The following is a 57,484-nucleotide window of genomic DNA, read 5'->3' on the forward strand; positions in this document are numbered from 1 at the left end:
CTCCCAATCCACGCCGATCGCCACCAGCACTGCCTGGCTGGCGATCACGCCCGCCTCGCGAGCCCGCTCGTAGCGCGCGTCCAAAATGAGATACGGATAGCCTTCCGTGAGCCGCTGCTCAAAGAACGCCTTCAGCGCCTCATCCAGCCGCACCGTCGCCTCGCTCACCGTCGAGGCCGAGAAAGCGTGGCCGCACAATTCCTCCGTCACCGCTTTCACCTTGCGGGTCGAAACGCCCTGCACGTACATCTCGACCAGCGCCGACACCAACGCCTTCTCCGAACGCTGGTAGCGCTCAAACAACTCCGTCGAGAACCGGCCCGCCCGATCCTGCGGGACCCGCAGCTCCAGAACCCCAACCCGCGTCACCAGCTTGCGCTCGTAATAGCCGGACCGATAGCCAATCCGCTCTGTCGTCCGCTCCCCTTTGCCGGCCCCGATCGCCTCCGTCATCTCGGCCTCCAGAGCCTCCTGCACGACAAGCTGCAACGCCTTGCGAAACCCGTCCTCATCCGACAACAGCAACGCTTTCAACTCACCCCTGCTCAGTCTAGCTTCTCGATTGGTCATGGCACTTCCCCTTCCACGGGAATCGGTGATTGCAACGTCACCAGCGTGCCATGGCCGCTTTCGCCTCAGCGCAACGACCGTTCTCTCTCCAAAACTTTTTGCAGAACCTTCAGGACACTATCTCGTGCCTACAAAAAAGCCCGCCGCTGTTGAGGGTGAGCGACGGGCCTTGCTATGGCGGCACTGTAACACAGCCGCCTAGGAATGATGCCCCAGATGGGAAAGGAAAGCAGACATGATCGCAGTGTGGTTCGCTATCCCGGCGCGTTTAGTTGGGATCGCCGGACCTTGAGCCCCCGTGGGCACCGCCACCGGCATTGTCGGATCCGCCGCGCTGGTTGTCGGACTGACCTCGCCCGAACTTATAGCCGCTATTGGAGGAGCCTACGTGAACGTGATTCTTGTCACCTGATCCTTTACCGGGACGTGATCCACTTGATTTGGCCACCGCCTCAGAGTTCAAACTTGTGCCGAGCAGAAGTGTTATGGCTGGCGGCGTCACGGCCGCGAAACGGCCAGCCTTCTTCAGAAAGTCGCGGCGCGCTTTGGCCTCCGGAACCTGCTTGTTTTGCCCTGTGCTTTCGGTTGCCATTTCAGCACTCCTTTAAGCTACCCTGGTCTTGCATTGCAAAAAATAACATTGCTCCAAAAGGCTTAGGATAGCGGGTTTCAAGTCTTGATCAGTAGGGAATGGAAACGTTAGTGGGACGCGCATGCCGAAACCAAAATGCTGACTTAAATTCAAATTGCGCACTACCGAGAGCTCGTCAAAGAGTGGGCGCGAGCCCGTAATTTGACGGAACGCGATAGGCATTTCGCGTATCAGTCCGACCTCCTGTATGCTCGGCGCAAGAGCATGGGAGAAAAGCCGTGTCCCGAGAGCGTGACGCGCGTATGTGGCGCGAGGCCGGGAAACTTGTGGAATCCGGCGACTACGAAGGGTGGCAGGTCATCGAATGGGAGCTTCGCAAAAGAGGGTTCCCACGCGCCAAGCTATTGCTTGATAACGATCGGATCCGCGACAAATTGGATCAGCTCTGCAAGAGCGCACAGGCGCAACGCGCCTATGCCAACCGGACCTAACGGCCAGAAGCGCCCGCCGCTGTGATCGGCAATGCGTCCGCGCGTTGCGACGAGTCTAACGATCTGCGATCTGCGAAACCAAGACGCGGCTCTGGTTTCGGCGTCGCTTTGCTCAGATCGCCGTCGTGGTCATCCTATCAACCGCCACGATTATCACCATCCGGACCTGTTGTTCGGGCCACAGTGGTTTTCCGAAAGGAAGAGCACAACGGCAACAAAGCAGATCAGGAGAAGCGTCGCAAACGTGTTCGCGATCATCTCACGAGGCATCCAATGATGAGCGCCCGCTACTAGGGTGGCGCAATGACGGGCGCCCCATCTGCTGCGTGGCGACCGTCCTGTCGTCGAGCAGACCAGTCTCGCAATCCTCAGTCCGAGCCATCGAATTGATGCCCCGCAATCACGCTCAAGAAAACCTGCCCGAACTCCTTCAGCTTTGCCGCGCCCACGCCATTCACTTCGGCGAAAGCGTCGAGATCGCGCGGGCGGCGCTCGGCCATGTCGATCAGCGTGCGATCGGAAAATACGACATAGGCAGGCACCTGGCGCTCTTTGGCCAGGCGCAGGCGCAAGGATTTGAGCGTGGCCAGCAGAGATGCATCCACGCCTTCCGCGTTCATACCCTCGGCCGCTCGCATCTTGCGCAAGGCGCGGCTGCGCACCTCTACACGATAGTGGAACGGCATCTCGCCACGACCGAGTGCATGGCCCTTTTCGGCGATGGCGAGACCACCATGGCCGCTCGGATCCGGCTCCAGGAAACCGCCCGCGGCGAGCTGCCGGATCAGCGACAGCCAGAAATCCTTCTTGTGCGCCAGCCCGCTGCCGAAGCTGGCGAGCCTCTGGTGGTTCCTGGCCAGCACCTTCTCGGTTTCATGACCGAGCAGAATGTCGATGACATGGCCGGCACCGAAACGTTCGCCGCTCTGTGCGATGGCCGCCAGGATGGTCCGTGCTTCCGCTCCGCCATCGGCGCGCGGCGCCTGGTCGAGACAGGTGTCGCAATTGCCGCAAGGCTGCGCTTCCTCCCCGAAATAGCCCAGCAGCACCTGGCGGCGGCACTGCGCCGTCTCGCAATAGCCGATCAGCGTGTCGAGCCGGCGATGCGAACGCCTTTTGTGCTCGACGGCGGCATCCTCGTCGTCGATGAACAGCCGCCGCATACGGATGTCGCCAAGGCCGAACAGCATATGCGCTTCCGCATCCCGCCCGTCGCGGCCGGCGCGGCCGATCTCCTGGTAGTAGGCCTCCAGGCTGCCCGGCATATCTGTGTGGAAGACATAGGCGACGTCAGGCTTGTCGATGCCCATGCCGAAGGCGATGGTCGCCACCATGACGACACCGGACAAAGTCATGAAAGCGTTTTGATTCGCATCACGCGCCTCCTTGCTCATGCCGGCATGATAGGCGAGCGCGGTGACGCCGTTCTTTTCGAGGAAGGCTGCCATCTCTTCTGTCTTCTTGCGCGACAGGCAGTAGACGATGCCGCTGCGGCCGGGATGACGCTCGACGAAGCGCAGCAACTGGCGCTTGCTATCCTGCTTGGCCTCGATGGCAAGCTTGATATTCGGCCGGTCGAAGCCCAGCACCAGGGTTTCGACACGCTCGGCGAACAGCCGGGCTTCGATGTCGGTGCGCATGCTCTCGTCGGCGGTCGCGGTCAGCGCGATGATCGGCACATTGGGGAAAATGCCGCGCAGCCGCGACAGGTCCTCATACTCGCGCCGGAACGCCGGGCCCCATTGCGAGATGCAGTGCGCCTCGTCGACGGCGATCAGGCTGATATCGAGCCTGGCCAGCGCGTCGAGCATCCGTTCGCTCATCAGCCGCTCCGGCGCGAGGTAGAGCAGGCGCGTCTGGCCCGAAGCGACGCGTCGCCAGGCGGCGATATTGGCGTCGCGGTCGATCGAGGAGTTGATCGTGTCGGCCGCCACGCCGGCAAGGCGCAAGGCGGCGACCTGATCCTGCATCAACGCCACCAGCGGCGAAACGACAATGGTGAGCCCGCCCAGAACCAGCGCCGGCACCTGGTAGCAGAGCGATTTTCCGGCGCCCGTCGGCATGACAGCCATCACATGCCGCCCGGCCAGCAGCGCATCCATGACATCGGCCTGGCCGGGGCGAAAATCATCGAAGCCGAACACGTCCTTCAGGACGCGCCGCTTGGGATCCTGCTCTTCTGTCGCGATGACAGCCGCCTGCATCACGGAGCGTCCGTGGTCGGCGCGCTTACCGCCATGTCGTACCCGAACTCGGCACAGAAGCGCCCGACGCGGGCGAGAAATGCCGGCGACAGGCCCCTGAGATAGGTCCGCAATTCTTCATTGCTTTCCCATTTTCTCAATGATGTCACCCGAATCGGATTGTCCGGATCCTCGCTGAAGCGAACCCGCGGCGTCAGCCCGAACGACTGCGCGATCCTCTCCTGCATGGCATCGGGCGCGCCGACCATGTCTTCGTAGTGGACAAAAAGTATCTGCCTGTGCGGCTGTGCCTTCTTCAGCTTTATCAGCGCATCGTATTCGGCCAGCCAGCGATGCGGCGTGACGTGGAACCGACGCTCGTTGCGTGTTTGCGGATGCGAACTTGTCAGCGTGTCGAATGGGTGGCGCACGCAGTAAATCAAGCCAATGGACGCAGGCAGCTTCGCCAAATGCGCAAAGCTGCGCGCATCGCGCTTGACGACAAGGTTGGATTCCGGCCGGTCCAGCATGTCCAGGATTGTGTATCGCGCTTCGGGCGGATGGACGAAAGTGTCCTCGAAACACCTCATCAGCCGCTGTGTCAGTGTCGTCCCGCTGCGCGCACAGCCCGAGATGAAAATTCTGTTGGCCGGCGTCGCGCGTGCGTATGTGCGTGTTTGCATGCGCCGTTTCAGGGACAGCGGCACCAGCCGCTGAAACTCCCGCACGACCCTCCGCGTGGCCGCACCGAACGCAACCTCAAGCCTGTGAGCGCCCTTCATCGGCAATTCCGCTTGCACAATACGGCGACCCGATCTTGCATCAGCGCCACCCAGTGCAAAACCCGCCGCTTGGGGCCCACGGCCAAGATGCTCGTCGCCCGCGCTTGCATCAGGCAGACACCGAGCCGACATTTCGTGAATTGGAGAGGATGTGGAAACCGGTCAAAACGACTCTCCGCATGGGCACCTTGCCTTAGCGCAGCAGGCATCGGACCACAACAGGAACAGGTCAGTATAACAGGCCAACCGATCGGCGGCATCGAGCAAGGGCGGGCCTTCCCCAAGGGCACCCGCACCCCGCTGGTTCCCTCACGCACCACGATGTAAGCTCGGCTCAGCAAGCCAGGGAGGGCGCGATGCTGCAGACCAGACAGGATGTTCTCGGCGAGCGGTTCCGGTTGCAGCGAGCCGCCTTCGAGACGCAGCCCTTTCCCGAAATTGGCGTCCGCAAGGACCGCCTGAAGCGCCTACTGGCGCTGACCGAGCGGCATGAGGCCGAGATCTGTGCGGCGATCGACGCCGACTTCGGCGGCCGCTCGGCACACGAGACGCGGCTTGCGGAACTGTTCGTGGTGCGCGCCGGCATCCGCCACGCGCTGTCCCATCTCCGGGGCTGGATGCGCGAACGTCGCGTTGCCACGACCATGCCGTTCCTGCCGGGCAGAAATCGCCTCATCGCGCAGCCGCTCGGTGTCGTCGGCATCGTATCGCCCTGGAACTATCCCTTCCAGCTCGCTGTCGCGCCGGTGACCGCCGCCCTTGCCGCCGGTAACCGCGTGCTCATAAAACCTTCCGAACTGACGCCGGCATTTTCGGCGCTGCTGGCCAAACTCGTTGCCGAGCATTTCGCACCCGATGAGCTCAGCGTCATCACCGGCGATGCGGAGATGGGAAAGGCCTTCGTGTCGATGCCTTTCGATCATTTGCTGTTCACCGGCTCGACATCGGTCGGACGCCAGGTCGCGATCGCGGCGGCCGCCAACCTGACCCCGGTTACGCTCGAACTCGGCGGCAAGTCGCCGGCGATCTTCGATCCGTCATGCGATCTCGACGCGGCGGTATCCAGCGTCGCCTATGGCAAGCTATTGAATGCCGGGCAGACCTGCATCGCACCCGACTATCTGCTGGTGCCGAAGGGACAGGCAGAAACGATCGCTGCCAAGCTCGCAATGGCGATCGCGAAGCTCTACCCGACCTTGCGCGACAACCCCGATTATACCGCCATTATCAGCGACCGGCACCACAAGCGCCTGCGCGACATGATCGTCGAGGCGCGCGATGCCGGCGCCGAAGTCACCGAGATCAACCCGGCCGGAGAGGAACTTGGTGCCACAAGCCGGAAGTTGCCGCCAACCCTGGTCCGCAACGCCGGTGCAAACCTGCGGTTGATGCGCGAAGAGATTTTCGGGCCGGTGCTGCCGATCGTCGAATATAACGGGATCGACGAGGCGATCGGCCATGTGAACCGGGCAGACCGGCCGTTGGCGCTTTACTGGTTCGGCCGCGACAACGGCAATCGTCAACGCATCCTGCATGAGACGGTCGCCGGCGGCGTCACCATCAACGACTGCATGCTGCATCTGGTGCAGGAGAACCAGCCTTTCGGCGGCGTCGGCGCCAGCGGCATGGGCGCCTATCACGGCGAATGGGGCTTCCGCACCTTCAGCAAGGAGAAGCCGGTTTTCCATCAATCCCGCCTGAGCGCCGGGGCCTTGCTGCGCCCGCCCTACGGCAAGACGTTCGAGCGGCTTTTCAGCCTGCTCCGGCACATCACCTGACCGAATGCAGCCGCCCAGCCATCACGACCATCCGCGCATTAAGACTATCTTCACCATCATGCGGCAGCTTCCGCATCCTGCGGTCATGTCTTGAGTACCGCGGCGCCGCAAGCGCCCAGGCAACAACCCGCGCCTCTTCAGGGGCGCGGGTCTTCCCTGCTCGATCTCCCACCGTTAAGCGAGGAAATCGGACCGATGCGGCGTAAAGCTGTCGACCAGCCGCCCCGCTTCGAGCGCCTTGACGCCGTGCACCAGACCGGAGGGCACGATGAAACTGCCGCCGGCCGCAAGGATTTCGGTCCGGCAGTCGATGGTCACCTCGAAGCGACCCTCGGCGACGTAGCTTGCCTGGACATGCGGGTGCGAATGCAGGGCACCGACGCCACCCTTGTCGAAGCCGAATTCGACCATCATCAATTCATCGGTGTGCAGGAGAACGCGTCGCCTGTTGCCGTCCGGCGTCGCCGTCCACGCGCCCTCGCCGGCATGCGCGAAAATCTTTGCGGTCATCTTCTTCTCTCCTCAACGCGCCAGCCAGCCGCCATCCACCGGCACCACCGCGCCATGCATGTAGTTCGACGCCGGCGCCAGTAGGAACACGGCGGCATCGCCAATGTCTGCCGCTTCGCCCCAGCGGCCGGCCGGTATGCGCGCCAGGATGGCGGCGCTGCGGTCGGGATCGGCGCGCAGCGCCTGCGTGTTGTTGGTCTCGATATAGCCCGGCGCGATGGCGTTGACGTTGATGCCCTTTCGCGCCCATTCGCAGGCGAGCAGCCGGGTGATGCCGAGCACGCCATGCTTCGAGGCGGTATAGGACGCGACCCGGATGCCACCCTGGAAACTCAGCACCGAGGCGATGTTGACGATCTTTCCCTGGCGCCCGCCGGCCAGGACACGCCTGGCAAAGGACTGGCAGAGCAAGAAAGCCGTCTTCAAATTGAGGTCCATGACGTCGTCCCAATCGGTCTCGCTGAGATCGACGGCATCGGCGCGGCGGATGATCCCGGCATTGTTGACCAGCCCGTCGAGCGGACCGCTTTCCTCCCAGATACGGTCGAGCAACGGACCTGCTGACGACGTATCGGCAAGATCGGCGCTGACCGCCTCGAATTGTCCGCCCAAAGCGGCGACCCTGCTTGCCGTATCGTCCATCGACGAGCGGCCGACGCCGATCACCACGCCGCCGGCGCGTGCGATCGACACCGCGATGCCTTGGCCGATGCCGGTGTTGGCGCCGGTCACCAGAATGCGCTTTCCGGCAAGGCTGAAGGCGGAGAGGTCGCTCACCGCAGATCGTCCAAGCTTACCGGATCGACATCGGTATAGTCGACATTGTCCCCGGCCATCGCCCAGATGAAAGCGTAGTTGGAGGTGCCGGCGCCCGAATGGATCGACCAGCCCGGCGACAGCACCGCTTCCTCGTTGCGCACCACCAGATGGCGCGTTTCGTCCGGCTCGCCCATGAAGTGGAAGACGCGCGCCGTCTCGGCCAGGTCGAAATAGAGATAGGCCTCCATGCGCCGGTCATGCACATGGCACGGCATGGTGTTCCACACCGAGCCCGGCGCCAGCTGCGTCATGCCGACCACCAGCTGGCAGGTCTTTGCACCCTCGGCATGGATGAACTGGAAGATCGAGCGTTCGTTGCAGGCATCCTTGCTGCCGAGATCGAGGCGCTTGGCATTGCCGATGCGGATCAGCCGGCTGGGCCAGGCGTGATGCGCCGGCGCGCTGAGCAGATAGAATTTTGCCGGCACACCCTTGTCCGCCGACGCGAACGACACGTCGGCTGTTCCCATGCCGAGATAGAGCATGTCGCGCGCCTGCAATTCAAAGGACTGGCCGCCGGCCTCGATGACGCCTGCCCCACCGATGTTGACGGCGATCAGCTCGCGGCGGTCGAGGAAGTTCTTGGTGCCAGTCGGCTTGATCGCCTCCAGTTGAAGCGGCAAGCCGGTCGGCACGGCACCACCGACGATCATGCGGTCATAATGGGTGTAGGTCAGGCTGATGCGGCCGGGCTGGAACAGGCCGTCAATGTGGAAATTGTGACGCAGCTCATCGGTTCCCATCGCCGCGGCGGCGACCGGATCGATGGCAAATCGTGAGGTGAAGTCGGTATGGCTCTGGCTCATTATAGTCCTGACTTGAGATGATTATTCGCCGCTAGCGGCGGCTTTGACCGAGTCGGTGTAGAAAGCCTGACGCGCATGCAGGCGCTCGCGGTAGCGCTGCTGGCTGGCGGTGAGGTGTTTCCGCATCGCCTCACGCGCAGCCTCGGCATCGCCCGATGTAATGGCGTTGAGGATCACCAGATGCTCGCGCTGCAGCCCGCGCTGGTAGCTGTCGGACTGCACAAGCTCGGTCGACCAGGGAGAAGTCACGTCGCACGGAATGGCACGCCGGCCGAGCACGTCGAGCATCTCGACATAGAACGGGTTGTTGGTGGCGCTGGCGATCGCGCGGTGGAAGGCGAGGTCGGCCGGGCCGGTCGGCTCGCTGGCGAGCAGCAGCCGCTCGAACTCGAAGAACGCTTCCTGGATCGCCGCCTCCTGCGCGGCGTTGCGGCGGATGGCGGCGATCCCGGCCGATTCGATCTCGATCGCAAGCCGCACTTCGAGCACGTTGAGCGCGATCGAATCCTTGCTGCCCATGTCGGCGGCCAGCGCGCCGAACATCGTCGAGATGTGCTCGGTGACGAAGACGCCGGCGCCTTGGCGCGGCTCGACCAGCCCATCGGCGGCAAGCTTGGCCAGGGCCTCGCGGATGACGGTGCGGCTGACGCCGAAGGTCTCGGTCAGTTGGCCCTCGGTCGGCAATTTGTGGCCAGGCTGAATCTCGCCCGCCTGCAACTGCCTGCGGATCGCCGCGACGACGGTTTCCGACAGCTTGGGTTTTCTCTCGACCTTGAGGTCGGTTGCGGCAGCGGACACGTGGTGGTCTCCTTAAGCAATCCCGGAAAAGCGTGAAACGGTTTTCCGTCCGGAATTGCGTCAAAACTCTAGTGGAACAGGCTCGGCAGCCACAATGAAATCTCCGGTATGTAGGTGACAAGCATCAACACGACGAAAGCCGCGCCGTAGAACGGCCAGATCGAGCGCATCGCCGTCCAGATCGGGATCCGTCCGATGGCGCAGCTGACGAACAGCACCGCCCCCACTGGTGGCGTGCACAGGCCGATGCCGAGATTGAGGATCAGGATGACGCCGAAATGCACGGGGTCTACGCCATAGGCCATCACCACGGGCAGGAAGATCGGCGTGGTGATGATGATCAGTGGCGACATGTCCATGAACGTGCCGAGGATGAGCAGCACCACATTGATCATCAGCAGGATGACCAGCTTGTTGTCGGACACGGACTGCAGAAAGGCGACGAGCGCGGCAGGGACCCTGAGATAGGCCAGCAGCCAGCCGAAGGCGGCAGCACAGCCGATGATCATCAGCACCATTGCCGTCGTGCGCACCGCCGCCGTTGTGGCGGCGACGAAGTCGTTCCAGCTCATCGAGCGGTAAATGGCAAGCGTCACCAGGAAGGCGTAGACGATGGCGATGCACGAGCTTTCAGTGGCCGTGAAGATGCCGGAGCGGACGCCGCCGAAGATAATGCCGATCAGGACCAGGCCTGGAATCGCGGCGACAAGCAGTTGCAATGCGCGGCCGAAACCCGCGAACGGCTCGGTCGGATAGCCGCGACGGCTGGCGACCCAATAGGCGGTGATCATCAGGGACAGCGCCAGCAGCAAGCCGGGTATGACGCCCGCGGTGAACAGGTCGGCGATCGAGATGCGCCCGCCGGCAGAGATTGAATAGATGATCATGTTGTGCGAGGGCGGGATCAGCAGCGCAATGATGGCGCCGACGGAGGTGATGTTGACGGCATAGTCGACGCCATAGCCGCGCGCCTTCATCTGCGGGATCATCAACCCGCCGACCGCCGAAGCATCGGCCACGGCCGAGCCGGAAATGCCGCCGAACATGGTCGAGGCAGCGATGTTGACCTGCCCCAGCCCGCCGCGCAGGTGACCGACCAAGGAACCGGCCAGCGCCACCAGCCTGGCGGCAATGCCGCCACGCACCATCAGGTCGCCGGCGAAGATGAAGAACGGGATGGCCATCAGCGAAAATACGCTGACGCCGGAGTTGAGACGCTGGAACACCACGAGCGGCGGCAGGTCCAGCACCAGCACCGTCGCGAAGCTGGCGACGCCGAGGCAGAACGCGATCGGTGTGCCGATGATCAGCAGGAAGACGAAGGTGCCGAACAGAACCGTCAGTGCCATCACAGACCCTCCTCGCCCGTGGCGTACTGATCAGCATCGACCGGCAGTCCGGCAAACCGCCCGGCCAGCCGCTCAAGCGAAAACAGGCAGACAAGCGCGCCGCCCAGGATGACCGGCAGGAAACCGACGCCGCCCGGGAAGGCAAGAGACGGCATCACCGTGTTCCAGGTCAGCCTGGCAAGCTGGACACCGTAGACGATCATGCCGGCGCCGAAGGCGAGCACGACGATGTCCGAAATGCTGCGCAGCACCGCCTTGGCGGCGGTCGGCAGGAAATAGAGCAACACATCGAACCCCAGATGGGTGCGCTCGCGAACACCGACCGCTGCCCCCAGGAAGATGAACCAACCCATCAAAAGCACCGAGAAGGGTTCCGTCCAGCTTGGCGAACTGTTGAGGATATAGCGTGAAAATACCTGCCAGAAGATGATCACCGTCATCAGGGTCAGCCCGATGCCGCTGACCCACAGCGCAAGCTTCGCCAATCCTGACAGCAGCCGCTCTATTGCGAGCCAAAATGGTTTCATATGCGCGCCTCCCCCGGATGATGGCGCGGACAACGCGCCATCATTAGCCACGAACGAATTTACTTGGTTGCCTGGATACGCGACGCGAGGTCTTTCAACTCGGGCGTCGACAGATACTTGTCGTAGACCGGCTTCATCGCATCGATCAGCGGCTGTTTGTCGATCTCGCTGACCTTGACGCCGGCCTTCTCGACAATGTCGCGCGACTTCTTCTCCTGCGCGTCCCACAGTTCGCGCATCTTGACGACGCTGTCTTTTGCCGCTTGCCGGACGATCGCCTGGTCTTCCGGCGTGAGCTTGTCCCAGCTCGCCTTCGACATCACCAGCACTTCCGGAACGATCTGGTGCTGGTCCATGGTGTAGTGCTTGGCAACCTCGTAGTGCTTGGCGGATTCGAAACTCGGCCAGTTGTTCTCGGCGCCGTCGATGACACCGGTCTGCAGAGCCGAATAGACCTCGCCATAGGCCATCGGCGTGGCATTGGCGCCCAACGCGTTGACCATGTCGACGAACACATCGGACTGGATGACACGGAATTTCATGCCCTTCATGTCGGCCATCGAAGTGATGTCCTTCTTGGTGTTGTAGAAGGAGCGGGCGCCGGAATCGTAGAAGGCGAGGCCGACGAGGTCATGCGCCTCGAAAGCCTTCAGGATCTCATCCCCGATCGGCCCATCCATCACATGACGCATATGGTCGACCGACCGGAACATGTACGGCAGGGACGGAACCGCCGTTTCCGGCACGACGCCGTTGAACGGTCCCATCGAGACGCGGTTGAGGTCGATGACGCCGGCCTGGGTCTGCTCGATCGTGTCTTTTTCCTCTCCGAGTTGCGCCGAATGGTAGACCTCGACCGAATAGCGGCCATTGGTGCGCTGCTTGATCAGGTCGCCCATGTATTTGACCGCCTCGACGGTCGGATAGCCGTCGGGATGGGTATCCGATGACCTCAGCACGGTGTCGGCATTGGCAATGCCGACCAGCAGCGAGCCGAAGGCAAATGTGGCCGCCGTCAATTTCGAAAAATGCAACATGACTTCCTCCCTTTTAAGATCGTAGCGCCCGGCTCAGAGCCGGTACGCCTTCTTCGCAAGCGTGTAGGCAAGCTCCCGCGCCAGCTCATGCGCCTCGTCCTCGCGCAGCCTGTGCTCGGCGACGAGACGCGCGAGGAACGCGCAGTCGACCCGGCGCGCCACATCGTGACGCGCCGGAATGGATGGGAAGGCGCGGGTGTCGTCGTTGAAGCCGACGGTGTTGTAGAAGCCGGCCGTCTCGGTGGTCATCTCGCGGAAGCGCCGCATGCCTTCCGGGCTGTCGTGAAACCACCAGGCCGGCCCTAGCTTCAGCGCCGGATAGACGCCGGCAAGCGGCGCCAGTTCGCGCGCGTAGCTGGTCTCGTCGAGCGTGAAGAGGATGATCGTGAGGTCGCGTTCCAGCCCGACGCAGTCGAGCAACGGTTTCAGCGCCGTCACATAGTCGGTCCGGGTCGGGATATCGAAACCCTTGTCGCGACCGAATCTTTGGAAAACGGCCGTCGAATGGTTGCGCCAGGAACCGGGATGGATCTGCAGCACAAGCCCGTCGTCGAGGCTCATCTTGGCCATCTCGGTCAGCATCTGGGCGCGGAACAGTTTCCGCTCGCGCTCGTCGTCGGAACCGCGGCGAATCCGATTGAACAGCTCCTCGGCCGCCGCTTCGGAGAGATTGGCGGTCTCCGCCGTTGGATGGCCGTGATCGGACGAGGTCGCGCCAAAACTCTTGAAGAAGGCGCGCCGCTGGCGATGCGCATCGAGATAGCCGGTCCAGTTGCCGGTGTCGCAGCCGGTGATTTCGCCGAGCCGGTCGAGATTGGTTGAAAACCCCTCGAAGTCGGGATCGACGACGGCGTCGGGCCGGTAAGCCGTCACGACACGGCCCTGCCAACCACTGTCGCGGATCATCTGGTGCCATTTGAGATCGTCGAGCGCGCCCTCGGTCGTCGCGATGACCTCGATGTTGAAGCGCTCGAACAGGGCGCGCGGGCGGAAATTCTCCCACTGCAGCAGCGTTGCGATCATGTCGTAATGGCTGTCGGCGGTCGCCGCGGTCAGCGGTTCGCCGATGCCGAACAGATCGGCGAGCACATGATCGAGCCACAGCCGGGTCGGCGTACCCCGAAACAGATAATAGTGCTCGGCAAAGCGCCGCCAGATCGTCCGGCCGTCGGTCTCCACGGGCGCGCCGTCGAGCGTCGCCACGCCGAGATCCTCAAGGCGAACCCCCTGGCTGAACAGCATGCGGAAGATGTAGTGGTCCGGCACGATGAGCAATTGCGCCGGATCCGGGAACGGCTCGTTCAGCGCGTACCAGCGCGGATCGGTGTGACCATGCGGGCTGACCAGGGGTAGATCCTTGATCCCGGCATAGAGATCGCGGGCGATCGAGCGCGAATGCGCCTCGGCGGGAAACAGCAAATCCGCATCGGTCAGTGCCACGATCATCCTCCCAGAGCCGCTATCGGTAGGGTCGACAAGAAATAATGTCAACATACAAAAATTAGATTGTTGTATGATGACTTTTCGGCCCATTGTGTGGCGGGAAATCGAATGTTACGCCGCTCGCCGACCATTCCCCGAGGCCATTTCATGCCATCCGATCAGACCAGCCGCATCACGACGATCAAACGCCTTTCCGGCAACACAGTGCCGTCATTGCCGGCTTCGGTCGTGACACCTTCGTATGATCGCAGCCACGTCGTCCCGGGCATCGTGCATCTCGGTGTCGGCGCCTTCCATCGCGCCCATCAGGCGGCTTATGTCGATGATTGCCTGGCGGCCGGCGAGACAGGCTGGGGCATCGTCGGTGTGTCGCTGCGCAGCGCCGACACGCGCGACGCGCTCATGCCGCAGGATGGGCTCTATACGCTGGCAATCAGAAGCAGTGGAACCGAAAAGCTTCAGGTCATCGGCTCGATCGCCTCGATGCTGGTGGCGCCGGAAGACCCAAGCGCGGTGCTGGCCGCGCTGACCGATCCGCGCACGCGCATCGTCACGCTGACGATCACCGAAAAGGCCTATCTGCGGGCGGCTGGCGGTGGATTGGACGCCGCTCATCCCGATATCGTCAACGACCTGGCAAATCCGAGCATGCCGAAGACGGCGCATGGTTTTCTGGCCAAGGCGCTTGCCCAGCGACGCGCAGCCGGCACGCCGCCATTCACCGTGCTGTGCTGCGACAACCTGCCGGCCAACGGGGCCACGCTGCACCGGCTGCTGATTGAATTCGCCGAAATGCGAGATGCCAGGCTCGGCGCGAAGGGCGATGCCACACTCGCCAAACACATCGCCGATGCGGTCGCCTTTCCGTCGAGCATGGTCGACCGCATCGTACCGGCGACCACAGATGCCGACCGGGCGCGAATCGCTGTCGAGCTTGGCGTCGAAGATGCATGGCCCGTCATGACCGAGCCTTTCTCCCAATGGGTGATCGAAGACAATTTTCCGACGGGCCGGCCGGCCTGGGAAAAATTCGGCGCCACCATGGTCGACGACGTCAGGCCGTTCGAAGACATGAAGCTACGCCTGCTTAACGGATCGCATTCGGCGATCGCCTACCTTGGCCTGCTCAGCGGCCATGCCACCGTCGATCGCGCCTTCGCCGATCCGGCGATACGGGCCTTTGTCGATAGACTCTGGGCCGAGGCTATCCCGACGCTGCCAAAAAATGCCGGGCTCGACACTGCAAGTTATACCGCCGAGCTGGCAGAACGCTTCTCAAACAAAGCACTTGCCCACCGCACGGCGCAGATCGCCAATGACGGCAGCCAGAAACTGCCGCAGCGCATCGTCGCTTCCGCCTTGGAGAGCATCGAAGCCGGCGCTGTGCCCGAACACCTGACACTGGCGATCGCCGCCTGGATCGCGGCCTGCGAAGCACGCAGCAAGACCTTGCCGGAGAGCCATTTCACCGATCCGCTTGACGCGCCGTTGACGGCAATCGGCGACAAGCGCCTGTCGGCTGCGGAAACCGTCGTGTCGGTTTTTGATCTGGCTGGCTTTGCCAAGGAGGAGTCCGGGCGCGCAAACCTGATATTTCTCACGACCGCCCATCTCGAACAGTTACGCCGTGGCGGACCGGCTGCTGCCTTCGCTGCATTGGGCATCTAACAAAAAAGCGAGGCAAGGCCCCGCTTTTCGATCAATCGTCTGAAGCAGTCTTTAGGCCGGCAAGATGGCAGCTTCCAGCGTGGTGAGCTGGCTAAGGAACTGTTCAGCCTTGCTTCGCACCTGGTCGTCCTTGGCGTCGGCGGCGTCTTCCCTGGCTTCCTGGATGCGGCGCGCGAGATCGGCGCGGTCGACATCCTTCACCGCGACAGCCGATTCCGCCAGCAGCGTGCAACCGGCCGAAACGATGTCGGCGAAGCCGCCGAACACCACATAGCGTTCTTCACCGCCCGCCGCGGTCTTCACCGTGACGACACCCGGCTTGATCGTGGTCATGACCGGCGCGTGATGCGCCATCACGGTCATCTCGCCTTCGGCGCCCGGAATGACGACGGATTCAACCTCGGCGGAAACAAGCAGGCGCTCCGGCGAGACCAGTTCGAACTTGAAAGCTTCAGCCATGTCAATTTAGCGAATAGCGAATAGCGAGTAGCGAGTAGTCAGAAGAATTCGCCGGCCCATATTCCCTATTCGCTACTCCCTATTCGCTATTCGCTTGATTACGCCGCTTCAGCCGCGAGGCGCTGCGCCTTCTCGACTGCTTCCTCGATGCCGCCGACCATGTAGAAGGCAGCTTCCGGAAGGTGATCGTAGTCGCCGTTGCAGAGGCCCTTGAAGCCCTTGATGGTGTCGGCGAGGTCGACCAGCTTGCCCGGCGCGCCCGTGAACACTTCGGCGACGAAGAAGGGCTGCGACAGGAAGCGCTCGATCTTGCGGGCGCGGGCCACGGTCTGCTTGTCCTCTTCCGACAGCTCGTCCATGCCCAGGATGGCGATGATGTCCTGCAGCGACTTGTAGCGCTGGAGGATCGACTGCACCTGGCGCGCGACGCCATAGTGCTCTTCTCCGACGACCAGCGGGTCGAGCATGCGTGAGGTCGAATCCAGCGGATCGACGGCCGGGTAGATGCCCTTTTCGGCGATGGCGCGGTTGAGCGTCGTCGTCGCGTCAAGGTGGGCGAACGAGGTCGCCGGCGCCGGATCGGTCAAGTCGTCGGCGGGCACGTAGATGGCCTGCACCGAGGTGATCGAGCCCTTGGTGGTGGTGGTGATGCGTTCCTGCAGCGCGCCCATGTCGGTGGCGAGCGTCGGCTGATAGCCGACCGCCGACGGGATACGGCCGAGCAGAGCCGACACTTCCGAACCCGCCTGCGTGAAGCGGAAGATGTTGTCGACGAAGAACAGCACGTCCTGACCCTGGTCACGGAAATATTCGGCAACCGTCAGGCCGGTCAGGCCGACGCGGGCACGCGCGCCCGGCGGCTCGTTCATCTGGCCGTAGACGAGTGCGGCCTTGGAGCCTTCGCCGCCGCCCTTCTTGTTGACGCCGGATTCGATGAACTCGTGATAGAGATCGTTGCCTTCGCGGGTGCGCTCGCCGACGCCGGCGAACACCGAGTAGCCGCCATGCGCCTTGGCGATGTTGTTGATCAGTTCCTGGATCAGCACGGTCTTGCCGACGCCGGCGCCGCCAAACAGGCCGATCTTGCCGCCCTTGGCGTAGGGAGCCAACAGGTCGAGCACCTTGATGCCGGTGATCAGGATCTGTGCTTCCGTAGACTGCTCGACATAGGTCGGAGCCGGCTGGTGGATGGAGCGCATTTCGATCGCGTCGACAGGGCCTTCTTCGTCGACCGGCTCGCCGATGACATTGATGATGCGGCCGAGCATGCCCGGGCCGACCGGCACGGTGATCGGCGCGCCGGTGTCACGCACGTCCTGGCCGCGAACCAGACCTTCGGTCGAGTCCATGGCGATGCAGCGCACGGTGTTTTCGCCCAAATGCTGGGCAACTTCGAGCACGAGGCGGTTGCCGACATTGGTCGTTTCGAGCGCGTTCAGGATCGCCGGCAGGTGATCGCCGAACTGCACGTCGACAACGGCGCCGATGACCTGGCGAACCTTGCCTACAACGCCGGTTGCCTTGCTGGCCACGGCGGCCGTCCTGGCCGGAGCTGCCTTCGCTGCTGGAGCCTTGGCCGCCGCCTTCGCGGGGGCTGCGGTCTTCGCGGCTGCTGCCTTCGGAGCTGCCTTCTGGGGGGTCGCTGCTTTCGCCATCGTCTTTACCCTTTTTCGTCCTTTGTTTCTCACGCGATCCGGTCGCGGGTCGATGACCCGCGGACCGCGCCTAGAGCGCCTCGGCGCCCGAAATGATTTCGATCAGTTCCTTGGTGATCTGCGCCTGCCGCTGTCGGTTGTAGGTGATCGACAGCTTGTTGATCATCTCGCCGGCGTTGCGCGTCGCATTGTCCATGGCGCTCATCTTGGCGCCCATTTCGCCGGCCGCGTTTTCGAGCAGCGCCCGGAAAACCTGCACCGAGATGTTGCGCGGAATGAGGTCGGAGAGAATTTCGCCCGGCTCCGGTTCGTACTCATAGACGGCGTTTCCGCCATCCGTCACTTCCGCCTGAGCCGAAGCAACGCCCGCCGGAATGATCTGCTGCGCTGTCGGAATCTGGCTGATCACCGACTTGAACTGCGAATAGAACAACGTGCAGATGTCGAAGCTGCCCTCGTTGAAGAGCTGGATGACCTTCTTGGCGATGGCATCGGCGTTGACGAAACCAAGCGTCTTGACCTCGCGCAGATCGACGCGGTCGATGATCAACGACGCATAGTCGCGGCGCAGGATGTCGAAACCCTTCTTGCCGACGCAGATGATCTTGACGTGCCTGCCGTCGGCCAGCAGCTTGCGGATATGGTCTCGCGCGTGACGGGCGATCTGCGAATTGAAGCCGCCGCACAGGCCGCGCTCGGCAGTGCAGACGACGAGCAGATGCACGTCATCCTTGCCAGTGCCGGTCATCAGCGCCGGGGCGTCGCCACCGCCGCCGATCGCCTGGGTGATGTTGGCCAGCACGGAACCCATGCGCTCCGAATAGGGGCGCGCCGCTTCCGCGGCCTCTTGCGCGCGGCGCAGCTTCGCCGCGGCGACCATCTGCATCGCCTTGGTGATCTTCTGCGTCGCCTTGACCGAGGCGATGCGATTACGAAGGTCTTTTAATGAAGGCATGCTTCAAACCTGATCCCGTCTTGTCTCATCCCGACTGGCGCTTCGCTCAGGCGAAGGTCTTGGCGAAAGCGTCGATCTCGGCCTTCAGCTTGGCGCGCAGATCGTCCGACAGCGCCTTTTCCTTGCGGATGGCGTCGAGAATGTCCTTGCCGGCTGCACGCATGTGGCTGAGCAGGCCATGCTCGAACTTGCCGACCTGATTGACCGGCAGTTTGTCGAGATAGCCGTTGACGCCAGCAAAGATCACCGCGACCTGCTCTTCCGTCTTCAGCGGCGAAAACTGCGGCTGCTTGAGGAGTTCGGTCAGGCGCGACCCGCGGTTGAGCAGACGCTGCGTGGCGGCGTCGAGATCCGAGCCGAACTGCGCGAAGGCCGCCATTTCGCGGTACTGCGCGAGCTCGCCCTTGATCGAGCCGGCAACCTGCTTCATCGCCTTGATCTGCGCGGCCGAGCCGACGCGGCTGACCGACAGGCCGACGTTCACGGCAGGACGGATGCCCTGGAAGAACAGGTTGGTTTCGAGGAAGATCTGGCCGTCGGTGATCGAGATCACGTTGGTCGGGATGTAGGCCGACACGTCGTTGGCCTGCGTTTCGATAATCGGCAGTGCGGTCAGCGAACCACCGCCCAGATCGTCGTTGAGCTTGGCGGCGCGCTCGAGCAGGCGCGAATGCAGGTAAAAGACGTCGCCGGGATAGGCTTCGCGGCCCGGCGGGCGGCGCAGCAGCAGCGACATCTGGCGATAGGCGACGGCCTGCTTCGATAGATCGTCATAGCTGATCAGCGCATGCATGCCGTTGTCGCGGAAGTACTCGCCCATGGTGGCGCCGGCGAATGGCGCCAGGAACTGCATCGGCGCCGGATCGGAAGCGGTGGCGGCGATGATGATCGAATATTCGAGCGCGCCGCGCTCTTCCAGCACCTTGACGAACTGCGCGACGGTCGAGCGCTTCTGGCCGACGGCGACGTAGACGCAGTAGAGCTTTTCCTTCTCGGGGCCGTTGTCGTGCACCGACTTCTGGTTGAGCATGGTGTCGAGAATGATAGCGGTCTTGCCGGTCTGGCGGTCGCCGATGACCAGCTCGCGCTGGCCGCGGCCGACCGGGATCAGAGCATCGATTGCCTTGAGGCCGGTCGACATCGGCTCGTTCACCGATTTGCGCGGGATGATGCCGGGCGCCTTGACGTCGACGCGCTTGCGCTCGACTGCCTTGATCGGGCCCTTTCCGTCGATCGGATTGCCGAGCGCGTCGACGACGCGGCCGAGCAGGCCGGGGCCGACGGGAACGTCGACGATGGCGCCGGTGCGCTTGACGATGTCGCCTTCCTTGATGTCGCGGTCGGCACCGAAGATGACGACGCCGACATTGTCGGCTTCGAGGTTGAGCGCCATGCCGCGGATACCGCCCGGGAATTCGACCATCTCGCCGGCCTGGACATTGTCGAGGCCGTAGACACGGGCGATACCGTCACCGACGGACAGCACCTGTCCAACTTCGGAGACCTCGGCCTCCTTGCCGAAATTCTTGATCTGGTCTTTCAGAATTGCGGAAATTTCCGCGGCGCGGATGTCCATCAGCCGACCTCTTTCAGTGCAAGCTTGAGCGAATTGAGTTTGGTTTTGAGCGACGTATCGATCTGGCGCGAGCCCATCTTGACCACCAGCCCGCCAAGCAGCGACGGATCGACGGTGACCGAGATGGCCACGTCCTTGCCGGCAACGCTCTTCAGCGCGGCCTTGAGTTCGGTCTGCTGGGCTGCCGTCAGTTCATGTGCTGAAGTCACTTCGGCAGCAGTCTCGCCACGATGTTCGGCTGATATCTGGCGGAACGCCCTGATCATGCCGGGAATGGCGAACAGCCGGCGGTTGCGGGCGACGACACGCAGGAAATTGCCGGTGAGGCCGGCAATCCCGGCCTTGTCGGCGATCGCCGCGATGGCCTTGGCCTGATCCTCGCTGGAAAACACCGGGCTGTTGATCAGCCTGGTAAGATCGGCGCTGCCTGCCAGCATGGCTTCGAAGCTGTTGAGGTCGGCTTCGACCTTGGCGACGGAATTTGCCTGCAGGGCGAGTTCGAACAGCGAACCCGCATAGCGTTCTGCGACACCTGAGATTGGCGATGACGATTGAGCCACGGACCGTCTTTTCTCTTGTCTGACAGGCCGTAGATTGTTGGCGCGAGCAAAAACTCTGGCTAAATCTTTGACCTTACTGCATTTTTTCGAGCACGGAGGCGCGGCTTCCGCTATCCCCTGCCGAAAGTCGATTGCCGTCTAGCACAGGCATTTTAAGACCGCAATGCGTCGTTCCGCATGGTTTTCAGGCACTATTGTCGCATCCGGCGAAAGTCGCCGCCCTTCCATCGCGGAATCCCTAACGATTCAAGGCAGAAAGCCAAAGGCGAAGGCAAGCGGCAGCGCCGCCAGCGCCAATTCCACCACGATGGAAACCCAATTGAATGGCGTGTTGGCGCCATCCGACATCATCGACAGCAGCCGACCAAAGGCGGTGAACAGCCAGGAGAAGCCAAGCGTCATGTAGATCAGCGGCTGCGCCAAGAGGATGCAGCACAGGCCGACGCCGAGATAGAAGCCCGACATCCTGCCACGCCCCTCGGCGATCGCAGCCGCCTTCTCGGGCTTGGCCTGCAAGCGCAGGATCCGGAAGGCTAGACTGGGTGCCAGAAAAAACAAAAGCCCGAGCAGCACGGTGACGACGGCGCTCGACCACGCCAGCCATTCGCCCTGACTCGTCGGCCACGGAAGCGCATAATCCATCTCGTCCCCTCGAAAATGCCTTTCTTGAAATTCCGCGCATTCTAGCGGAGGAAAAACCCCGCGCCAGATGGCGCCGGGAACTTTAGGAGAGGCGCATCAACCGAGCGCGAATTCCACTGCCGCCTCGGCATGGATGCGCGTCGTGTCGAAGACCGGAATGTCGAAATCCTGCTGGCCGATGAGCATGGTAATCTCGGTGCAGCCCATGATGACGCTGTCGGCCGCCTCTTCGCGGCGCAGGCGTTCGGTCTCGGCGAGATAGGCCGCCTTCGAGATTTCCGTGACGATGCCCTGGCACAGTTCGTCGTAGATGACGCGATGGATCATGTCTCGCCCGGCCGCATCGGGCACGACGGAGCTCAAGCCAAATTTGTCCGCGAGCCGGCCCTTGTAGAAATCCTGCTCCATGGTGAACCGCGTCGCCAGCAGTGCCGGGCGCTGCATGCCGGCGCGCTTGACCGCGACGGCCGTGGCGTCGGCGATGTGGATCAGCGGGATCGACACCGACGCCTGCACCTGGTCGGCCAGTTTGTGCATGGTGTTGGTGCACAGAAGCAAGCCATCCGCGCCGCCGGCCTCGAGCTTGCGCGCCGCTTCGACAAGAAGCACGCCGGCGCCCTCCCAGTCGCCGTGGTGCTGCCGCTCGGCGATCTCAGCGAAGTCGAACGACCACAGCAGCAATTTGGCCGAATGCAGCCCGCCCAGCCGCTCGCGCACGATCTCGTTGAGCAGGCGATAGTAGATGGCCGTCGATTCCCAGCTCATGCCGCCCAGAAGGCCAAGGGTTTTCATAAGGGCTGTTCCTTTGCCGTATAATTCCTATATTATGACCACATGAGACCACAAGGAGATTTGCCGTGAGAACGATGCAGGTTCGGGAGGCCAAGGCAGGGTTCTCGGCGCTCGTCGAGGCCGCAGAGAGCGGAGAGCCCACCATTATCACAAAGCACGGCAAGCCGGCAGCGGCCGTTGTCTCGGTCGAGGACTTACAAAAGCTTTATCCAGCCAAGCGTCGAAACTTCGGGGAGTTTCTCCTGACCTATCCGGGAGGGATCGAGCTTGAAAGGAACGAGTCACCGTCGCGGGATATCGACCTTTGAGCGGTTATCTTCTCGACACTTCCATCTTATCCGCGTTCGCTCCCGGCAGGCCGGCGCTTGCGAAAGACGTCGCCAATTGGATTGTAGCGCAAGGTGAAAAGCAAACGCTCTTCATACCGGTTATTGCGATCACCGAAATCGAGAAAGGCATACGCAAGCTCGATCGCGCTGGGGCCAAAAACCGCGCGGACAGCCTCACCGTCTGGCTCAACGACACCATTGAGGGATTTGCAGATCAGATTCTAGCGGTCAATGCCGATATAGCGCGAAGAGCGGGCCGAATGGAGGAAGCAGTCTCTGCGAAAGGGAAGAATCCGGGCTTGGCGGACATACTGATCGCTGCTACGGCGGTAGCTAACGGGCTCACCGTAGTTACAGCAAACGTCAGGCATTTTGAAGCGCTTGACGTTTGGTGCTGGAATATACTGCAAGACCCGCCGAGCCTCGACTAATCATTTTTACAAAAAGCTTTGCGGGTCGATATCCACCTGCACCCGGACCGAGCCGCGCTGTTTCGGCCCGTTGGCCAGCATGGCGCGGATAAAGCCTTGCATGTCGGCGCGCCGTTCGCCCTGGATCAGCAGGCGGAAACGGTGACGGCCGCCAAGCAGGGACAGCGGTGCCTCGGCCGGCCCCAGCACAAACAGGTCGGTGGCTTCGGGCGCAGAGCGGCGCAGGCCGCGTGCATGGCCCTCGGCTTCGGCTCGCGTCACCGCGCTGACGATGACACCGGCCAGCCGGCCGAAGGGCGGCAGGGCGGCCCGCTCGCGCTCGGCGATCTCGCGCTCGTAAAAGGCCTCGGCGTCACCGGAGACGATCGCCCTCATCACCGGATGGTCCGGCTGGAAGGTCTGTAGCAGGCCGAGGCTCTTCTTACCGGTACGGCCGGCGCGGCCGGTCACCTGGCTGAGCAGTTGGAAGGTGCGCTCGGCGGCGCGCGGATCACCATTAGCAAGGCCGAGATCGGCATCGACGACGCCGACCAGCGTCATGTTGGGGAAATTGTGGCCCTTGGCGACGAGCTGCGTGCCGATGACGATGTCGGCCTCGCCATTGGCGATCGCCTCCAACTCCAATCGCAGCCGCCGCACGCCGCCCATCAGGTCGGACGACAAAACGATGGTGCGCGCGTCGGGAAAATGCGCGACGACCTCTTCGGCGATACGCTCGACACCTGGCCCGCAGGCGACCAGGTGGTCAAGCGTGCCACATTCCGGGCAGGCTTCGGGACGGCGCTCATTGTGCCCGCAATGATGGCAGACCAGCTGGCCGCGAAAGCGGTGCTCGACCAGCCAGGCCGAGCAGACCGGGCAACCGAAGCGATGGCCGCAGACCCGGCATAGCGTCAACGGCGCATAACCGCGCCGGTTTAGGAAGAGCAGCGACTGCTCCTTCCTCTCCAGCGTCTGGCGCATCTGGTCGAGCAGCACCGGCGACAGGAAGCCGCCGCGCGCCGGCGGTGCGCGGCGCATGTCGACTGCCTTGAGATGGGGGAGCGCCGCCTCGGCGAAACGGGCAGAAAGAACGGCTCTGTTGTATTTGCCTTGGCTCGCATTGACCCGGCTTTCCACCGATGGCGTCGCCGACGCCAGCACCACCGGAAAGCTGCCGATATGGCCGCGCACCACCGCCATGTCGCGCGCATTGTAGAAGACGCGATCCTCCTGCTTGTAGGCAGGGTCGTGCTCCTCGTCGACGACGATCAGGCCGAGTTCCTTGAACGGCAGGAACAGCGCCGAGCGCGCGCCGGCGACGACCCGCACGCCGCCTTCCGCCACTTGCCGCCACACTTTTTCGCGCATCCGCGGCGGCAGGTCGGAATGCCATTCGCCCGGCTTGGCACCGAAGCGCTGCTGGAAGCGCTCGAGAAAGGCATGCGTCAGCGCGATTTCCGGTAGCAGGATCAACACCTGCTTGCCCTGGTCGAGCGCGGCCGCCACCGCCTCGAAATAAACCTCCGTCTTGCCCGATCCGGTAACGCCGTCGAGCAGTGCGACATTGAACACGCCGGCTGCGACATTGGCGCGCAGCATCAGCGCCGCGTCGCTCTGGTCCGGCATCAGTTCCGGTGTGGCGTAGATGGAATCGGGCGCGGCCACCACCGGGCGCGGCGGGATCATCACCGTCTCGAAGACGCCTTGCGCCCTCAGGCCGTCGATCACCGTCGACGACACGCCTGCGGCATGAGCCAACCCGGACCGCGTCCAGGCAAGGCCGCCTTCGGCCGTCTCCAGCACCCGCTCCCTGGCGGCCGTCATCCGGTCGGGCACCAGAAGCGTGCGCTGCAGCCCCTCGATCCATGGTTCGGGATCGAATGCTTCCGGTGCCCTGAGCAGCATGCGCGCCACCATGCCCGGTGGCGACAGCGTGTACTGCGCCACCCAATCGACGAAACGGCGCATCGCGCGGTCGATCGGCGGGCAGTCGAAGACCTGCTCGATCGGGCGCAACTTCTTCGCATCGACCTTCTCGACCATGCCATCCCAGACGATGCCGGCTACCTGGCGCGGGCCGAGCAGCACGCGCACGATCGAGCCCGGCACCACGTGCATGCCGGTGGGCACGGCATAGGTGTAGGGGCGTTCGGCGGGCATCGGCACCAGCACCGGTGCGGCTGCGACAAAGGGCGAATCTTCGATCATGAGGCGTGACCTTGCCCTGACTTTGGTCTAGATCAAAGGCCGACCCCGAATGTGCATGGCATGCACATAAAAATCTTCAGGAGACCTGCCATGAAATTTTTTGTCGACACCGCCGATATCAAGGATATCCGTGAGCTGAACGATCTGGGACTGCTCGATGGCGTTACCACCAACCCGTCGCTGATCCTGAAATCCGGCGGCAAGATCTCCGAGGTCACCAAGCAGATCTGCGACATCGTCGAAGGGCCGGTGTCGGCGGAAGTGGTGGCCACCGAATTCAAGGCCATGATGGCGGAGGCCGAGACGTTGGCCAAGATCGCGCCCAATGTCTGCATCAAGGTGCCACTGACGCTCGACGGGCTGAAGGCCTGCAAGACGATCCGCACCCAGATGAACCGTATGGTCAACGTCACGCTGTGCTTCTCGGCCAACCAGGCACTGCTGGCGGCCAAGGCCGGCGCTTCCTTCATTTCGCCCTTCGTCGGCCGTGTCGACGACACCGGCGCGGACGGCATGGAGCTGATCCAGGAGATCCGGCAGATCTACGAAAATTACGATTTCCAGACCGAGATCCTCGTCGCTTCGGTCCGCACGGTGAACCATGTCAAGCAGGCAGCCCTGATCGGCGCCGACGTTGTTACCGCGCCGCCGGCGACGCTGAAGGCGCTGGTCAACCATCCGTTGACCGACAAGGGCCTCGCCGCCTTCCTCGCCGACTGGGCCAAGACCGGCCAGAAGATCGGCTGAGCGATCCGATATCCGATACGAAAAGAAGGCCGGGCAACCGGCCTTTTTATGCGCCGCGGATTGAAGCGACGGCCGATCAATCCGTGCCGTCATCGTCAGGCGCGGTTGCCGACGGGCGCCGCCCCATGATGATTTCGCGTTTGCCGACATGGTTGGGTGCCCCGACCAACCCTTCCTTTTCCATGCGTTCGACCAGGGATGCGGCGCGGTTGTAACCGACGCCCAGGCGGCGCTGGATGTATGACGTCGAACACTTCTTGTCGCGCACCACCACCTTGACCGCCTCGTCGTAGATGGAATCACTGTCTTCGGCTGCAGCCGATCCCTTGTCGAAGACCGCGCCTTGGTCGGCTTCGACTTCTTCCTCATCCTCGTCGGCTGTCACGGTTTCCAGATATTCAGGCCGGCCCTGCGCCTTCAGATGTGCCACGACGTGCTCGACCTCCGCATCTGAAACGAAGGGACCATGCACGCGGGAAATGCGCCCCCCACCCATCATGTGCAACATGTCGCCCTGGCCGAGGAGCTGTTCGGCGCCCTGCTCGCCAAGGATGGTGCGGCTGTCGATCTTGGACGTCACCTGGAAGGAAATCCGGGTTGGGAAATTGGCCTTGATGGTGCCTGTGATGACATCGACGGAAGGGCGCTGCGTTGCCATGATCAGGTGAATGCCGGCAGCGCGCGCCATCTGCGCCAGACGCTGGATGGCGCCTTCGATCTCCTTGCCGGCGACCATCATCAGGTCGGCCATCTCGTCGACGATGACGACGATGTAGGGCATTGGCGCAAGATCGATTTCCTGCTGTTCGAAAAGCGGCTCGCCGGTGCCCTTTTCGAAACCGGCCTGCACGGTCATGACAACCGTCTCGCCCTTGTCGCGGGCAGCGGCCGCACGCTCATTGTAGCCATCGATGTTGCGCACACCGAGCCGAGCCATCTTGCGATAGCGGTCCTCCATTTCGCGCACCGCCCACTTTAGCGCGGTGACGGCTTTCTTGGGGTCCGTGACGACGGGCGTCAGAAGATGCGGAATGCCGTCATAAACGGAGAGTTCGAGCATCTTGGGATCGACCATGATCAGCCGGCATTCCTCCGGCTTCAGCCGGTAGAGCAACGACAGGATCATGGTGTTGATGGCAACCGACTTGCCGGAGCCGGTGGTTCCGGCCACGAGCAGGTGAGGCATCTTCGCCAGTTCGGCGATGACCGGCTCACCGCCGATCGTCTTGCCCAGGCAAAGCGCCAGCTTGCAACTGGTCCTGCGGAAGCCCTCCGATTCAATCAGCTCGCGGAAATAGACGGTTTCGCGCGTCTCGTTCGGAAGCTCGATGCCGATGACGTTGCGACCAGGCACGACGGCGACGCGCGCCGAAATCGCCGACATGGAGCGGGCTATATCATCGGCAAGCCCGATGACACGGGAGGATTTTACCCCCGGCGCCGGCTCGAACTCATAGAGCGTGACGACCGGGCCGGGGCGAACATGAATGATCTCGCCACGCACCCCGAAATCCTCGAGCACGCTTTCCAACAAATCCGCGTTCTGCTCGAGCCGCTCCTGCGACATGTAGAAGCCTTGCCCCTCCGGGGGCTGCTGCAACAGCTCTTCCGAAGGAAGCTCATAAAGGTCGCCCGCCGTTGACAGCACAATATTCCCGGCCCTTGGCAAGCACGGAGAGCGAGCACCGGCGGCCCTGACAGTGACATCCACGCCGGCCGGCGAAGGAACGGCATCGCTTTTAGCAGCGAGGATTGCGGCAGCTTCGGCCCGGAGCGGAATGCTCGCAGATACGTCAGGCTGGACGACGACCTGGTTCGAGTTAGCCGGCAAAACGTCCGGCAGCGGCTTCGAGGCCTGACCTGGAAGCCATTCGATGACGCGAAACAGCGAGGTGGCATCGGTCGGCGAGCGGTTGTCGAGCCGCTCACGGGCGATGACAGGCGCTGCGACGACCGGTGCCGGCGAGGTTGGGCTGGCCTGCCGGGCCTGTGACGAAACATCGACCAGATAGGGCGCCATAGCCTCGAAGAAGGCGTGATCCGAAAGATAGGGCCAGCGCAGTTTTTCGGCAGTGGCCGGTTTGATCGGCGCGCCCGGAGCGGCAGCCCCGCGCGCGGAAGCTCGTCCCGTTGCTGCCGTCACCGGAGCTACGACACTCACCTTCTCTCTGGCCCGTCCCGGAAGAGCGAGAGACGCGGCCGGCGTTGATGGTCTTTGCGTGGCGGCTCCGCGGCCGGCCAGCGGCTGGGAGGCTGGGGTTTTCACCGAGGCCGGCAACGCCAGGAGCGAGGGCACGGAGGATGCCTGATCGACCACGGCTTGCGCGACTGTTTGCGGCGTGGGGAGCGCGTCTGTATCGCCTTGCTCGGCAACACGCTCGTGCTGCGGGCGTTGCTTCTTGGCTTCATAGTCTGGTGTGCGGGTGAAACGCACGTTGGGCGCGAGGAAGAAGTATTCCTGCCAGGCAGGACTTTCGATATCGCCGCTTTTCAAAGACGCGTTGCTCGCCTCCGCGCCCCTTGGCTCCATATAAGGCCGCCTGTTGCCGCCGAGATCGACAATCGGCGCGGAATAGCCGGCCTGGTGCGTGCCGGGCTGCCGGCCATCCAGTCCCTTGTGGGCCGGACGATCAAGATCGCCTGTCGCGGCTGAAGACGTTCGCTGCCCGCCCTTGTCACGCTTCACCTCGGGATCATCAGGCGACGCTGCCTTCAATAAATTGACCCGGGAAAAACGCCTGGCTTCCATTCTCAAGACTCACTCTGAACTGTTGCCGAGCAATAGGGAGCGAGTGGTTAACAGTTGCTTCCCGAATGGATCGCCAACGATCCTTGGACAGCAAAATCGTCGTGACAGCCTCTTCGAACGACGCAACCGAATCGTCATCTCACAGCGCACGCCGCTGGCGCGACCTGCCCGCTGTGCTGGGGCGGCGGATGGCGTCTCTTCGCGGCGATGCAGGACGTCTCTATCCGGGAACCTGATCGTGATCTCACAATCATCCCACCATGCTTGGGCCGCTAGGCCGATGGCCGTGCTGGCTGGCCTTGGCGTGCCTGACCAGATCCTGGGCGATGGACAATTGCAGCGCTTCGGCCAGTTCGCGCGCGGCGCGATTCTCGGCGTCGATCTGCGCCCGGTACGCGGCGAACTCCTGACGCGGCCTGTCGAAGGACGAGGTGATCGAACGCTTGCCGGATGCGATCACCACACCGGTCTTCACATCGGACAGCGTATAGTTGCCAGTCAGCGTCACTGAACCGGCGGTCGGTTCGTCCTCGTTGGTCCCAACCTGCACAAGTGCCGCGGATTCGACGGCTTCGGTCACGCCGAGATTGAGCGAATAGGCCGGTGAGGCCGGCTCGCCGGCACCTCGTCCAAACCCGAAAATCAGATCGTTGCGCACCTGCTGGGCATAACGCGAGTTGACCGGCTTGATGGCGATCGAAGCCAGTTCGGCATTGGCGCTCGCCTGCGAACCCGACAGCGACGCGCTCGAATAGAGCGGCCGCACGGTGCAGGCCGAGACAAGCGCGAGCGAGCCGACCAGGCCGGCGAACGCGATATGGCGCAGCACATGGCTCAGCCCTGTCTTTTCCCGATCAGGCAACGACATTGACGATCCTCTGCGGCACGATGATCACCTTGCGCGGAGCCTTTCCTTCGAGCGCTTTCTGCACGAAGTCGAGAGCCAATACCGCTTTTTCGACCGCACCTTGGTCCGCGTCGCGGGCAATTGTCAAATCTCCCCGCTTCTTGCCGTTGACCTGCACCGGATAGGTGACTTCGTTGTCGACGACCAGCGCCGGATCGAACGCCGGCCACGGCCGTTCGGCAACCAGATCGGTGCCGCTGAGCGTTTCCCAGCACTCCTCTGCCAGATGCGGCATGACCGGTGCGATCAGATGCACGAGAATCTCCACGGCCTGCCGGCAGGCACCCTTGAGTGCTGCATCAGCCTTGCCTTCGGCCACCTCGTTGAGCGGCGAGGTCAGCGCGTTGGCCAGTTCGTACATGCGGGCGATGGCGCGGTTGAAAGCCAGCTTCTCGATATCCTCACCGACCGCCTTCAGGATCTTGTGCGCGGCCTTGGAAACCACAGCGGCCTCGTCGCTGCCAGCCGCCGCGGGCTCGATGCCGGCCAACGTTTCGGCCGCCGTCGACACCAGGCGCCAGATGCGCTGGATGAAGCGATGCGCGCCGGCGGCGCCATCGTCGGTCCATTCAACGTCGCGCTCTGGCGGCGAATCCGACAGCATGAACCAGCGCGCCGTGTCGGCGCCATAGCCATCGGTGATGTCTTCCGGACTGACCGTGTTCTTCTTCGACTTCGACATCTTTTCGAGCGGGCCGATCGTCGCCGTCTCGCCTGTAGAGATCTCGATGGCGCGGCGCTTGCCGTCAACGTCTTCCAGCCGAATCTCGGTGGGCGCCAGCCAGCGGCCATTCGATGCCGAGCCGACGCGATAGGTCTCGTGCACCACCATGCCTTGCGTGAACAGCCCTTTGAACGGCTCGGCCAGATCGACATGACCGGCCTCGCGCATGGCACGGGTGAAGAAGCGGGAATAGAGCAAGTGCAGGATCGCGTGCTCGATGCCGCCAATATACTGGTCGACAGGCAGCCATTCATTGGCCGCCTTGGGATCAGTCGGTTCATGCGCCCAGGGTGCTGTGAAGCGCGCGAAATACCAGGACGAATCGACGAAGGTGTCCATCGTGTCGGTTTCGCGCCGCGCATCTCTACCGCATTGCGGGCATTTCACATGCCGCCATGTCGGATGCCGGTCGAGCGGATTGCCCGGCCGGTCGAAATCGACATCGTCGGGCAACTTGACCGGCAGGTCGGCTTTCGGCACCGGCACCACGCCGCAATCCTCGCAATGGATCATCGGGATCGGGCAGCCCCAGTAGCGCTGGCGCGAAATGCCCCAGTCGCGCAGGCGGAAATTCACCTTGCGCTCCGCCATCGGCCGGTTGCCGATGGTCTTCTGTTCCAGCAGCTTCGCCACCTCGTCGAAAGCCTGATCCGGCTTCATGCCGTCGAGGAAGCGCGAGTTGATCATCACGCCATCGTCGACAAAGGCTTGATCGATGATCTGGAAGCTTGCCGGATTCTCGCCTTCCGGCATCACCACCGGGATAACCGGCAGGCCGTATTTGGTGGCGAAGTCGAGGTCGCGCTGGTCGCCGGACGGACAGCCGAAGATGGCGCCGGTGCCGTATTCCATCAGCACGAAATTGGCGACATAGACAGGCAGCGTCCAGCTGTCGTCAAACGGATGGACGACGCGGATACCGGTGTCAAAGCCCTTCTTCTCAGCCGTCTCAAGCGCCGCCACCGAGGTGCCCATATGGCTGATATCCTCGATGAACCTCGCCAGCGCCGGATTGCCTTCCGCAGCCTTCTTGGCCAGCGGATGATCGGCGGCGACAGCCATGAAGGAAGCGCCGAAGATGGTGTCGGGCCGTGTCGTATAGACTTCCAGCTCATGCTCGCCACCGACAGCATCTGCCAGCGGCCAACGGATCAGGAGGCCTTCCGAGCGGCCGATCCAGTTCTGCTGCATCAGCTTCACTTTTTCCGGCCATTCCTCGAGGCCGTCGAGCGAATCCAGCAGATCCTGCGCAAAGTCGGTGATCTTGAAGAACCACTGCGTCAGTTCGCGCTGTTCCACCAGCGCGCCCGAGCGCCAGCCGCGCCCGTCGATGACCTGCTCGTTGGCGAGCACGGTCATGTCCTCCGGATCCCAGTTGACCTTGGAGGACTTGCGCGTCACCAGCCCCTTCTCGACGAAATCGAGGAACAGCATCTGCTGGCGATGGTAGTAGTCGACGTCGCAGGTGGCGAATTCGCGCGCCCAGTCCAGCGACAGGCCCATAACCTTGAGCTGCTCGCGCATGGTGGCGATGTTTTGATAGGTCCATTCCTTGGGATGGACCTTGTTCTGCATCGCCGCGTTCTCGGCCGGCATGCCGAACGCGTCCCAGCCCATCGGGTGCAGCACGTTGAAACCCTTGGCCCGCTTGTAGCGTGCCACGACGTCACCCATCGTGTAGTTGCGGGTGTGGCCGATATGGATCCGCCCCGACGGATAGGGGAACATCTCCAGCACGAAGTATTTCGGGCGCGGATCGTCATTGTGCGCTTCGAACAGCTTCTTGGCGTCCCAGGCCTTCTGCCATTTGGGCTCTGACGCGCGCGGATTGTATCGTTCGGTTGCCATGGGATTATTTTCACTTAAAAGCATGCGCGAACTGCGGGCAACGGCTCGGCAGTTCAGGGAATGTGGTCCGGGTGTTCACCATGGTTTGGCAAACCCGTCAACCATATGGGTATCGCGTCTGACAAAAACGCGGGCCAAAACAGCAGGATTTGCATATGGGCGACGCCGTTCAGCAGTTTTTCACGGTCAAGGCCAGGATTGCTGCGGCGGAACACGAGGCTGGCCGCCAGGCTGGAGCGGTGACGCTGGTCGCGGTTTCCAAGACTTTTGACGCCGCCGACATACGCCCGGTCATCGAGGCCGGCCAGCGCGTCTTCGGCGAAAACCGGGTGCAGGAAGCGCAAGGCAAATGGCCGGCGCTGAAGGAGGCATTTGCGGATATCGAACTGCATCTGATCGGCCCGCTGCAGTCGAACAAGGCGAAAGAGGCGGTGACGTTGTTCGATGTCATCGAGACGGTCGATCGCGAGAAGATCGCCGCCGAACTTGCCAAGGAGATCGCCAGGCAAGGCCATGCGCCAAGGCTTTATGTCCAGGTCAACACCGGCTCCGAGCCGCAGAAGGCCGGCATCGAGCCGCGCCAGGCCGTCGCCTTCGTCGCCCGCTGCCGCGATGTGCACGGCCTCGCCATCGAGGGCCTGATGTGCATCCCGCCAGCTGATGAAAATCCGGGTCCGCACTTTGCCCTGCTGGAGAAGCTTGGCCGTGAGGCCGGCGTCGCCAAGCTGTCGATGGGCATGTCCGGCGACTACGAGACTGCAGTCGCCTTCGGCGCCACCAGCGTCAGGGTCGGTTCCGCGATCTTCGGCATTCGATAGCCATTGATAGTTGCAGTTCGAGCGCGGCATTTCTTGCTGCCTCACCGCAACAATGCTATATCTAGCCAAGCTAGCTAGGAAGCATTCGCATGAACTGGCATCTTCAGGACGCAAAGAACAATTTTTCCAAGGTGGTTCAACGCGCGCGCAGCGAGGGACCGCAGACGGTGACCCTGCGCGGCGAGCGCGCCGCAGTGGTGCTCTCTGCGGAAGACTACGACCGCTTGGCCGGAAAGAAGAAAAGCCTTGCCGAGTATCTTTTGACGGGCCCGGTCTGGGACGATGATTTCGCCGAGGAGGTCAACCGTCGCTCGGATACGATGATTCGGGATGTCGACCTCTGATGTACCTGCTCGACACGAACATCGTTTCGGACGTGCAGAGGCGGCTACCCAAGCCGACTGCGTGGCTGGCTTCGATCGATCCGGACTCCCTGAATCTCAGCGTCATCACAATTGGTGAAATCGAACGCGGAATCGTCAAGCAGCGTAAGGTCGATGCTGAAAGGGCCACGCGTCTCGATATGTGGCTGCGCGAGCTTCGCCGCGACAACGCCGACCGCATTCTTGCCGTTACGGAAGATGTCGCGTTGGCTTGGGGGCGCATCACTGCTGGTCGTACACGGGGCAGCGCCGACACGCTCATCGCGGCAACCGCGCTTGTCCATGACCTCATTCTCGTGACCTGCAATGTTGCCGACTTTGATAATACCGGCGTGACGGTCTTCAATCCCTGGGTGATCTGACCCGTCCCACATTGCCACAAAGCCCGGAGGTTGGATGCGGCAGCCGCGTCATAGCATCGCATTGCGATGCCGCGCCCCCTCCCTACCTCCGTCGGAGACCTGAGCGACCGTCATGGCCGTTCCTTTGCAATGTCGAAGGAGGGCATCATGAACAACGAACACCTTTCCCCCAATCAACCCCGTGACCGGCCTCACAACCGGCATGTCTCCGACCGGCTGCATCCAGACATCTACGGTCTGATTGCTGGGCTTGCCGGGTGGTACGCATTGTCCGCCTGGGCAGGCTTCGGCGGCAGCAGCTACGCCGATTATCTTCTCGTCGTCATGACCGGCTTCCTTGTTATGGCGGTGGCGTTGCCGGCCGTCGCCGGGCATGTCTGGTATCGGCACCGCCCGTGGACACCCGCGAGCATCGGCAGCTTCGAGGATTGGATCGCCGGCGAATTCGATCTCGGCCAGGGCAACCGCGTTGCCTCCAAGAGAGCGCTGCTCGAAATTCTGCTGCCGCTTGCCGCCGTCGCCTTCGGCATGACAGCCTTCGCGATCGTGGCGCTACTGGCCAGCTGACCGTCGGGCACGTCCAGGCATTGGCCAGATGAGAAATTCTTTGGGCCAACACTAGAAACGAAACGTACCGTTCCTATTTGTTTTGTGTCGTCACAAACTCTCTGGAGCCTCCACCATGCGTTATAACCAGCTTGGAAATACGGGGATGTTCGTCTCCGAACTCTGCCTCGGCACCATGACCTTCGGTGCCGCCGGCGAAAATGCCCAATGGGGCCTGATCGCCAGCCTCGACCAGAAGGGCGTCAACGAGATCGTTGCCCGCTCGCTCGCCGCCGGGGTCAATTTCTTCGACACCGCCGACGTCTACTCCTTCGGCGCGTCCGAACGGCTGCTCGGCCAGTCGCTCAGGGATCTCGGCGTCAACAGACAGAATGTTGTCATCGCCACCAAGGTGCACGGCGCCATGGGCGAAGGCCCAAACCAGCGTGGCTCGTCACGCGGCCACATCATGGATTCGGTCGACGCCAGTCTCGAGCGGCTGCAGCTCGACCATATCGATCTCTATCAGCTGCACGGCACCGACACCGTGGCGCCGATCGACGAGACGCTGCGGGCGCTGGACGATCTCGTTGCAAGCGGCAAGGTCCGCTATGCCGGTGTCTCTAACTGGCAGGCCTGGCGCATCGCCAAGGCGCTCGGCATCGCCGACCGCAAGGGTTTTGCTCGCTTCGAGACCGTCCAGTCGTATTACTCGATAGCCGGTCGCGACCTTGAACGCGAGATCGTGCCGCTGCTCAATGAGGAGAAGCTCGGCCTGATGGTGTGGTCGCCGATGGCCGGCGGACTGCTGTCGGGTAAATACGGGCCCGGCGCACCGGGCAATGGCGAAGGGCGCCGCGCTTCCTTCAACTTCCCACCGGTCAACGAGGACCGCGCCTGGGCGGCTGTGGCCGTCATGCGCGAGATCGCCAAAAAGCATGACGTGAGTGTCGCGACAGTCGCGCTGGGCTATGTTCTGGCCAAACCCTTCGTGATGAGCGTCATCATCGGCGCGAGCCGCATGGAGCAGCTGGAGCAGAATCTTGCGGCGACGCAGCTGAGGCTCGACGCCGACGATCTTGTCCGCCTCGATGATGTCAGCGCCTTGCCGGCCGAATATCCCGGCTGGATGCTGGAGCGTCAGGCTGCCGGCCGGCGTCCGGCGCCGTTCACGCCGAAACCATAACGCGGCCAATGCCGACATCTCGGGAGCCCATGGGCTCCCGAGTGCCAGTCAGCTCAGCCGAACGCTCTCCCCGAGAAAATCGAGAAAGGCGCGCACCCGCGCCGGCAGATGCCGGCCTTGGCCGACATAGACGGCGTGGGTGGCCTCCTCATCGCCTGGATTGAAATCCTCGAGCAGCGGCACCAGCCGGCCGGCAGCGATATCGGCCGCCACGTGCCAGCGGGCCAGCCGGGCGATGCCCGCGCCCGCCAACGCCATCAGCCGCATTGCCTCGCCATCGCTCACCAGCGTGTTGCCGATGATTGGAACCATGATGGAGTTGCCAGCCGCATCGAGAAAAGGCCAACCGTCGAGGTGCCGCACGAAACCGAAGCCCATGCGGTTGTGCCTGTCGAGATCGGTCGGTGTCAGCAGCGTCCCGTGCGTTTCGACGTATGAGGGCGCCGCGACGACCACCACCGGGCTTTGCCCAAGCTTTCGCGCCATCAGCCGTGATTCGCTGAGCGGCCCGGCACGAATGGCGACGTCGGCACGTTCCGCCATCAGGTCGATGACGCTGTCGCTCAGCACCAGATCGACCGAAATCTCGGGATAGCGCTCGAGGAAGCGCGGCAGCAGCGGGATCAGCCGGTGCACTCCGAAGGGAACGTAGGTGTTGACGCGCAGCCGTCCGCGCGGTGCCGCACCCGCCGCGGCCTCCTGCTCGGCCGCCGCCATGTCGGCGAGGATACGCAGGCCGCTTTCGTAGAACGCGGTGCCTTCCGGCGTCAGTTGCAGTTTTCGCGTCGAACGGCTGACCAGCCGCGCGCCGAGCCGCGCCTCCAGCCGCGCGATCAGCTTGCTGACCGCCGACGGCGTCATCCGCAATGCGCGTGCCGCGGAGGAAAAACTACCGTCCTCGACAACACGAACGAAGACTTCGATCTCGCCGGAGCGATTGATGTCGGGTCTAGCCATCTGTGAATCTATTTCACAGAAAATATGCCCAGAGCAAGTCTGGTTCACAATGCACGGTGACACGATCTTTCGGGCCGGGGCGCGGGACGGCGCTCCTCGCCATCGAAGTGGAAACCGCCATGCCTCTTGCTCTCTACGCTCTCGCCGCCGGTGCCTTCGGCATCGGTGTCACCGAATTCGTCATCATGGGTCTGCTGCTCGATGTCAGCAAGGATCTCGGCGTCTCGATCTCGGCCGCCGGCCAGCTCATTTCCGGCTATGCGCTTGGCGTCGTCATCGGCGCGCCGTTGCTGACCATCGCCACCGGCAACTGGCCGCGCAAGACCGTGCTTCTGGCGCTGATGGCGATCTTCACGCTTGGCAATCTAGCCTGTGCGCTGGCGCCAGACTACTGGACTTTGATGGGCGCCCGCATCATCACCGCCTTTGCCCATGGCACCTTCTTCGGCGTCGGCTCTGTTGTCGCCACCGGACTGGTCGCACCCAACAGGAAGGCCTCGGCGATCGCGCTGATGTTCACCGGCCTGACCATCGCCAACATCCTCGGCGTGCCCTTCGGCACCTGGCTCGGCCAGACCTTTGGCTGGCGCGCGACTTTCTGGGTGGTGACCCTAGTCGGTCTGGCGGCTTTCGCCGTTATCCTGGCTCTGGTGCCACGCAGCCGGATAGCGCCCGAAAAGAGCGAGCTCCGCGCCGATCTGGCTGTGCTGCGCCGCACGCCCGTCCTGCTCGGCCTCGCCACCACCGTGCTCGGCTATGCCGGTGTCTTCATGGTCTTCACGTACATCGCCCCGCTGCTGACCGAGATAAGCGGCTTCAAGGAAGCGGCGGTATCGCCGATCCTACTCGTCTTCGGCGGCGGTCTCATCGCCGGCAATCTCGTGGGCGGCAAGGTCGCCGACCGCTGGCTGGTGCCGGCCGTGCTCGGCAGTCTGGTGGTGCTGGCAGTGGTGCTCGCCACCATGACCTTCGCCATCCACAGCCAGGTGATGGCCGTGATCTATGTCGGCCTGCTTGGCGTTGCCGCCTTCGCCACCGTGGCACCGCTGCAGATGTGGGTGCTGGACAAGGCGCAAGGTGCGGGCCAGAGCCTCGCCTCGTCCTTCAATATTGCCGCCTTCAACCTCGGCAACGCCGCAGGTGCCTGGCTCGGTGGCGTGGTGATTACCCATGACCTCGGCCTTGGTGCGCTCACCTGGGTCGCCGCCCTCCTGCCGCTCACGGCACTCGCCGTGGCGGGACTGGCGTTGCGTCTCGATCGCCACGTCACGCTCGGCGCGCCTGCCTCCGTCCGGTCGTGAATATCTGAACCGGATCGCTTTCGACACCCTTCTTCCACACCACCAGGAGCAAGAAAATGGACTATCGACGTCTCGGTGCATCAGGCCTGAGAGTGCCCGCACTCTCGTTTGGCGCGGGAACCTTTGGCGGTTCCGGCCCACTGTTCGGCGCCTGGGGCAACAGCGACGCCAGGGAAGCGCGGCGGCTGATCGACATCTGCCTTGAAGCCGGCGTCAATTTGTTCGACACCGCCGACGTCTACTCGAATGGTGCCTCGGAACAGGTGCTTGGCGAAGCCATAAAAGGCCGCCGCGACGCCGTGCTGATCTCGACCAAGACTTCGCTGCCGATGGGCGACGGCCCCGCCGATTATGGCTCGTCGCGTTCGCGGCTGATCAAGTCGGTAGACGCCGCGTTGAGACGTCTCGGCACCGACTACATCGACCTTTTGCAGCTACATGCCTTCGATGCCGGCACGCCTGTCGAGGAGGTTCTGTCGACGCTGGACGAACTCGTACGCGCCGGCAAGTTGCGCTATGTCGGCGTCTCCAATTTTTCCGGCTGGCAAGTGATGAAGTCGCTGGGGGAAGCCGACAAGCACGGCTACCCGCGCTATGTCGCGCATCAGGTCTACTACTCGCTGGTCGGCCGCGACTATGAATGGGAGCTGATGCCGCTTGGCCTCGACCAGGGCGTCGGCGCGCTGGTGTGGAGCCCGCTCGGCTGGGGCCGCCTGACCGGCAAGATCCGCCGTGGCCAGGCTTTGCCGGAAAAGAGCCGGCTGCACGACACGGCAAGCTTCGGGCCACCGGTCGAGGACGAGCATCTCTACCGGGTCATGGATGCGCTGGACGCGGTGGCCGGGGAAACCGGCAAGACCGTGCCGCAGATCGCCATCAACTGGCTGCTGCAGCGCCCGACCGTATCGTCGGTCATCATCGGCGCCCGCAACGAGGAACAGCTGCGCCAGAACCTTGGCGCTGTCGGCTGGAATTTGACGCCGGAGCAGATGAAAAAGCTTGACGCGGCGAGCGAAGTCACCGCGCCCTATCCGTATTTCCCCTATCGCCGCCAGGAAGGCTTCGCCCGGCTGAACCCGCCGGCGGTGTGAGTTGGCGACCCCTGAACGGCGGCCCTGCCGCCGTTCAGTGCAAGACGAACTCGCCATCCACCTTGCGCCATTCATTCGGCGCGATCAGCTTCTGGTGTGTGTAGCTGATCGAATGCAGCGGCCCGTCGAGCTTGGCCTTCCAGAATTCGATGAACTTGATCAGCACCGGAAACGTCGGCGCCAGATCGTAGTCCTGCCAGATGAAGCTCTGCAATAGATGCGGATGATCGGGGAAATGATAGAGAATCTTGGCCGTGGTCAGGCCATAGCCTTTGAACATCAGGTCCATTTCGGAATGGTCGCGCATGGCAGTCCTCTTGGGCGGTCTCTGGTTGAGTCTCCTTTCCTCCCAAGGTCAGAGTGTGCGCGCCGTTGCTTAACTGTCTATTGATTTTTCCTGATCGAGAACGGGTTTTCCGCGCGAAAACATGCAGTTAGCAGCGAGCTGATCTGAGTGCTGACAGCCTTGGATAGGCCCCCTGCGGCATCCCGCCGCGCGAATCCAACGTCTAATATTGCGATGACGGACGAACTGGTAATAATGCCGCCGAATTCGCGGCAGCTTTGCTGCGATCCCGCCGGCGTTTCAAGCCGGCGGATCGGTTTGGGAGGGAAGTCCGGAATGTCCGAGGTTCATGTCCATCGCGTCCAGCCGGCGTGGAAGAAAAACGCGCTGATCGACAATGACACCTACCTGAAATGGTATGCCGACAGCGTCAAGAACCCGGACAAGTTCTGGGGCAAGCACGGCAAGCGCATCGACTGGTTCAAGCCTTACAGCAAGGTCAAGAACACCTCCTTTGATGGCAAGGTCTCGATAAAATGGTTCGAGGACGGGCTGACCAACGTCTCGGTCAACTGCATCGACCGGCACCTGAAGAAGCGGGGCAACCAGACCGCCATCATCTGGGAAGGCGACAATCCCTACGACGACAAGAAGATCACCTACAACGAGCTCTACGAGCATGTCTGCCGGCTTGCCAATGTGATGAGGAAGCACGGCGTCAAGAAGGGCGACCGCGTCACCATCTACATGCCGATGATCCCGGAAGCCGCCTATGCGATGCTGGCCTGCACTCGGCTAGGCGCGATCCACTCGATCGTCTTCGGCGGCTTTTCGCCGGACGCGCTGGCCGGTCGCATCGACGATTGCAAGTCGACCTTCGTCATCACCGCCGATGAGGGCCTGCGTGGCGGCAAGCCGATCCCGTTGAAGGACAACGCCGACAAGGCGATCGACATCGCCGCGAAGGCCGGAACGAAAGTCGAAAAGGTGGTGGTCGTGCGCCGCACCGGCGGCAAGACCGGCTGGGTGGCCGGACGCGACGTCTGGTACCATGACGAGGTCGCGACGGTCAGGCCTGAGTGCAAGCCGGAGAAGATGAAGGCCGAGGATCCGCTGTTCATCCTCTATACCTCGGGCTCGACCGGCAAGCCGAAGGGCGTGCTGCATACCACCGCCGGCTACCTCGTCTACGTCTCGATGACGCACCAATATGTCTTCGACTACCATGACGGCGATATCTACTGGTGCACCGCCGACGTCGGCTGGGTGACCGGACACAGCTACATCGTCTACGGCCCGCTCGCCAACGGCGCCACCACGCTGATGTTCGAAGGCGTGCCGAACTATCCGTCGCAGTCGCGCTTCTGGGACGTCATCGACAAGCACAAGGTCAACATCTTCTACACCGCGCCGACGGCGCTGCGCGCGCTGATGGGCGCCGGCGATGCGCATGTCACCAAGACGTCGCGCAAATCGCTGCGTGTGCTGGGTTCGGTCGGCGAGCCGATCAACCCGGAAGCCTGGGAGTGGTATTTCAACGTCGTCGGCAACGGCAAGGTGCCGATCGTCGACACCTGGTGGCAGACCGAGACCGGCGGCATCCTGATCACGCCGCTGCCTGGCGCCACCGATCTCAAGGCAGGTTCGGCGACGCGGCCGTTCTTCGGCGTCAAGCCGCAACTGCTCGACGGCGAAGGCAAGGTGCTGGAGGGTGCCGCAGACGGCAATCTGTGCATCACCGATTCCTGGCCCGGCCAGATGCGCACCGTCTATGGCGATCACGATCGCTTCATCCAGACCTATTTCTCGACCTATAAGGGCAAGTACTTCACCGGCGACGGCTGCCGCCGCGACGCCGACGGCTATTATTGGATCACCGGCCGCGTCGACGACGTCATCAACGTCTCCGGCCATCGCATGGGCACGGCAGAAGTCGAATCGGCGCTCGTCAGTCACGACAAGGTTTCGGAAGCCGCCGTCGTAGGCTATCCGCACGACATCAAGGGCCAGGGCATTTACTGCTACGTCACGCTGATGGCCGGCGAGCAGCCGAGCGAGGAATTGCGCAAGGAGCTCATCGCTCATGTCCGCAAGGAGATCGGTGCCATCGCTTCGCCCGACAAGATCCAGTTCGCGCCCGGCCTGCCCAAGACGCGCTCGGGCAAGATCATGCGCCGCATCCTGCGCAAGATCGCCGAGGATGATTTTTCGGCACTCGGCGACACCTCGACGCTGGCCGACCCAGCCGTCGTCGACGATCTGATCGCCAATCGGCAGAACAAGAAGGCCTGACAAAAACCAGGACTGCACTGGCATTCTGGTTCGCCACAACGCGCATAATCTCGGCGTTTATTGCACGTCGATCGGCCGGCCGGCATCAAGGTCGGCGACACGATGCGTGTCCTGTAAGCTACCGGTACAGATCCGCCCGCGTCGGCGGCAGCCCGCTTGGGCCACGCGCGCGCTTGGTGGCGACGGTCTGGAAAATCTGCGCCGAGGCGCGCTCGAAGGTGATCGAACAGCCGGTCAGGTAGAGCAGCCACAGGCGTGCCTTCGGCTCGCCCACCTCGGCGATTGCCTCCGCGAAACGTGCACGCAATCGCTCGGCCCACAACCTGCAGGTGCGGGCATAGTGCTCGCGCAGGTTCTCGACATCGTAGATGAGAAAACCGTGCGCTTCGAGATTGCCGAGCGTCATGCCGATGGTGTCGAGTTCCCCGCCGGGGAAGATGTATTTAATCAGCGCCTTGTATTCCGGCCCCTTGCGCAAGGTCTTTTTCATGTCGCCCTTGCTGCGCCTGGTGATGGCGTGATGCAGGTAGATGCCGCCCGGATTGAGCAGGCGATGAACGGTCGAGAAATAAGCGGCATGGTTGGCAAGGCCGAGATGCTCGAACATGCCGATTGACGATATCTTGTCGAACGAGCCGGAGAGTTCCGTATAGGATTTTATCTCGATGGTGATGCGGTCCTCCAGCCCCTCGGCGCGGATGCGCTCACGGGCAAGACTGGTCTGCGCCTCCGACAGCGAGACACCATGGCCGATGACGCCATAGTTCTTCGCGGCATGGATGAGCATCGCTCCCCAGCCACAGCCGATGTCGAGCAGTCTTTCTCCAGGCTTCAGCCGGAGCTTGCGACAGATGTGGTCGAGCTTGTCGATCTGCGCTTGATCGATGCTGTTGGCGAAATCCTTGAAGTAGCCGCAGCTGTAGACCATGCGCTCGTCGAGGAAGAGCCGATAGAAAGCGTTCGAAATGTCATAGTGATGCTGGATCGCTTCCTGGCTTGAACCGCTGACGAAGGGATTGCGTCCTGAAAGATCGGTCCGCGCCGTCATCTGTTTCCTTGAAAACAGCACTGCCGGCAGGTCCCGCAGGATCGCCAGCTTCGGCAATGTCTTCAACTTCGTCCTGAGTTTGCCTTGCGAGGGCAAGGCGTAGAAATCGAACAGCGATCCCTCTTCGATGTCGACGGTCTTGGATATCCACATTTCGATCAGCGTCGAGAAGGTGGGGTGGCGGACCATCTGCCAGACGATGTCCTGGTCGTTGATGGTGAGCACGGGGCCGGTGACCGGGCCGATCCGTTCGCCGGTCCACAATCTGACCGCGAAGCCTGGCTTCAGCGTCTCGATGATCGTTCGAACGATCCGAGCTGCCTTGTCGGCTGCCTCCATGACAATCCTCCCTCGCTTCTAGCTTGGTCAGGTTGAGTTTGCCCGTCAGACCGGTCGGTCGCAATCCCGCGGAAAACCCGCTGGCGCCTTTTTCAACACGACGCCTTGCCATTTCCCAAATGAGACCCCATCATCTCGGTGTGTTCAACAAATCGAAAGGAGGTGATCCGATGTCGAGTGATTTCGTTTTCCAGAACGTGGCCTCAGCGGATTGCACTTTCGGGAAGCAGTCTTCCCGTTAAGGCGCGAAATGCGCGGCGGGTGATCTGATAGGTCACCGCCTTGGGCCGCGCCACGGACGGAAACACGGAAGGCCGCCGGCTTCGAAAGAAGAGGCGGCCTTTTCCGTTTGCGGACTACTGAGTCAACGCGACCTTTTCGGTGTTGCGGATGATTTCCTGAAAGGCGGCGTCCAATTCCACTCCGGTGGACACGTCGAAGAAATGTCTCTTGGCGGTTGAGGTGTCCTTCGATGAACAGCCCTTCAGCACCGCCTTCGCCTGATCCCGCTCGGTTGCCGACATGTCCTTGTCGTTCAGATCGAAGCCGATGGTGAAAATCTCGATGCCGTCATTTTTCATGTTACCGCACAACGTTTCGGCGTTGCCGCGCGCAAGGTTGCCCTGACTATTGTAGCTGCCCCCGACGCCAGCGAAGGCGGTGTTGAACTGGCCATCGGTCATCAGGATCGCGACCTTGGCGATCTTCTTCGGATCGGCATCCGAGGCGCCTTTGCCAAGACCGGCATTGTTGATCGCAGTGCGCCATTGCGGCGACAGCATATAATAGGTCCACTGGATGGCGATCGCGCCCGCCGTGTAACCATCGGCCCGGAAGTCGTCGATCGAATCCAGCAATGCGCTGGACTCGGCGGTCAGCGGGATCACTTTCGCATCAGGGCACCTGTTCATTCCCCCGCCACCGAGATGATCATCCCGGTTGACCAGGGCGTAATATTTCTTGCCGTTCCCGTCCGCCCGAACCGTGTCCGGGCCGTCGGCGCTCAAATCCGCATCGCCATTTTTGTCCTTGCGCTCCGTGGCGCAATTATCCGGGTGCGGCATCGCCGCGCCAACAATGGAGATGTAGTCGCTGAAGGACGGCAGCAAGTTTTTGCCCGTCTTGGCGACGAGAAGCGAACCGCCGGCGACCGGTGGTAGCTCGGAACTCCCTTGCTTCTCGGCATAGACGTTTTCAGCCAGCTTGCCGGCATTCACGCCAGATGCGTACGGCACAATCGCGACGCGAACGCGGGGGTTCTTCGGATCCTGGTTCCGGAGCATGGTCTGGACGGCGTTTTTCGCAGCTGCTTTCAGATCGCCGATCTTGTCGACGTTGCCCCGCTTCGCCATCGATCCTGTTATGTCGAGCATCATCGCCACTTCGATGGTCTTGTCCGAATAGAGCGCCGTCGTGGAAGCGGCGACGCGTCTCGTATCGCTCATGCCGAAAATCGGGAAGAACAAGGCAACATCGACATGGGCATCCACTTGGACCGTCTTGGCGGTCTTGTCGACGATCAGCCGGTCAAGGACGACCTGGCCAGCTTGTAGAATTCCGGCGGTATCGTTGGCGTCGAGAAAAGCCTTCACCGAATTGTTGGCATCGGCTTCCTTGATGACCCCAGTGGTCAGGTCGCGTGCCGTCGATGTCACCGCGGCGTCGATCACGCCTTGGAGGCTCGATTTGGCATTGTAGAGCTGCGAGATGTTGACCGAAAAGCCCGCAGCCAGCGCCAAGACCGAGGCGCTAAGGCCGAACAGGACTGCGAAATTTCCACCGCGATCCCTGGCGAACCCGCCGACCGCTTGAACAAGACCCCCGTAATTCCGCATCCTACAGCCCCCGCTTGCCTCGGCCTCGTCGCCGTGGACAGGGCAACGCAGGATTGCAGCCGGATGGCGCCGCTACGCCTCATAAGGTGAGGCTCCAACCGCCAACTCTTTGTTTTTGTTTGGCGTTAAGCTGCGCCAAGGTGAACGACCGGTAAACAGAAATCCGCGGGCGGCAGCGATGTTTACGAGCCGCTTACCATGATCAGCTACAGGGATCGCGCAATGCCAGACGACGTCCTGTTGCGGCACAGGGCCTCTGTGCCGAAGCGGACCAGCTGTTCCGAAACCGCCGCAGCACGCGAAATGGTCGGGTCCGACCCTCGCGGCTACTAAGCCAGCATCTGCGCGCTGACGGTCCTGTCGATGCCGCGATAGGGCGGGTTGAACAGATTGCCTTCCTGTTCGTAGGTCCACACCTTGAACAGGCTGAGCCGGTGCGGGCCGAAGCTATGCAGCAGCGGCACGTCGGTGGCGTCGCGGCCGCGCGCGATGACGACGCGGCCGATCCTCGGCATGTTGTGGCGGGGATCGAATGTGTACCACTTGCCGTCGAGGAACACTTCCAGCCATGCCGAGAAATCCATCGGCGCCGGATCGATCGGCACGCCGATGTCGCCGAGATAGCCGTTCACATAGCGCGCCGGAATGTTCATGCAGCGGCACAGCGTGATCGCCAGATGAGCGTAGTCGCGGCAGACGCCGACGCGCTCCTCATGCGCCTGGGCCGCGGTGCGGGTCGAGCGCGCATAGCCGTAGCCGAACGACAACCGGTTGTGGACATAATCGACGATGGCTTGCACGCGCGCCCAACCAGGCGGGATTTCGCCGAAGAGCTGCCAAGCCAGATCACTTAGATGATCCGTCTCGCAATAGCGGCTGCCCAGGAGATAGCCGAGCACCTCGTCCGGCAGGTCCGCCACCGGCACTTCCCTGGCCACTGTGTTGACCTCGTCCGTCTCGCCGCTGTCCTCGATGACCGCGTCGTAGAGGATGCGAAAGCCGCCAGCGGGCGCGGTGAAGCGGCGGCAGCCATTGCCGTACGGATCGTGGTAGAGCCTGGTCGACACGGCAGGCGATGTCAGCAGCCGCGTCTGCCGCTTGATGTCGGCCTGCCTGTCCTTGTGGATCTCGAGCAGCGAAATCACCGGGGTGGGCGCAGTACATTCGATGGCGATTTCGTAGCCGAGCCGGATCAGCATCGCAGTCCCCCTTCGATTATCGCGGAAAGCAGTTTGTTGGAACGCGACAGAACGCGCTGTGGTTCCCATTGGGACGTCGCCTTTTCAACAAAACAGCCAGCTTGCGAATGGTTCGCCCAGCCATTTCCCTCGTAGGCTATCGGTGGCGAACTTACTGACCAAGACTTAGACCTACTGACCAACGTCGGAATGAGGTCCGCCCGACGGGACCGCGCCAGCGGTCGAGGTGACCGCGTCGCAATATTTCGAGGAATGTCGCCGACGGCACGAAGAACAAAGTGCCGGTGATGGCGCGGCTGGGTGCCGCTGTTATGAATCTGGGTCGGGCCGCTGTTATGAATATGGTGACGGTTGACCGTGGAGTTCTGTGACCTAGCTTAAAGCTCAGGATGGACCGTCCACAGCCGGAAATGATGGAACGGTACGCAAGATTTCTCGGGACGTTGAAATGCTGGAGGGACCTCGAGGCAAGTGACAAGTTCGCGAGCGATCCAAGGCTTGGCCAGCGCCAAGGTGAGGGCCAAAACATAGCTTCACGAGCTTAAGAATACACGCAAGACCGCACGGGCACGCCAATGCCAAATTATCTTGCTGAGATTTACGCAGACGACGCAGAGATTGCCGTACTGGGCGCGATAGCATTACTTGCGTCAGTGGGCATCTATCTTGTGCTCCGGCGCATCGTCATCGGAGTGCAAAGGCGACGTCGCCTAAAACCAGATGCCGACCTGAGCGAAGGCATATCCTATCCTCCCGGGCAGGCTCCTTGGGACTGGCAATGCCCGGTCGACCCTGCGACCGAGCGTGTACCTTCTTCTCAGCTTTCAGATCTCTCAGACACGGCACACCCGAATGTTCGGCCTTCGAATGCCAATTACCAGCAGTTCGGGGTGCGGGTCGAACATTTCGACGCAAGTTCCGAAGCTTGGGCGCGCTCGTCAGTGGCCCGGACCAGTGCTTTTGCTTCCACAACCCCGCAATCCGGCCGACTTGCGACATCCATCAGAGAAATCGCTGATTATGTTTATAGGCAGGCGGCGGTCAATTTTGCCGCTCTAAGCGAACCGGTGTTGTGGATTCTGAGCCGTGCGCCGACACAATTAGCCTTCGCGGAACGCGGGAAGCGAATCAGTGGGTCAGGGTCAGTATGGGACCAATTGCGTCGCAAGGCTGCTCAGCCGGTCAATCCGGCGCATCGCGGTTTGAAGACCACAGCTCAAACGGGACGATCCAGCCTGGATCCCGACCCGGCCATCGCGACGGCTTCACCCTCTCGCGTTCTCAGGCCGATCGGTCTTGTACTCCGTTTGGGCGCCGCAATCTGTCTGGCCGTGCCGCTTGGCTATGCGATGACGAGACAAAACTGGATCGAAAGAGCCCCCGCCATTTCGCCGGCGCAAGGCCACGCCAATCCGGAACCTTCGCGATCCTTCGAGCTTCCGGCGAGTGCTGCTCTAGGCATGCATGGACCAGCGCAGGGAGACGGGCGCACGAGTGTCGAATTGCTTAATCCGGACCTTAAGGCTGCTCGGGCGCAAGTCGGGGCAGCTCGTGCTCAGGCAGCCGCTGCGAAGGAATTGGCCGACCAGGAGCGGCGGGTGGCGGAAGGCGAGCGCGCCAGGAGCGCCGCTCTGCAGAAAGCGCTCCTCGAGTCGAGCAAGCAGATCGACGCGCTGAGGGCAACCATGGCAGCCGCCGACAACGCACGCGAGGAGCGATTGCGCAACGAACTCGCGGCAGCTCGAACCCTTGACGCATTTCGACGCATTGCGGGAGATGCCCGTACGCTGCTGCGCGAGACCGCCAACTATGTTTTTGTGGAGATGCCCGCTGCTCATCTGGAGCGTCAGCGATCGGAGCGGCTGGCGCGCGATTTATCGCGAGCGCGGGCGCAAATTGAACAGCTCGAGATCGGGACCGCCAAGGATCGTGCCAAGGCCAAGGTTTCGCAGGCGCAAGCGAGCGGAATGCTCGATGAGGAGCGCCGGAAGTCTGCGGACCTTCGTGCCGATCTCGCCAAAGTCAAACTGTCCAATGCCGCGCTCGTGGAGCGCGCGGACGCGGCTGAGCAGGATCGGACCGGTGCAGTCACAGCGAGAGAGCGTGCCGAACAGATTGCAGCCGAGACGGCGCGGGCTCTGGCACGAGAACGCGCTACAGCAGTTTCGATCCATGAGGATCTCGACAGAGTTCGCCGCGAGCGCGACGCCGCCCGAGCACTCGTGGCAGGGGTCGCCGACTTGAAGACGGCTCTGGACAAGCAACGTGAAGCCGCTGCTACTCTTGCCCGCGACTTGGCCGCCGCACGCGCCGACAATGACAGGCTCAGGACTGAGCGTCCCAGCGCGCAGATCGAGCCGCCGCTGAGGACGCGTTCTGCCCGCGCAGCAGCCGCGACCGGCCAAGTGAAGGCTGTCAGCCAGAAGACTGCACGCAGCAAGGTTCGCAATCCATCGCGGATGACCAGCGTGCGTTCCATCACACTTCCCTATTCGCTCAGGCCGAGACAAGCGACGTTGGAGTGATTTCCAAAACGACTGCGCGATCCCTCTTTGAGGCCCCGAAGGTCATAGCTACGCCGTAGGCCAGGATGAATCATCTCTTTCGAATTCGTCCTGCTCCCGTCGGCGAGGAGTTCTGTGCGATGCGCTATGTCAGTCCGATCACGCTGCCTGTCGCATTCAATTCGCATTTGATCGGCGCCCGCCGCGTCTCTACGTTGCTTTGCCGTACATAGTCGATGCTGACCTCAATGGGAGCCGAGATCGTATCTGGGCTCAGGCGATGTATGAAACCTGCGCTGCTGACGCGCACGCTGGTCGCACCGAACGGAGCGGCGGCCGACTCGATTGCATCATGGCAGGCGCGAACGACTTTATTCGGGACGCCCGGCCGCGCTACGATTGGACTGACCGTTGATGAATTGTTGCTGTCGCTGGAAGGCTGCAGGGTGGGCGGGAGGCCGAGCGGCTGTCCGCGGTCTGCGGACGGGACGATACTGGCCGTAGTTGGCGCTCCTACGGTCGTTGTAGTGGTACCGGTCTCGCCGTCGTCCGGCGGTGAACTGCCGCTGGGGCTGGGGTCGCCGCCAAGCCCTTTCTGCGGGCCGCCGTTGCGGCCTTCGCTGCGATGGCTGCCAGCGCCATGGCTTCCGCCATCAGTGCCTCCACCATTGTCAGCATGATGGCCGCCAGCGCCTTGCCCTCGGCCGTTCTGGTCGCCGGCTGCAGCGCCTGCGCCAGCTATCGCGATGGAGCAAACGACTGCGAGAAATGCCCAGCTGTATCCACGGTATTGACGCAAGACGACCTCCATAGGTGTGTCGGTCTGACCGTTCCGAGGCATGCAGTCAGGACGGCACAACCGCCGCTGCCCCCAAAAGGCAAACTCGCGAGTAATGCGCCCAGGGAGGCAATTAGGGGAGGAGTCCGGCGTAGCAAGGTCCCGGTTGCGCAATGTTGAGCCGACCTGGAGGAGTTAGCTATTCCAACTTTGCGGAGGGACCATCGAAAAGGTGACCCTCGCGCCTTCCCATAAGGATGCTGCGACGTTAGGTTCGGCGACCGCCACAAGCACTCCGGTGACTCAAGGAATACCATGTTCGCAGGCAGAAAATTCGCGGCCTTCCTCTTCGATATGGATGGCACGCTCATCAATTCCATCGCCTCTGCGGAGCGAGTGTGGAGCGATTGGGCACGCCGCCAGGGTCTGGACGTCGCCGCCTTCCTGCCGACGATCCATCGCGTGCGCGCGATCGAGACCATCACCGGCCTGGCACTCCCAGGCGTCGACCCGGCGCACGAGGCTGATCTGCTGCTGAAGGCCGAGGCGGCTGATCTGGATGGCATTCTCCAGATCCCCGGCGCCGTGGCGTTTCTCGACGCGCTGCCGCCCGAGCGCTGGGCGATCGTGACTTCCGCGCCACGCGAGTTGGCGCTGTTGCGCATGAAGGCTGTCCCTGTCCCGGCCGTCATCGTCGCGGCGGAAGATGTTTCCCGCGGCAAGCCAGCGCCCGATTGCTTCCGGCTTGGCGCGGAGCGGCTCGGCTTCGACGCGCGCGACTGCCTTGTGTTCGAGGATGCTCCGGCTGGCATCGCCGCCGCCGAGGCAGCAGGAGCCGCGGTCATGGTCATCAATGCCACGCACCAGCATCCGTTGCAAACGCAGCATGCCGCAATCGCCGGCTACGACATGATCGGCATCACCTTGGACGAAGATGGCTGGATCGCGCTCGAGCCGCAGCGCAGCGCCGCTTAGGGTGTGTTGAGATTCAGGTCAGGCCGAGTCGAAAGCGGTGGTTTCCGAGAACCGGAGCGGAGCGTACTTAAAGTACGTGAGCACCGGAAGCGCAGGGAACCGCCGTTTGCAGACCGGCATCACCTGAATATCAACATACCCTTAGAAGTCGCTGGTCAGGCCCTTTACCTCCCAATCGCCATAACGACCGGGCTCCTTGCCGCCGCGGCCGCCGATTTCCTTCGGCGCCGCTGCTTCCTTCTCCAGATATTCTATACGTCTTGCTTCGGCTTCCGCGAGCGCACGTCTGGCTTCCGGCGTCAGTGCCTTTGGCGCGACGTCATCGCCGGGGTCGACATCGGTTTTGCTGGGCTCGTCGTTCATGCGATATTTCCAGTGGATTGAAACAGGACCAGGCGTTTCCCATCATATAGTGATGAACCTACAACGATCGACCCTTTTTCGCTCCCATCTGGACAGGAGCAGACGATGAACACACTTCGCACCGCCATGCTTCTTGCGGCGATGACGGCACTGTTCATGGGCGTCGGCTTTTTGATCGGCGGAACCGGCGGCATGATGATCGCGCTGCTGATCGCCGCCGGCACCAATCTGTTCAGCTACTGGAACGCCGACAAGATGGTGCTGTCGATGAACCGCGCCGTCGAGGTCGACGAAAGGACCGCCCCCGAATATTACGCCATCGTCCAGTCGCTGGCCAAACAGGCCGGCCTGCCGATGCCGAAGACCTACCTGATCGACAATCCGCAGCCGAACGCCTTCGCCACCGGCCGCAATCCGCAGAACGCGGCGGTCGCTGCGTCCACAGGTCTGTTGCAGGCTTTGACGCATGAAGAGGTCGCGGCTGTCATGGCGCACGAACTCGCCCACGTACAGCACCGCGACACGCTGACCATGACGATCGTCGCCACCTTCGCCGGCGCCATCTCGATGCTCGGCAATTTCGCCTTCTTTTTTGGCGGCAATCGCGACAACAACAACCCGTTCGGCTTTGTCGGCGTGCTGGCGGCGATGATCGTGGCACCCTTTGCCGCGATGATCGTGCAGATGGCGGTCAGCCGGACCCGCGAATACGAGGCCGACCGGCGTGGTGCCGAAATCTGTGGACACCCCCTCTGGCTGGCATCGGCCCTTGACAAGATCGCCCGCGGCGCCGAACGCATCCGCAACCCCGATGCCGAGCGCAATCCGGCGACCGCGCATCTCTTCATCATCAATCCTCTTTCCGGCGAGCATATGGACAGTCTGTTTTCCACCCACCCGAACACAGAAAACCGCATCTCTGCGCTCCAGGCGATGGCGCAGCAGATGCAAGGCGGCGGCACTCAAGTTCCGCGCCGGGCCCAGACGCCGCGAGCAGACGAACAGCGGCCATCGGGCCCATGGGGACAAGCCGCGCAGCCCGAACAGCCGGCGGAACCCGCCAAGCCGAAATCCAACCCATGGGGTCGCAACCCGACCGGGCCCAAGGGCCGGTGGTCGTGAGCGTGGCGGACCGAGGGCCTCGACGCACGGTTTCAGGTGACCAGGAACACAGAGACGGCGGCGACTTCGTTGCCGGCCTTGCCGCCCGCAAAGCCGCCGCACGACTGCTTGCCGCCGTCATCGATGCAAGGACACCTCTGGACGGGTTGACCGACCACGAGAACGGCCATCCGCAATACAAGGCGCTAGACCTACGCGACCGCGGCCTCGTGCGCGCCATTCTGGTTACAGCACTGCGCTATCGCATGACCATATCTGGGCTGCTGGCGCGGCGCCTGGAGAAGCCGCTGCCGCCCAACGCGACCGCGCTGTCGCACATATTGCATGTGGCGGCTGCACAGATCCTGTTCCTCGACATTCCCGACAGCGCCGCAGTCGACCTGGCCGTGACTCATGCCAAGTCCGATCCGCGCACGGTGCGATTCTCCGGCTTGGTCAACGGTGTGCTGCGCACGCTGGCGCGTGCCAAGGAAACGGAACTTCCTGCCGCTCTTGCCGCTACCGACGAAGCGCCCAAATGGTTTTCCGACCGGCTGAAGGCAACTTACGGCAATGACAAGGCCCGACAGATCCTGGCAGCTCACCGCGTGGAGGCGCCGGTCGACTTTTCGGTCAAGGCGGATCCCGAGCTTTGGGCCGAAAAGCTCGGCGGCATCGTCCTGCCGACCGGCACGGTCCGGGTGGAAAGGCTTGCCGGGCCCGTCACCGAACTGCCCGGTTTCGCCGACGGGGCCTGGTGGGTCCAGGACGCCGCGGCCAGTCTGCCGGCCCGATTGTTCGGCGATGTCAGCGGGCTTCATGTTGCCGATCTCTGCGCGGCCCCCGGCGGCAAGACCGCACAGCTCATTCTTGCCGGCGCCAAGGTTACCGCCGTCGATACCTCGAAGAACCGGCTGGTGCGGCTAACGCAAAACCTCGACCGTCTCGGTCTGTCCGCCGAGATCGTCCAGGCCGACCTGCTCAAATACGAGCCGAAGGAATTGTTCGACGCCGTTCTCCTCGACGCGCCCTGCTCGTCGACCGGTACGGTGCGGCGGCATCCCGACGTGCCATGGACCAAGACGGCCGCCGATCTGGAAAAACTCGCGGACCTGCAACGCAGGCTGCTCGCCCGCGCCGTCACGCTGGTGAAACCCGGCGGCAGGATAGTCTTTTCGAACTGTTCGATCGACCCGCTCGAAGGCGAGGACCTCTATCGCGCCTTTCTGGCCGGCACGGCTGGAATAGCCAACGATCCGGTGCAGCAAGGCGAAATCGCCGGCATCGATCCATTCCTGACGCCGCACGGCACGCTGCGCACCACGCCCGCCGACCTCGACCTTGGTTCGCCCGGGATCTCCGGTCTCGACGGCTTCTTCGCGGCTCGCATCCGCCGAGCCGACTAAGGATTTAACTGCCCGGAGTTACCGGCTTTTTTGGCGATGATTGGGGTCAAAACCGAGTGAACCGGCATAGTGCCATGGAATTCGCCTTCGCACGAGTCTTGCAATCATGTAAACTCGACGTCGGGGTATTGGACTATCAGGAGGGGTTTTGGCACTTGCTGCCAGCAGCACGACGCGTCTGTGGACGCTTGTCGCGAAGGAGTTCTGGCGCAAAACGCGCCGGCGCCTGCGTGCCGGGCCGGTCTACCGCTGGCGCTATTTCGGCCGCACGCCGGAACGTGTGCTGATCGCACCGCCGGACCTGCGCCTCGCTGACCCACAGATCGCACTCGAGATCTACTACGGGCGCTATCCCCTGTCGGGGCATCTGGTCGAGACCGGCGGCAAGTCGCCTTTCCAGATCAACGTGCCCAATCATGGCTGGCAGAAAACGCTGCACGGGTTTCGCTGGCTGCGCCACATGCGCGCCGCCGGGACCGAGCTTGCCGCCGCCAATGCCCGCGCCCTGGTTTCCGACTGGATCGTCATTCATGGCAGCCATATTTCCGGCGTCGCCTGGGAGCCCGGCACCGCCGCCAAGCGCATCATCGCCTGGCTACAGCACTCCTCGGTCGTGCTGCAGGGGGCCGAGTTCCCCTTTTACCGCGCCTTCCTGAAATCGCTCGCCGTCCAGATCCGCTACCTCAGATCGATGGCGCGCGAGATGCCGGACGGCAAGGACAGGCTGCGTGCCCGCATCGCGCTCGCTTTCGCGGCTTTGTCGCTGCCGGCACCGGCATCGGCGCTGCGCGGCGCGACCCGCAACCTTGCCGCGGAACTCGACCGCCAGATCCTGGCCGACGGCGGCCATATTTCGCGCAACCCAATGGTCGTCCTGGAAATCCTCGCCGACCTTCTGCCGCTGCGGCAAACCTATGCCAATCAGGCGGAAACGCCGCCGCAGGCGCTGATCGGCGCCATCGACCGCATGCTGCCGGCGCTGCGCTTCTTTCGCCATCAGGACGGCAGCCTCGCCCGCTTCAACGGCATGGGCGCCACCATCCACGACCGCATCGCCACCATCCTGCGCCACGACGACACCGCCGGCGCGCCACTGCTGCATGCGCCGCATTCCGGCTATGAGCGCCTGTCGATCGGCGGCGTGACGGTCATCGCCGACACCGGCCTGCCGCCGCCGGTCGATGTCTCCAACGCCGCACACGCCAGCTGCCTCGCCTTCGAACTGTCGTCCGGGCGCCAGCACTACGTCGTCAATGCCGGCATCGACACCTATGGCGCGGCTGAATTCCGGCCGCTGGCGCGCGCCACCGCCGCGCACTCGACCGCCACCATCAACGATACCTCGTCGGCACGCTTCAGCCATTCGCTGCGCGTCAACGACCTGCTCGGTTCGCCGCTGATCGGCGGCCCGCAGCATGTTCAATGCAAGCGCATCGACCAGAAGGGCGTTCAGGGGTTCATCGCCCGCCATGACGGTTATGTCGCGCGTTTCGGTTTCCTGCATGAGCGCGAACTGAAGCTCTCCTCGAACGGCAATGTGCTGGTCGGCAGGGACCGCTTCCAGCGGCCCGGCAATGCCTCGATCCGCAATAACGGCCGCGACTTCGTCACCGTTCGCTTCCACGTCCACCCCGACATCAACCTGTTGCAGGACGAGCATGATCGCCTGGTGATGACCGCCGATCAGGCCGACAACTGGGTATTTACTTGCGCCGAAGTGGTGCCGGAGGTTGAGGAATCGATCTATTTCGCCGGTCTTGGCGGCCCGCGCCGCAGCCGCCAGATCGTGCTTGCCTTCAAGGCCTCGGAAGTTGCCGAAGTCCACTGGCAGCTGACGCGCACCAGCATCGCCGGTTACCCGGAAAACAACTGAGCCTGCCGTGCGAAAGCAGCCGGCCCGCTCAAGCTTGCTGCGGGACACCGAAAGCATCGTAAGTGGTGAGCGAGGGCGGACCGGCGAATGCGAAGCGGATCTTGTCGACCATCGCCGCCGCCTGGCCGCTTCGGTCATAGCGCTCGGCATCCTCGACGGTGCTCCACACTGTGATCGCCATGAATGTGTCGCTCGCCTGATGTTGCTGCAGCAGCACGGCGCTGATGTTGCCGCTTGCGGCGCGGATGGCGGGGATCGCCTCGGTTTCATAGATCGCCCGCAATTGCTCGGTCGTGTCCGGCAACGCCTTGAATTGGCCAACGCGCACAAACGCCATCAATTCTTCTCCTCCACCAGCAAGACAAGCTTATATATGGGCCAGCAAATTGCATACGAAAACGTCGGCGCTTGATTTCCGGGCGTCATGTGCTACGGCCCCCGGATGCTTCAAATCAAGTCGTGAAAGGCCGCCAGCCCATGGCCGTCGCCGCCAAGAACATTCCAGCACCTGACCTCGTTCCGGTGCGTCGCGCCCTGCTCTCCGTTTTCGATAAGACAGGCCTTCTCGATTTCGCCAAAGCGCTGGCAGCGGCCGGTGTCGAACTGGTCTCGACCGGCGGCACGGCAAAGGCGATCGCCGAGGCCGGCCTCGCCGTGCGCGACGTCTCCGAGCTAACCGGTTTTCCCGAGATCATGGATGGCCGGGTCAAGACCTTGCATCCCAGCGTGCATGGCGCGCTGCTTGGCGTGCGCGACGACCCGGATCATGTGGCTGCAATGCGCAAGTACGGTATCGAGCCGATCGATCTCGTGGTGTCCAATCTCTATCCGTTCGAGGAGGTCCGCCGCTCCGGCGCCGATTACGCCTCGATCGTCGAGAACATCGACATTGGCGGACCGGCAATGATCCGCGCCTCGGCCAAGAACCACGCCTATGTCGCCATTGTCACCGATCCCGGCGACTACGCCTCGGTGCTGAACGCGCTGGAAATGAACATCGGCTCGCTGTCGCTGGATTTCCGCAAGAAGCTGGCGGCCAAGGCCTTTGCCCGCACCGCCACCTATGACGCGGCAATCTCCGGCTGGTTCGCCGAAGCGCTTGAGATCGAGCACCCGACATGGCGCGCCTTCGGCGGCAAGCTGGAAGAGGTCATGCGCTACGGCGAGAACCCGCATCAGAGCGCCGGCTTCTACCTCAATGGCGACAAGCGGCCCGGCGTCGCCACGGCGCAGCAGTTGCAGGGCAAGCAGCTCTCCTACAACAACATCAACGACACCGACGCCGCCTTCGAACTGGCCGGCGAATTCGATCCCGACCGTTCCGCCGCGGTTGCCATCATCAAGCACGCCAACCCGTGCGGCGTCGCCGAAGGCATCTCGCTGAAGGCGGCCTACGCCAAGGCGCTGGCCTGCGATCCGGTCTCGGCCTTCGGCGGCATCGTCGCTGTGAATCGGATCCTCGACGCCGCGGCCGCCGCAGAAATCGTCAAGACCTTCACCGAGGTGATCATCGCGCCCGGCGCGACCGACGAGGCAGCGGCAATCGTCGCGGCAAAGAAAAATCTGCGCCTGCTGGTCACCGGCGGCCTGCCGGACCCGCGCACGTCAGGCACGACGGTCAAATCAGTCGCCGGCGGGCTGCTCGTCCAGTCCCGCGACAACGCCGTCGTCGACGACCTGGAGCTGAAAGTAGTGACCAGGCGCGCGCCGACGCCGGCCGAAATGGCCGACCTCAAATTCGCCTTCCGCGTCGCCAAGCATGTTAAGTCCAACGCCATCGTCTACGTCAAGGATGGCGCCACCGTCGGCATCGGCGCTGGCCAGATGAGCCGGGTCGATTCCTCACGCATAGCCGCGCGCAAGGCGCTCGACGCCGCCGAGGCCGCGGGCCTTGCCGAACCGCTGACCAAGGGCTCGGTCGTCGCTTCCGACGCCTTCTTCCCCTTCGCCGACGGACTGCTGGCCGCAATCGCCGCCGGCGCCACTGCCGTCATCCAGCCTGGCGGCTCGATGAACGACAAGGACGTCATTGCCGCCGCCGACGAACACGGCATCGCCATGGTGTTTACGGGCGTCAGGCATTTCCGGCATTAGCTGCCTTACCCTCCCCCTTGTGGCCCACAAGGGGGAGGGTAAACTCACTCCGCCGGCCGGTCCGCCGGATAAGGCGTCTTGATCAGGATCGCCATGCCGAGCCCAAGGAACAGCGCGATCACCGCTATGCCGAGGCGCGCCGAGCCACTGGCCAGGGTGACGGATGCGACTATGAACGGCGCCAGGAAACTGGTCGCTCGCCCGGCCAGCGCATAAATGCCGAAATAGCGGCCGGATTCGGCGGCGGTAACGCTGCGCGCCATGTAGGAACGCGACGACGCCTGCACCGGCCCGAAAGCCACGCCAATCAACAGGCCGAAGAAGATGTAGGCCTTTTCCGCCGCCGTACCGAACAAGCCGCCACTGTCTGGCCCGGGCATCATCCAGAGGCCGAACAAAGTGTAGCCCGGTCCGGTCGAGACGATGCCGATCGTGGCGATGCCGAGCAGGACCAGTGAGATCATCACGATGGTTTTTGAGCCAAGCGCCGTGTCGAGACGCGCCGCAACCAGGCAGCCGAAGATGGCGACGACATTGAGAATGATGCCGAAAATGCCGATCTCGGTGATCGACCAATGGAACATTGCAGCCGCAAACGTACCACCCAGCGCCAGCAGAGCGTTGACGCCGTCCTGATAGATCATGCGGGCGACAAGGAAGCGGAAGATACCGCTGCGCTTGCGCACCTCGCTCAGTGTTGCTTTCAACTCAGCCAACCCCTCTCGCACCGCCGGGCCGATCGGCAGTCCCTTGAGGGCGTCGGGCGTGAAAAAGAACATTGGCAGGATGAACAGGAAGTACCAGCCGGCCGACAGCGGCCCGGTGGCGCG

51 protein-coding genes (1 of these 51 cut by a window edge) are annotated in these 57,484 nt (G+C 62.8%); 20 read left to right on the forward strand and 31 right to left on the reverse strand.

Annotated elements, in window-relative coordinates; all coding sequences use genetic code 11:
• Together NKJ90_RS27820 and NKJ90_RS27825 are read right to left on the reverse strand one after the other, a co-directional pair.
• The coding region (locus NKJ90_RS27820; RefSeq protein ID WP_352487310.1) for an IS256 family transposase at positions 1–570 on the reverse strand (570 nt) is incomplete at its 3' end.
• 268 nt (positions 571–838) lie between these two features.
• On the reverse strand, positions 839–1,162 hold the full coding sequence (locus tag NKJ90_RS27825; protein ID WP_084025720.1) for a hypothetical protein: 324 nt from the start codon (positions 1,160–1,162) through the stop codon (positions 839–841).
• 278 nt (positions 1,163–1,440) lie between these two features.
• Between NKJ90_RS27825 and NKJ90_RS27830 the strand changes: the two genes are divergently transcribed.
• On the forward strand, positions 1,441–1,653 hold the full coding sequence (locus NKJ90_RS27830; RefSeq protein ID WP_352487311.1) for a hypothetical protein: 213 nt from the start codon (positions 1,441–1,443) through the stop codon (positions 1,651–1,653).
• A 368-nt stretch (positions 1,654–2,021) separates the two neighbouring features.
• Here the strand turns inward: NKJ90_RS27830 and recQ are convergent, their stop codons facing one another.
• Both recQ and NKJ90_RS27840 read right to left on the reverse strand, forming a co-directional pair.
• On the reverse strand, positions 2,022–3,857 hold the full coding sequence (gene recQ / locus NKJ90_RS27835; protein WP_023762480.1) for a DNA helicase RecQ: 1,836 nt from the start codon (positions 3,855–3,857) through the stop codon (positions 2,022–2,024).
• Positions 3,857–4,519, reverse strand: a complete 663-nt coding sequence (locus tag NKJ90_RS27840) for a sulfotransferase family protein (protein ID WP_245266847.1) — start codon at positions 4,517–4,519, stop codon at positions 3,857–3,859. The genes recQ and NKJ90_RS27840 overlap by 1 nt, the downstream gene beginning before the upstream one ends.
• Positions 4,520–4,974: 455 nt before the next feature.
• Between NKJ90_RS27840 and NKJ90_RS27845 the strand changes: the two genes are divergently transcribed.
• Positions 4,975–6,396, forward strand: a complete 1,422-nt coding sequence (locus NKJ90_RS27845; RefSeq protein WP_023762482.1) for a coniferyl aldehyde dehydrogenase — start codon at positions 4,975–4,977, stop codon at positions 6,394–6,396.
• Positions 6,397–6,570: 174 nt separating this feature from the next.
• On the opposite strand, the gene NKJ90_RS27850 is transcribed toward NKJ90_RS27845, so the two are convergent.
• The 8 genes from NKJ90_RS27850 to uxaC all read right to left on the reverse strand — a co-directional run bounded on the left by NKJ90_RS27850 (position 6,571) and on the right by uxaC (position 13,688).
• Positions 6,571–6,906, reverse strand: a complete 336-nt coding sequence (locus NKJ90_RS27850; protein ID WP_023762483.1) for a cupin domain-containing protein — start codon at positions 6,904–6,906, stop codon at positions 6,571–6,573.
• Positions 6,907–6,918: 12 nt separating this feature from the next.
• Entirely contained in the window at positions 6,919–7,683 is a 765-nt protein-coding gene (kduD, locus tag NKJ90_RS27855) for a 2-dehydro-3-deoxy-D-gluconate 5-dehydrogenase KduD (RefSeq protein ID WP_023762484.1), read from the reverse strand.
• A complete protein-coding gene (gene kduI, locus NKJ90_RS27860; RefSeq protein ID WP_023762485.1) occupies positions 7,680–8,531 on the reverse strand; it encodes a 5-dehydro-4-deoxy-D-glucuronate isomerase in 852 nt (283 codons plus the stop codon). Before kduI ends, kduD begins: the two co-directional genes overlap by 4 nt.
• 21 nt (positions 8,532–8,552) lie before the next feature.
• Complete coding sequence (locus NKJ90_RS27865) at positions 8,553–9,329, reverse strand: FadR/GntR family transcriptional regulator (protein WP_023762486.1); 777 nt, start codon at positions 9,327–9,329, stop codon at positions 8,553–8,555.
• 68 nt (positions 9,330–9,397) lie between these two features.
• Positions 9,398–10,678 carry a TRAP transporter large permease gene (locus NKJ90_RS27870; RefSeq protein WP_023762487.1) on the reverse strand — a complete coding sequence of 427 codons (1,281 nt, stop codon included), beginning with the start codon at positions 10,676–10,678 and terminating at the stop codon, positions 9,398–9,400.
• Positions 10,678–11,205, reverse strand: a complete 528-nt coding sequence (locus NKJ90_RS27875; RefSeq protein WP_031261209.1) for a TRAP transporter small permease — start codon at positions 11,203–11,205, stop codon at positions 10,678–10,680. Before NKJ90_RS27875 ends, NKJ90_RS27870 begins: the two co-directional genes overlap by 1 nt.
• Positions 11,206–11,264: 59 nt before the next feature.
• The gene (locus NKJ90_RS27880; protein ID WP_023762489.1) at positions 11,265–12,242 is read right to left on the reverse strand and encodes a TRAP transporter substrate-binding protein; all 978 of its coding nucleotides are present in this window, start codon (positions 12,240–12,242) and stop codon (positions 11,265–11,267) included.
• Between the two features lie 33 nt (positions 12,243–12,275).
• Complete coding sequence (gene uxaC, locus NKJ90_RS27885) at positions 12,276–13,688, reverse strand: glucuronate isomerase (RefSeq protein WP_023762490.1); 1,413 nt, start codon at positions 13,686–13,688, stop codon at positions 12,276–12,278.
• A 144-nt stretch (positions 13,689–13,832) separates the two neighbouring features.
• Here uxaC and NKJ90_RS27890 point away from each other — a divergent pair, with 144 nt between their 5' ends.
• Entirely contained in the window at positions 13,833–15,353 is a 1,521-nt protein-coding gene (locus tag NKJ90_RS27890; RefSeq protein WP_023762491.1) for a mannitol dehydrogenase family protein, read from the forward strand.
• 51 nt (positions 15,354–15,404) lie between these two features.
• Here NKJ90_RS27890 and NKJ90_RS27895 read toward each other — a convergent pair whose 3' ends face one another.
• From NKJ90_RS27895 to NKJ90_RS27925, 7 genes are all read right to left on the reverse strand, one after another.
• Entirely contained in the window at positions 15,405–15,812 is a 408-nt protein-coding gene (locus NKJ90_RS27895) for a F0F1 ATP synthase subunit epsilon (RefSeq protein WP_023762492.1), read from the reverse strand.
• A 98-nt stretch (positions 15,813–15,910) separates the two neighbouring features.
• Positions 15,911–17,467 carry a F0F1 ATP synthase subunit beta gene (gene atpD, locus NKJ90_RS27900; RefSeq protein WP_023762493.1) on the reverse strand — a complete coding sequence of 519 codons (1,557 nt, stop codon included), beginning with the start codon at positions 17,465–17,467 and terminating at the stop codon, positions 15,911–15,913.
• 70 nt (positions 17,468–17,537) lie between these two features.
• Entirely contained in the window at positions 17,538–18,422 is an 885-nt protein-coding gene (locus tag NKJ90_RS27905) for a F0F1 ATP synthase subunit gamma (protein WP_023762494.1), read from the reverse strand.
• Between the two features lie 46 nt (positions 18,423–18,468).
• On the reverse strand, positions 18,469–19,998 hold the full coding sequence (gene atpA, locus NKJ90_RS27910) for a F0F1 ATP synthase subunit alpha (RefSeq protein ID WP_023762495.1): 1,530 nt from the start codon (positions 19,996–19,998) through the stop codon (positions 18,469–18,471).
• The gene (locus NKJ90_RS27915) at positions 19,998–20,558 is read right to left on the reverse strand and encodes a F0F1 ATP synthase subunit delta (protein ID WP_023762496.1); all 561 of its coding nucleotides are present in this window, start codon (positions 20,556–20,558) and stop codon (positions 19,998–20,000) included. The genes atpA and NKJ90_RS27915 overlap by 1 nt, the downstream gene beginning before the upstream one ends.
• A gap of 246 nt (positions 20,559–20,804) precedes the next feature.
• Positions 20,805–21,200 (reverse strand): AGROH133_08824 family phage infection protein, encoded by a 396-nt coding sequence (locus NKJ90_RS27920; RefSeq protein WP_023762497.1) that lies wholly within the window; start codon positions 21,198–21,200, stop codon positions 20,805–20,807.
• A gap of 96 nt (positions 21,201–21,296) precedes the next feature.
• Positions 21,297–21,992, reverse strand: coding sequence for an aspartate/glutamate racemase family protein (locus tag NKJ90_RS27925; protein ID WP_023762498.1), 696 nt, complete (start codon positions 21,990–21,992; stop codon positions 21,297–21,299).
• 74 nt (positions 21,993–22,066) lie between these two features.
• Between NKJ90_RS27925 and NKJ90_RS27930 the strand changes: the two genes are divergently transcribed.
• Together NKJ90_RS27930 and NKJ90_RS27935 are read left to right on the forward strand one after the other, a co-directional pair.
• Positions 22,067–22,300, forward strand: coding sequence for a type II toxin-antitoxin system Phd/YefM family antitoxin (locus NKJ90_RS27930; RefSeq protein ID WP_023762499.1), 234 nt, complete (start codon positions 22,067–22,069; stop codon positions 22,298–22,300).
• Entirely contained in the window at positions 22,297–22,752 is a 456-nt protein-coding gene (locus tag NKJ90_RS27935; RefSeq protein ID WP_023762500.1) for a type II toxin-antitoxin system VapC family toxin, read from the forward strand. Before NKJ90_RS27930 ends, NKJ90_RS27935 begins: the two co-directional genes overlap by 4 nt.
• 6 nt (positions 22,753–22,758) lie before the next feature.
• On the opposite strand, the gene NKJ90_RS27940 is transcribed toward NKJ90_RS27935, so the two are convergent.
• Positions 22,759–24,942, reverse strand: a complete 2,184-nt coding sequence (locus NKJ90_RS27940; RefSeq protein WP_352487317.1) for a primosomal protein N' — start codon at positions 24,940–24,942, stop codon at positions 22,759–22,761.
• A gap of 90 nt (positions 24,943–25,032) precedes the next feature.
• Here NKJ90_RS27940 and fsa point away from each other — a divergent pair, with 90 nt between their 5' ends.
• Positions 25,033–25,689, forward strand: a complete 657-nt coding sequence (gene fsa / locus NKJ90_RS27945) for a fructose-6-phosphate aldolase (RefSeq protein ID WP_023762502.1) — start codon at positions 25,033–25,035, stop codon at positions 25,687–25,689.
• A gap of 76 nt (positions 25,690–25,765) precedes the next feature.
• Here the strand turns inward: fsa and NKJ90_RS27950 are convergent, their stop codons facing one another.
• The 3 genes from NKJ90_RS27950 to leuS form a co-directional block, all read right to left on the reverse strand.
• Entirely contained in the window at positions 25,766–28,438 is a 2,673-nt protein-coding gene (locus NKJ90_RS27950; RefSeq protein ID WP_023762503.1) for a DNA translocase FtsK, read from the reverse strand.
• 250 nt (positions 28,439–28,688) lie between these two features.
• Positions 28,689–29,306: an LPS assembly lipoprotein LptE gene (gene lptE / locus NKJ90_RS27955; protein WP_352487319.1), complete on the reverse strand. Its 618-nt coding sequence runs from the start codon at positions 29,304–29,306 to the stop codon at positions 28,689–28,691.
• On the reverse strand, positions 29,293–31,917 hold the full coding sequence (leuS, locus tag NKJ90_RS27960; RefSeq protein ID WP_352487320.1) for a leucine--tRNA ligase: 2,625 nt from the start codon (positions 31,915–31,917) through the stop codon (positions 29,293–29,295). Before leuS ends, lptE begins: the two co-directional genes overlap by 14 nt.
• Before the next feature lie 155 nt (positions 31,918–32,072).
• Between leuS and NKJ90_RS27965 the strand changes: the two genes are divergently transcribed.
• The 5 genes from NKJ90_RS27965 to NKJ90_RS27985 all read left to right on the forward strand — a co-directional run bounded on the left by NKJ90_RS27965 (position 32,073) and on the right by NKJ90_RS27985 (position 35,212).
• Positions 32,073–32,735, forward strand: coding sequence for a YggS family pyridoxal phosphate-dependent enzyme (locus tag NKJ90_RS27965; RefSeq protein ID WP_023762506.1), 663 nt, complete (start codon positions 32,073–32,075; stop codon positions 32,733–32,735).
• Between the two features lie 89 nt (positions 32,736–32,824).
• Positions 32,825–33,079 carry a type II toxin-antitoxin system Phd/YefM family antitoxin gene (locus NKJ90_RS27970; RefSeq protein ID WP_023762507.1) on the forward strand — a complete coding sequence of 85 codons (255 nt, stop codon included), beginning with the start codon at positions 32,825–32,827 and terminating at the stop codon, positions 33,077–33,079.
• Entirely contained in the window at positions 33,079–33,480 is a 402-nt protein-coding gene (locus NKJ90_RS27975; protein WP_023762508.1) for a type II toxin-antitoxin system VapC family toxin, read from the forward strand. The genes NKJ90_RS27970 and NKJ90_RS27975 overlap by 1 nt, the downstream gene beginning before the upstream one ends.
• A gap of 147 nt (positions 33,481–33,627) precedes the next feature.
• Entirely contained in the window at positions 33,628–34,047 is a 420-nt protein-coding gene (locus NKJ90_RS27980) for a hypothetical protein (RefSeq protein ID WP_156938635.1), read from the forward strand.
• A gap of 115 nt (positions 34,048–34,162) precedes the next feature.
• Entirely contained in the window at positions 34,163–35,212 is a 1,050-nt protein-coding gene (locus NKJ90_RS27985) for an aldo/keto reductase (protein WP_352487322.1), read from the forward strand.
• Between the two features lie 48 nt (positions 35,213–35,260).
• On the opposite strand, the gene NKJ90_RS27990 is transcribed toward NKJ90_RS27985, so the two are convergent.
• Entirely contained in the window at positions 35,261–36,169 is a 909-nt protein-coding gene (locus tag NKJ90_RS27990) for a LysR family transcriptional regulator (protein ID WP_023762512.1), read from the reverse strand.
• Between the two features lie 119 nt (positions 36,170–36,288).
• Between NKJ90_RS27990 and NKJ90_RS27995 the strand changes: the two genes are divergently transcribed.
• Both NKJ90_RS27995 and NKJ90_RS28000 read left to right on the forward strand, forming a co-directional pair.
• Positions 36,289–37,470, forward strand: coding sequence for an MFS transporter (locus NKJ90_RS27995; protein ID WP_031261214.1), 1,182 nt, complete (start codon positions 36,289–36,291; stop codon positions 37,468–37,470).
• Between the two features lie 56 nt (positions 37,471–37,526).
• A complete protein-coding gene (locus NKJ90_RS28000) occupies positions 37,527–38,561 on the forward strand; it encodes an aldo/keto reductase (RefSeq protein ID WP_352487323.1) in 1,035 nt (344 codons plus the stop codon).
• Positions 38,562–38,595: 34 nt separating this feature from the next.
• Here NKJ90_RS28000 and NKJ90_RS28005 read toward each other — a convergent pair whose 3' ends face one another.
• Entirely contained in the window at positions 38,596–38,868 is a 273-nt protein-coding gene (locus tag NKJ90_RS28005; RefSeq protein WP_031261216.1) for an usg protein, read from the reverse strand.
• A 315-nt stretch (positions 38,869–39,183) separates the two neighbouring features.
• Here NKJ90_RS28005 and acs point away from each other — a divergent pair, with 315 nt between their 5' ends.
• On the forward strand, positions 39,184–41,139 hold the full coding sequence (acs, locus tag NKJ90_RS28010) for an acetate--CoA ligase (protein WP_023762516.1): 1,956 nt from the start codon (positions 39,184–39,186) through the stop codon (positions 41,137–41,139).
• Between the two features lie 118 nt (positions 41,140–41,257).
• Here the strand turns inward: acs and NKJ90_RS28015 are convergent, their stop codons facing one another.
• From NKJ90_RS28015 to NKJ90_RS28025, 3 genes are all read right to left on the reverse strand, one after another.
• Positions 41,258–42,526: a class I SAM-dependent methyltransferase gene (locus NKJ90_RS28015; protein WP_023762517.1), complete on the reverse strand. Its 1,269-nt coding sequence runs from the start codon at positions 42,524–42,526 to the stop codon at positions 41,258–41,260.
• A gap of 356 nt (positions 42,527–42,882) precedes the next feature.
• Positions 42,883–44,361 (reverse strand): TadE/TadG family type IV pilus assembly protein, encoded by a 1,479-nt coding sequence (locus tag NKJ90_RS28020; RefSeq protein WP_031261217.1) that lies wholly within the window; start codon positions 44,359–44,361, stop codon positions 42,883–42,885.
• Positions 44,362–44,690: 329 nt separating this feature from the next.
• Positions 44,691–45,560: a transglutaminase-like domain-containing protein gene (locus NKJ90_RS28025; RefSeq protein WP_023762519.1), complete on the reverse strand. Its 870-nt coding sequence runs from the start codon at positions 45,558–45,560 to the stop codon at positions 44,691–44,693.
• Positions 45,561–46,135: 575 nt separating this feature from the next.
• Between NKJ90_RS28025 and NKJ90_RS28030 the strand changes: the two genes are divergently transcribed.
• Positions 46,136–48,085, forward strand: coding sequence for a coiled-coil domain-containing protein (locus NKJ90_RS28030; protein WP_245266848.1), 1,950 nt, complete (start codon positions 46,136–46,138; stop codon positions 48,083–48,085).
• 1,072 nt (positions 48,086–49,157) lie between these two features.
• Positions 49,158–49,817: an HAD-IA family hydrolase gene (locus tag NKJ90_RS28035; RefSeq protein ID WP_023762522.1), complete on the forward strand. Its 660-nt coding sequence runs from the start codon at positions 49,158–49,160 to the stop codon at positions 49,815–49,817.
• Positions 49,818–49,958: 141 nt separating this feature from the next.
• Here NKJ90_RS28035 and NKJ90_RS28040 read toward each other — a convergent pair whose 3' ends face one another.
• On the reverse strand, positions 49,959–50,180 hold the full coding sequence (locus NKJ90_RS28040; RefSeq protein WP_023762523.1) for a DUF1674 domain-containing protein: 222 nt from the start codon (positions 50,178–50,180) through the stop codon (positions 49,959–49,961).
• Between the two features lie 105 nt (positions 50,181–50,285).
• Here NKJ90_RS28040 and htpX point away from each other — a divergent pair, with 105 nt between their 5' ends.
• From htpX to NKJ90_RS28055, 3 genes are all read left to right on the forward strand, one after another.
• Positions 50,286–51,302 carry a zinc metalloprotease HtpX gene (gene htpX, locus NKJ90_RS28045; protein WP_352487326.1) on the forward strand — a complete coding sequence of 339 codons (1,017 nt, stop codon included), beginning with the start codon at positions 50,286–50,288 and terminating at the stop codon, positions 51,300–51,302.
• Positions 51,260–52,687, forward strand: coding sequence for an RsmB/NOP family class I SAM-dependent RNA methyltransferase (locus tag NKJ90_RS28050; protein ID WP_050589603.1), 1,428 nt, complete (start codon positions 51,260–51,262; stop codon positions 52,685–52,687). The genes htpX and NKJ90_RS28050 overlap by 43 nt, the downstream gene beginning before the upstream one ends.
• Before the next feature lie 148 nt (positions 52,688–52,835).
• Complete coding sequence (locus NKJ90_RS28055) at positions 52,836–54,560, forward strand: heparinase II/III family protein (RefSeq protein WP_023762527.1); 1,725 nt, start codon at positions 52,836–52,838, stop codon at positions 54,558–54,560.
• Between the two features lie 28 nt (positions 54,561–54,588).
• Here NKJ90_RS28055 and NKJ90_RS28060 read toward each other — a convergent pair whose 3' ends face one another.
• Positions 54,589–54,897 carry a putative quinol monooxygenase gene (locus NKJ90_RS28060; protein WP_023762528.1) on the reverse strand — a complete coding sequence of 103 codons (309 nt, stop codon included), beginning with the start codon at positions 54,895–54,897 and terminating at the stop codon, positions 54,589–54,591.
• Between the two features lie 140 nt (positions 54,898–55,037).
• On the opposite strand from NKJ90_RS28060, the gene purH reads away from it, so the two are divergent.
• On the forward strand, positions 55,038–56,654 hold the full coding sequence (gene purH, locus NKJ90_RS28065; protein WP_023762529.1) for a bifunctional phosphoribosylaminoimidazolecarboxamide formyltransferase/IMP cyclohydrolase: 1,617 nt from the start codon (positions 55,038–55,040) through the stop codon (positions 56,652–56,654).
• Positions 56,655–56,698: 44 nt separating this feature from the next.
• Here the strand turns inward: purH and NKJ90_RS28070 are convergent, their stop codons facing one another.
• Positions 56,699–57,484, reverse strand: partial view of an MFS transporter gene (locus NKJ90_RS28070; RefSeq protein ID WP_031261222.1) — the 3' portion only. The gene runs 591 nt beyond the window's last position; the window shows 786 of its 1,377 coding nt (coding positions 592–1,377); its start codon lies beyond the right edge, outside the window; it ends in the stop codon at positions 56,699–56,701.

The organism is Mesorhizobium sp. M0051 (genome assembly GCF_040323235.1).
In the GTDB taxonomy this organism is placed as follows: Bacteria; Pseudomonadota; Alphaproteobacteria; order Rhizobiales; family Rhizobiaceae; genus Mesorhizobium.

Coding starts and splice junctions, on each gene's coding strand:
- NKJ90_RS27825 (WP_084025720.1), bottom strand. CDS start 1,162: ATGGCAACCGAAAGCACAGGGCAAAACAAGCAGGTTCCGGAGGCCAAA.
- recQ (WP_023762480.1), bottom strand. CDS start 3,857: ATGCAGGCGGCTGTCATCGCGACAGAAGAGCAGGATCCCAAGCGGCGC.
- NKJ90_RS27840 (WP_245266847.1), bottom strand. CDS start 4,519: ATGCAAACACGCACATACGCACGCGCGACGCCGGCCAACAGAATTTTC.
- NKJ90_RS27845 (WP_023762482.1), top strand. CDS start 4,975: ATGCTGCAGACCAGACAGGATGTTCTCGGCGAGCGGTTCCGGTTGCAG.
- NKJ90_RS27850 (WP_023762483.1), bottom strand. CDS start 6,906: ATGACCGCAAAGATTTTCGCGCATGCCGGCGAGGGCGCGTGGACGGCG.
- kduI (WP_023762485.1), bottom strand. CDS start 8,531: ATGAGCCAGAGCCATACCGACTTCACCTCACGATTTGCCATCGATCCG.
- NKJ90_RS27870 (WP_023762487.1), bottom strand. CDS start 10,678: ATGGCACTGACGGTTCTGTTCGGCACCTTCGTCTTCCTGCTGATCATC.
- NKJ90_RS27875 (WP_031261209.1), bottom strand. CDS start 11,205: ATGAAACCATTTTGGCTCGCAATAGAGCGGCTGCTGTCAGGATTGGCG.
- NKJ90_RS27880 (WP_023762489.1), bottom strand. CDS start 12,242: ATGTTGCATTTTTCGAAATTGACGGCGGCCACATTTGCCTTCGGCTCG.
- uxaC (WP_023762490.1), bottom strand. CDS start 13,688: ATGATCGTGGCACTGACCGATGCGGATTTGCTGTTTCCCGCCGAGGCG.
- NKJ90_RS27890 (WP_023762491.1), top strand. CDS start 13,833: ATGCCATCCGATCAGACCAGCCGCATCACGACGATCAAACGCCTTTCC.
- NKJ90_RS27895 (WP_023762492.1), bottom strand. CDS start 15,812: ATGGCTGAAGCTTTCAAGTTCGAACTGGTCTCGCCGGAGCGCCTGCTT.
- atpD (WP_023762493.1), bottom strand. CDS start 17,467: ATGGCGAAAGCAGCGACCCCCCAGAAGGCAGCTCCGAAGGCAGCAGCC.
- NKJ90_RS27905 (WP_023762494.1), bottom strand. CDS start 18,422: ATGCCTTCATTAAAAGACCTTCGTAATCGCATCGCCTCGGTCAAGGCG.
- atpA (WP_023762495.1), bottom strand. CDS start 19,998: ATGGACATCCGCGCCGCGGAAATTTCCGCAATTCTGAAAGACCAGATC.
- NKJ90_RS27920 (WP_023762497.1), bottom strand. CDS start 21,200: ATGGATTATGCGCTTCCGTGGCCGACGAGTCAGGGCGAATGGCTGGCG.
- NKJ90_RS27925 (WP_023762498.1), bottom strand. CDS start 21,992: ATGAAAACCCTTGGCCTTCTGGGCGGCATGAGCTGGGAATCGACGGCC.
- NKJ90_RS27930 (WP_023762499.1), top strand. CDS start 22,067: ATGCAGGTTCGGGAGGCCAAGGCAGGGTTCTCGGCGCTCGTCGAGGCC.
- NKJ90_RS27940 (WP_352487317.1), bottom strand. CDS start 24,942: ATGATCGAAGATTCGCCCTTTGTCGCAGCCGCACCGGTGCTGGTGCCG.
- fsa (WP_023762502.1), top strand. CDS start 25,033: ATGAAATTTTTTGTCGACACCGCCGATATCAAGGATATCCGTGAGCTG.
- NKJ90_RS27950 (WP_023762503.1), bottom strand. CDS start 28,438: ATGGAAGCCAGGCGTTTTTCCCGGGTCAATTTATTGAAGGCAGCGTCG.
- lptE (WP_352487319.1), bottom strand. CDS start 29,306: ATGTCGTTGCCTGATCGGGAAAAGACAGGGCTGAGCCATGTGCTGCGC.
- leuS (WP_352487320.1), bottom strand. CDS start 31,917: ATGGCAACCGAACGATACAATCCGCGCGCGTCAGAGCCCAAATGGCAG.
- NKJ90_RS27965 (WP_023762506.1), top strand. CDS start 32,073: ATGGGCGACGCCGTTCAGCAGTTTTTCACGGTCAAGGCCAGGATTGCT.
- NKJ90_RS27970 (WP_023762507.1), top strand. CDS start 32,825: ATGAACTGGCATCTTCAGGACGCAAAGAACAATTTTTCCAAGGTGGTT.
- NKJ90_RS27975 (WP_023762508.1), top strand. CDS start 33,079: ATGTACCTGCTCGACACGAACATCGTTTCGGACGTGCAGAGGCGGCTA.
- NKJ90_RS27980 (WP_156938635.1), top strand. CDS start 33,628: ATGAACAACGAACACCTTTCCCCCAATCAACCCCGTGACCGGCCTCAC.
- NKJ90_RS27985 (WP_352487322.1), top strand. CDS start 34,163: ATGCGTTATAACCAGCTTGGAAATACGGGGATGTTCGTCTCCGAACTC.
- NKJ90_RS27990 (WP_023762512.1), bottom strand. CDS start 36,169: ATGGCTAGACCCGACATCAATCGCTCCGGCGAGATCGAAGTCTTCGTT.
- NKJ90_RS27995 (WP_031261214.1), top strand. CDS start 36,289: ATGCCTCTTGCTCTCTACGCTCTCGCCGCCGGTGCCTTCGGCATCGGT.
- NKJ90_RS28000 (WP_352487323.1), top strand. CDS start 37,527: ATGGACTATCGACGTCTCGGTGCATCAGGCCTGAGAGTGCCCGCACTC.
- NKJ90_RS28005 (WP_031261216.1), bottom strand. CDS start 38,868: ATGCGCGACCATTCCGAAATGGACCTGATGTTCAAAGGCTATGGCCTG.
- acs (WP_023762516.1), top strand. CDS start 39,184: ATGTCCGAGGTTCATGTCCATCGCGTCCAGCCGGCGTGGAAGAAAAAC.
- NKJ90_RS28015 (WP_023762517.1), bottom strand. CDS start 42,526: ATGGAGGCAGCCGACAAGGCAGCTCGGATCGTTCGAACGATCATCGAG.
- NKJ90_RS28020 (WP_031261217.1), bottom strand. CDS start 44,361: ATGCGGAATTACGGGGGTCTTGTTCAAGCGGTCGGCGGGTTCGCCAGG.
- NKJ90_RS28025 (WP_023762519.1), bottom strand. CDS start 45,560: ATGCTGATCCGGCTCGGCTACGAAATCGCCATCGAATGTACTGCGCCC.
- NKJ90_RS28030 (WP_245266848.1), top strand. CDS start 46,136: ATGCCAAATTATCTTGCTGAGATTTACGCAGACGACGCAGAGATTGCC.
- NKJ90_RS28035 (WP_023762522.1), top strand. CDS start 49,158: ATGTTCGCAGGCAGAAAATTCGCGGCCTTCCTCTTCGATATGGATGGC.
- NKJ90_RS28040 (WP_023762523.1), bottom strand. CDS start 50,180: ATGAACGACGAGCCCAGCAAAACCGATGTCGACCCCGGCGATGACGTC.
- htpX (WP_352487326.1), top strand. CDS start 50,286: ATGAACACACTTCGCACCGCCATGCTTCTTGCGGCGATGACGGCACTG.
- NKJ90_RS28050 (WP_050589603.1), top strand. CDS start 51,260: ATGGGGTCGCAACCCGACCGGGCCCAAGGGCCGGTGGTCGTGAGCGTG.
- NKJ90_RS28060 (WP_023762528.1), bottom strand. CDS start 54,897: ATGGCGTTTGTGCGCGTTGGCCAATTCAAGGCGTTGCCGGACACGACC.
- purH (WP_023762529.1), top strand. CDS start 55,038: ATGGCCGTCGCCGCCAAGAACATTCCAGCACCTGACCTCGTTCCGGTG.